Source organism: Stenotrophomonas sp. TWI809, from assembly GCF_039673205.1.
GTDB lineage: Bacteria > Pseudomonadota > Gammaproteobacteria > Xanthomonadales > Xanthomonadaceae > Stenotrophomonas.
The window spans coordinates 172458-229999 of sequence record NZ_JBDJLE010000002.1 but is presented as its reverse complement, the minus strand read 5'-3'; the positions used below and the strand labels follow the sequence as shown (position 1 = coordinate 229999).

At 66.5% G+C, this 57542-nt stretch carries 51 protein-coding genes (1 of these 51 only partly in view); 20 read left to right on the top strand and 31 right to left on the bottom strand.

Features of this window, described 5'->3' with window-relative positions; genetic code table 11:
* Positions 1-1130: 1130 nt before the first annotated feature.
* From ABE472_RS02725 to ABE472_RS02710, 4 genes are all read left to right on the top strand, one after another.
* A complete protein-coding gene (locus tag ABE472_RS02725; protein ID WP_346465377.1) occupies positions 1131-1793 on the top strand; it encodes a response regulator transcription factor in 663 nt (220 codons plus the stop codon).
* A 342-nt stretch (positions 1794-2135) separates the two neighbouring features.
* Complete coding sequence (locus tag ABE472_RS02720) at positions 2136-3479, top strand: DUF1254 domain-containing protein (protein ID WP_346465375.1); 1344 nt, start codon at positions 2136-2138, stop codon at positions 3477-3479.
* Positions 3480-3533: 54 nt separating this feature from the next.
* Positions 3534-5006: a DUF1254 domain-containing protein gene (locus ABE472_RS02715; RefSeq protein ID WP_346465373.1), complete on the top strand. Its 1473-nt coding sequence runs from the start codon at positions 3534-3536 to the stop codon at positions 5004-5006.
* Between the two features lie 114 nt (positions 5007-5120).
* Positions 5121-5936, top strand: coding sequence for a hypothetical protein (locus ABE472_RS02710; RefSeq protein ID WP_346465372.1), 816 nt, complete (start codon positions 5121-5123; stop codon positions 5934-5936).
* A gap of 558 nt (positions 5937-6494) precedes the next feature.
* Here the strand turns inward: ABE472_RS02710 and ABE472_RS02705 are convergent.
* Positions 6495-10001 (bottom strand): autotransporter outer membrane beta-barrel domain-containing protein, encoded by a 3507-nt coding sequence (locus ABE472_RS02705; protein WP_346465370.1) that lies wholly within the window; start codon positions 9999-10001, stop codon positions 6495-6497.
* Between the two features lie 1264 nt (positions 10002-11265).
* Between ABE472_RS02705 and ABE472_RS02700 the strand changes: the two genes are divergently transcribed.
* Positions 11266-11838, top strand: a complete 573-nt coding sequence (locus ABE472_RS02700; protein WP_313212642.1) for an Ax21 family protein — start codon at positions 11266-11268, stop codon at positions 11836-11838.
* A 341-nt stretch (positions 11839-12179) separates the two neighbouring features.
* On the opposite strand, the gene ABE472_RS02695 is transcribed toward ABE472_RS02700, so the two are convergent.
* The 5 genes from ABE472_RS02695 to ABE472_RS02675 form a co-directional block, all read right to left on the bottom strand.
* Positions 12180-13205, bottom strand: a complete 1026-nt coding sequence (locus ABE472_RS02695) for an NAD(P)H-dependent glycerol-3-phosphate dehydrogenase (RefSeq protein ID WP_121044455.1) — start codon at positions 13203-13205, stop codon at positions 12180-12182.
* Positions 13206-13222: 17 nt separating this feature from the next.
* Positions 13223-13738, bottom strand: coding sequence for a protein-export chaperone SecB (gene secB / locus ABE472_RS02690; protein ID WP_019184891.1), 516 nt, complete (start codon positions 13736-13738; stop codon positions 13223-13225).
* Between the two features lie 105 nt (positions 13739-13843).
* Positions 13844-14281 carry a rhodanese-like domain-containing protein gene (locus ABE472_RS02685; RefSeq protein WP_121044459.1) on the bottom strand — a complete coding sequence of 146 codons (438 nt, stop codon included), beginning with the start codon at positions 14279-14281 and terminating at the stop codon, positions 13844-13846.
* A gap of 78 nt (positions 14282-14359) precedes the next feature.
* Positions 14360-14794, bottom strand: a complete 435-nt coding sequence (locus ABE472_RS02680; protein ID WP_121044462.1) for a hypothetical protein — start codon at positions 14792-14794, stop codon at positions 14360-14362.
* 30 nt (positions 14795-14824) lie between these two features.
* Positions 14825-15295, bottom strand: coding sequence for a YiiD C-terminal domain-containing protein (locus ABE472_RS02675; RefSeq protein ID WP_026070058.1), 471 nt, complete (start codon positions 15293-15295; stop codon positions 14825-14827).
* Between the two features lie 43 nt (positions 15296-15338).
* On the opposite strand from ABE472_RS02675, the gene ABE472_RS02670 reads away from it, so the two are divergent.
* The 3 genes from ABE472_RS02670 (at position 15339) to ABE472_RS02660 (ending at position 18570) form a co-directional block, all read left to right on the top strand.
* Positions 15339-16115, top strand: coding sequence for a uroporphyrinogen-III synthase (locus ABE472_RS02670; RefSeq protein WP_102788811.1), 777 nt, complete (start codon positions 15339-15341; stop codon positions 16113-16115).
* A 109-nt stretch (positions 16116-16224) separates the two neighbouring features.
* The gene (locus tag ABE472_RS02665; RefSeq protein WP_346465368.1) at positions 16225-17202 is read left to right on the top strand and encodes a uroporphyrinogen-III C-methyltransferase; all 978 of its coding nucleotides are present in this window, start codon (positions 16225-16227) and stop codon (positions 17200-17202) included.
* 3 nt (positions 17203-17205) lie between these two features.
* Positions 17206-18570: a heme biosynthesis HemY N-terminal domain-containing protein gene (locus ABE472_RS02660; protein WP_346465366.1), complete on the top strand. Its 1365-nt coding sequence runs from the start codon at positions 17206-17208 to the stop codon at positions 18568-18570.
* A gap of 177 nt (positions 18571-18747) precedes the next feature.
* On the opposite strand, the gene ABE472_RS02655 is transcribed toward ABE472_RS02660, so the two are convergent.
* The gene (locus ABE472_RS02655) at positions 18748-20043 is read right to left on the bottom strand and encodes an acetyl-CoA C-acetyltransferase (RefSeq protein ID WP_313219853.1); all 1296 of its coding nucleotides are present in this window, start codon (positions 20041-20043) and stop codon (positions 18748-18750) included.
* Positions 20044-20135: 92 nt separating this feature from the next.
* Here ABE472_RS02655 and ABE472_RS02650 point away from each other — a divergent pair, with 92 nt between their 5' ends.
* Entirely contained in the window at positions 20136-21023 is an 888-nt protein-coding gene (locus ABE472_RS02650) for a hypothetical protein (RefSeq protein ID WP_070472014.1), read from the top strand.
* Positions 21024-21157: 134 nt separating this feature from the next.
* Here the strand turns inward: ABE472_RS02650 and ABE472_RS02645 are convergent, their stop codons facing one another.
* The 12 genes from ABE472_RS02645 to glnA form a co-directional block, all read right to left on the bottom strand.
* Positions 21158-21793, bottom strand: a complete 636-nt coding sequence (locus ABE472_RS02645) for a superoxide dismutase family protein (RefSeq protein ID WP_102788809.1) — start codon at positions 21791-21793, stop codon at positions 21158-21160.
* A gap of 53 nt (positions 21794-21846) precedes the next feature.
* Entirely contained in the window at positions 21847-22413 is a 567-nt protein-coding gene (locus ABE472_RS02640) for a superoxide dismutase family protein (RefSeq protein ID WP_070473801.1), read from the bottom strand.
* Positions 22414-22506: 93 nt separating this feature from the next.
* A complete protein-coding gene (gene ntrC, locus ABE472_RS02635) occupies positions 22507-23958 on the bottom strand; it encodes a nitrogen regulation protein NR(I) (protein ID WP_346465363.1) in 1452 nt (483 codons plus the stop codon).
* A complete protein-coding gene (locus ABE472_RS02630) occupies positions 23951-25009 on the bottom strand; it encodes an ATP-binding protein (RefSeq protein WP_313211225.1) in 1059 nt (352 codons plus the stop codon). The genes ntrC and ABE472_RS02630 overlap by 8 nt, the downstream gene beginning before the upstream one ends.
* A gap of 83 nt (positions 25010-25092) precedes the next feature.
* Positions 25093-25566, bottom strand: coding sequence for a hypothetical protein (locus ABE472_RS02625; protein WP_313211224.1), 474 nt, complete (start codon positions 25564-25566; stop codon positions 25093-25095).
* A gap of 13 nt (positions 25567-25579) precedes the next feature.
* On the bottom strand, positions 25580-25930 hold the full coding sequence (locus ABE472_RS02620; RefSeq protein ID WP_346465361.1) for a VOC family protein: 351 nt from the start codon (positions 25928-25930) through the stop codon (positions 25580-25582).
* A gap of 28 nt (positions 25931-25958) precedes the next feature.
* On the bottom strand, positions 25959-26252 hold the full coding sequence (locus ABE472_RS02615; RefSeq protein WP_313219851.1) for an immunity 53 family protein: 294 nt from the start codon (positions 26250-26252) through the stop codon (positions 25959-25961).
* A gap of 5 nt (positions 26253-26257) precedes the next feature.
* Positions 26258-27433: an MltA domain-containing protein gene (locus ABE472_RS02610; protein WP_346465360.1), complete on the bottom strand. Its 1176-nt coding sequence runs from the start codon at positions 27431-27433 to the stop codon at positions 26258-26260.
* Entirely contained in the window at positions 27430-28179 is a 750-nt protein-coding gene (locus tag ABE472_RS02605; protein ID WP_346465358.1) for an N-acetylmuramoyl-L-alanine amidase, read from the bottom strand. Before ABE472_RS02605 ends, ABE472_RS02610 begins: the two co-directional genes overlap by 4 nt.
* Positions 28180-28319: 140 nt before the next feature.
* Positions 28320-29753, bottom strand: a complete 1434-nt coding sequence (gene amt, locus ABE472_RS02600) for an ammonium transporter (protein WP_346465356.1) — start codon at positions 29751-29753, stop codon at positions 28320-28322.
* 18 nt (positions 29754-29771) lie between these two features.
* A complete protein-coding gene (locus ABE472_RS02595; protein WP_019184907.1) occupies positions 29772-30110 on the bottom strand; it encodes a P-II family nitrogen regulator in 339 nt (112 codons plus the stop codon).
* 408 nt (positions 30111-30518) lie between these two features.
* Complete coding sequence (gene glnA, locus ABE472_RS02590; protein ID WP_121044004.1) at positions 30519-31928, bottom strand: type I glutamate--ammonia ligase; 1410 nt, start codon at positions 31926-31928, stop codon at positions 30519-30521.
* Positions 31929-32205: 277 nt separating this feature from the next.
* On the opposite strand from glnA, the gene ABE472_RS02585 reads away from it, so the two are divergent.
* Together ABE472_RS02585 and ABE472_RS02580 are read left to right on the top strand one after the other, a co-directional pair.
* Positions 32206-33000, top strand: coding sequence for an undecaprenyl-diphosphate phosphatase (locus ABE472_RS02585; protein WP_313211218.1), 795 nt, complete (start codon positions 32206-32208; stop codon positions 32998-33000).
* A 71-nt stretch (positions 33001-33071) separates the two neighbouring features.
* On the top strand, positions 33072-33896 hold the full coding sequence (locus ABE472_RS02580) for an META and DUF4377 domain-containing protein (RefSeq protein WP_346462742.1): 825 nt from the start codon (positions 33072-33074) through the stop codon (positions 33894-33896).
* Between the two features lie 164 nt (positions 33897-34060).
* Here ABE472_RS02580 and ABE472_RS02575 read toward each other — a convergent pair whose 3' ends face one another.
* The 9 genes from ABE472_RS02575 to ABE472_RS02535 all read right to left on the bottom strand — a co-directional run bounded on the left by ABE472_RS02575 (position 34061) and on the right by ABE472_RS02535 (position 43054).
* On the bottom strand, positions 34061-34672 hold the full coding sequence (locus tag ABE472_RS02575; protein WP_313211216.1) for a YbhB/YbcL family Raf kinase inhibitor-like protein: 612 nt from the start codon (positions 34670-34672) through the stop codon (positions 34061-34063).
* 10 nt (positions 34673-34682) lie between these two features.
* Positions 34683-36752, bottom strand: a complete 2070-nt coding sequence (locus ABE472_RS02570; protein ID WP_346465354.1) for a tetratricopeptide repeat protein — start codon at positions 36750-36752, stop codon at positions 34683-34685.
* Positions 36753-36813: 61 nt separating this feature from the next.
* Entirely contained in the window at positions 36814-37809 is a 996-nt protein-coding gene (locus tag ABE472_RS02565) for an alpha/beta fold hydrolase (protein WP_313211229.1), read from the bottom strand.
* A 56-nt stretch (positions 37810-37865) separates the two neighbouring features.
* A complete protein-coding gene (locus ABE472_RS02560) occupies positions 37866-38657 on the bottom strand; it encodes a lysophospholipid acyltransferase family protein (RefSeq protein ID WP_313211214.1) in 792 nt (263 codons plus the stop codon).
* Positions 38658-38838: 181 nt separating this feature from the next.
* Positions 38839-39276: a hotdog fold thioesterase gene (locus ABE472_RS02555; protein WP_313211213.1), complete on the bottom strand. Its 438-nt coding sequence runs from the start codon at positions 39274-39276 to the stop codon at positions 38839-38841.
* Positions 39277-39301: 25 nt separating this feature from the next.
* Positions 39302-41335: a phospholipase D family protein gene (locus ABE472_RS02550; protein ID WP_313211212.1), complete on the bottom strand. Its 2034-nt coding sequence runs from the start codon at positions 41333-41335 to the stop codon at positions 39302-39304.
* Complete coding sequence (locus tag ABE472_RS02545) at positions 41332-41889, bottom strand: YceI family protein (protein ID WP_259462215.1); 558 nt, start codon at positions 41887-41889, stop codon at positions 41332-41334. Before ABE472_RS02545 ends, ABE472_RS02550 begins: the two co-directional genes overlap by 4 nt.
* 42 nt (positions 41890-41931) lie before the next feature.
* Positions 41932-42408, bottom strand: a complete 477-nt coding sequence (locus ABE472_RS02540; protein WP_121043976.1) for a histidine phosphatase family protein — start codon at positions 42406-42408, stop codon at positions 41932-41934.
* A 13-nt stretch (positions 42409-42421) separates the two neighbouring features.
* On the bottom strand, positions 42422-43054 hold the full coding sequence (locus tag ABE472_RS02535) for a ParA family protein (RefSeq protein ID WP_313211211.1): 633 nt from the start codon (positions 43052-43054) through the stop codon (positions 42422-42424).
* A gap of 132 nt (positions 43055-43186) precedes the next feature.
* Here ABE472_RS02535 and ABE472_RS02530 point away from each other — a divergent pair, with 132 nt between their 5' ends.
* On the top strand, positions 43187-44671 hold the full coding sequence (locus tag ABE472_RS02530; protein ID WP_313211210.1) for an AAA family ATPase: 1485 nt from the start codon (positions 43187-43189) through the stop codon (positions 44669-44671).
* A 25-nt stretch (positions 44672-44696) separates the two neighbouring features.
* Here ABE472_RS02530 and ABE472_RS02525 read toward each other — a convergent pair whose 3' ends face one another.
* From ABE472_RS02525 to ABE472_RS02515, 3 genes are all read right to left on the bottom strand, one after another.
* Positions 44697-45629, bottom strand: coding sequence for an AEC family transporter (locus ABE472_RS02525; RefSeq protein ID WP_313219846.1), 933 nt, complete (start codon positions 45627-45629; stop codon positions 44697-44699).
* Positions 45630-45712: 83 nt separating this feature from the next.
* Complete coding sequence (locus ABE472_RS02520) at positions 45713-46351, bottom strand: tetratricopeptide repeat protein (protein WP_313211208.1); 639 nt, start codon at positions 46349-46351, stop codon at positions 45713-45715.
* 92 nt (positions 46352-46443) lie between these two features.
* Positions 46444-47067 carry a DUF938 domain-containing protein gene (locus tag ABE472_RS02515; RefSeq protein ID WP_313219845.1) on the bottom strand — a complete coding sequence of 208 codons (624 nt, stop codon included), beginning with the start codon at positions 47065-47067 and terminating at the stop codon, positions 46444-46446.
* Between the two features lie 144 nt (positions 47068-47211).
* Here ABE472_RS02515 and ABE472_RS02510 point away from each other — a divergent pair, with 144 nt between their 5' ends.
* The 8 genes from ABE472_RS02510 to ABE472_RS02475 form a co-directional block, all read left to right on the top strand.
* Positions 47212-48840 carry a TldD/PmbA family protein gene (locus ABE472_RS02510; protein WP_346462745.1) on the top strand — a complete coding sequence of 543 codons (1629 nt, stop codon included), beginning with the start codon at positions 47212-47214 and terminating at the stop codon, positions 48838-48840.
* A 132-nt stretch (positions 48841-48972) separates the two neighbouring features.
* Positions 48973-50607 (top strand): TldD/PmbA family protein, encoded by a 1635-nt coding sequence (locus ABE472_RS02505; protein ID WP_313211205.1) that lies wholly within the window; start codon positions 48973-48975, stop codon positions 50605-50607.
* A gap of 20 nt (positions 50608-50627) precedes the next feature.
* On the top strand, positions 50628-51962 hold the full coding sequence (locus ABE472_RS02500) for a TldD/PmbA family protein (protein ID WP_313211204.1): 1335 nt from the start codon (positions 50628-50630) through the stop codon (positions 51960-51962).
* Positions 51963-52029: 67 nt separating this feature from the next.
* Positions 52030-52731, top strand: coding sequence for a DUF4159 domain-containing protein (locus tag ABE472_RS02495; protein WP_346465351.1), 702 nt, complete (start codon positions 52030-52032; stop codon positions 52729-52731).
* Between the two features lie 63 nt (positions 52732-52794).
* A complete protein-coding gene (locus tag ABE472_RS02490; RefSeq protein WP_313211202.1) occupies positions 52795-53778 on the top strand; it encodes a MoxR family ATPase in 984 nt (327 codons plus the stop codon).
* 10 nt (positions 53779-53788) lie between these two features.
* A complete protein-coding gene (locus ABE472_RS02485) occupies positions 53789-54685 on the top strand; it encodes a DUF58 domain-containing protein (protein WP_346465349.1) in 897 nt (298 codons plus the stop codon).
* Positions 54682-55800 carry a BatA domain-containing protein gene (locus ABE472_RS02480; protein ID WP_346465347.1) on the top strand — a complete coding sequence of 373 codons (1119 nt, stop codon included), beginning with the start codon at positions 54682-54684 and terminating at the stop codon, positions 55798-55800. The genes ABE472_RS02485 and ABE472_RS02480 overlap by 4 nt, the downstream gene beginning before the upstream one ends.
* Positions 55797-57542: the 5' portion of a hypothetical protein gene (locus tag ABE472_RS02475; protein ID WP_346465345.1), read on the top strand. The gene runs 420 nt beyond the window's last position; 1746 of the gene's 2166 nt are visible here — the first part of the coding sequence; its start codon is at positions 55797-55799; its stop codon lies off the right edge, out of view. The genes ABE472_RS02480 and ABE472_RS02475 overlap by 4 nt, the downstream gene beginning before the upstream one ends.

The window sequence follows — 57542 nt, the reverse complement described above, 5'->3', positions numbered from 1 at the left end:
TGCGGGATTCGTGGCTACGACAGCAAATGTTTTCCCGGTCAGGTTGCCCGCTATTCCGCCCAGCTGCGCATGCAACGTACGCTGTATCGGGACGTTCCACCCCATCGCGTGAATGCTGCCTTTCATCAGTCCGTGCGACAGCTTAAGGAGGGCCTCACACCGCAGCAGGTGCATGGAGCGATTCAACGATCGTTGCCGGCGAACAGTGCGACTACCCGGCAGATTGTTCGATCAGCATCTATCGTGTATCAGTCCATGTTTCTCCTACGTACGCCATGAGGAGCGAAGGTAGTGAAGGAGATTGCGGGTGACTTCGCTTTTCAGCCCGAGTGTGGGGGCATCGACTTGAATCGAGCGTTCTGCGTCCTTATCGCTCCAAGTGACTTTCAGATATGGCTTGCGTCCTCGCGTCCGCTTTCGGCCAGAAGCAGAAGCCGCTTATAGAAGGACGTCCGTCGTCATCGTCGACTTAAAGTGATTGCGCAGCTGCATTTCCTGGGAGTGAGATGTCGTCCCATGCCTGTATCCGGCTCTGGATTCAGTCGCGCGACGCAAACTCAGTATGACTGTTTACCAGCAACAGTAGTGTTGCAGGCCAAGGTCTACGCCAGCGAAGACCGAACGGCTCTGACATGGAAGGGCTGGCGACGGGGCGAAGCGCTTCACCGGCTCGCATGTGTCAGGGACTTTTCCAGCCGCCTTCTGTTGGGAAGCCACCCCATTGAAATAGTAACGCTGCTCTGGACGGGGCAAGTCCCGCAGGAAGCCGGACAGCAAAATGCAGCGAGGACTGCTTGACGGCGTCTCCTTGATCTTTCATGCGGGCCAATCTGTCCATGGGGAAGGCGCTGGAAGTGGCCACCTCTGCGCCACATCGCCACATCGCCACATCGCCACATCGCCACATCACCTTATTCGCGCACGCCTGTCACATCTGAAGCGTGCAAGCATCACAGAACGAGACATCTGTTCCGTGAGCACGGCTGGAAGTTGCCGCCCGATGGATTAAATCACAAGGCCCTCACCCGCTCCGTAGCCAATATCCAGATTCCTGAGCAAGGATAAGCCGCGCCTTCGAAGTGGCATTTATCCATGCAATCCCGAACACCATTGTCGAAGGAGTGAAATGCATGGATCTCGCTCTCCTTGAGAAACCCCGCTGTCGGGGTAGAAGTGTGGTGCTGGCAGATGACCACACTTTGGTGGCCCAGGGGATCGAGCGGCTGCTGATGAATTCCTTTGAATCAATTGTGTTGGTATCCGACGGGGAAAAGCTGATCGAGACGGTCGAGCGCGACCCGCCAGACGTGGTGGTCGCAGACATTAGCATGCCCGGCATTAGCGGAATCGACGCAATGAAAGAGATTCTGGAGCGAGGCTGCAGAGTTCCCTTCGTGTTCCTGACCATGCACGATGAGCCGTCTCTGGCTGCCGGGGCCATCCGCGCGGGGGCACGGGGCTTCGTGCTCAAGAGCGCCGCCGGAGAGGAACTGATCTTTGCCATTAAAGAGGTCTTGAACGGAAATACATATGTATCGGCAAGCGTTGCCGCGCAGGCCATCATTCATGGATCCACGACGCAATACATCCCGACAGATAAGCAGCTGCGTGTGCTCGAGCTTCTAGCGCTCGGGCTTCGTGCCAAGCAGATTGCGCATAAATTGGGACTCTCGGTCCGAACGGTCGAATCACACAAATACGCGATGATGCAAGAGCTGGGTGTGCACGGGACTATTGAGCTCGTGCGTAAAGCCGAGGCTCTCGGGGTAGTTTTTCTTCGGACCGAAGGGTAGAACGTCGTGGATCAGATCGACGAAAAATAGCTCGGACCAGCTAGGCCACCGAGCTTAACCCTTGGCACCAGTAAAAATACTGAGCGGAACACAGTGAATACGCTCTTGCCAACCCTGCGGCAGGGAGAACAGAGTGGAGATACACCCTCTCATGCGCCTCGCGGGAAAGAGCCGCACTGGTGTCGCCAGCATCGGCTGCGCTTGCGAGCAACAATTTTCATCACCATACCCCGCCTACTCGAGCCCATTTCCATGCGCCCAATGCCTCGTGGTTCGTCCCTCTTGCTGATGTCAGTCCTGTTTCTTCCAGCATGCCAGCGGCCTGAGAGCCAGCCCAATCGAGTGGAACCGACGACGGCTCCAGATACACGATCGGCCGCGGCAGACGAACAGGACGAGGCAGAGGCGCGCGTGATCGCGAAAGATGCCTACATCTATGCGTTTGCGATGCTCGAGAACTACAACACGCTCTACAAGCAAGTGGCCTCGCCTGATGCGCCCGAATACATCGGCGGCTTCGGCAAATTCAGGCACTATTCGCAGCTCTACACGCCGGATAACCACGATGTCGTTACGCCCAATAATGACACGCCCTATTCCTGGGCCTGGCTGGATTTGCGGGCTGAACCTTGGGTCGTCACGGTGCCCAAGGTGCCCGAAGGACGTTACTACGTTCAGCAGTGGGTAGATCTGTTCACCTACAACTTTGCCTACATCGGGTCGCGCGCCACCGGCAACGGCGCCGCCAGCTACCTGATCGCCGGGCCCGGCTGGCAGGGCGATACGCCTGCTGGCATCAAGCAGGTTTTTCCTTCGGAGACCTCGCTAGTATTGACGCTCACACGCACCGCCTTGAACGGACCCGACGACATCGGCAACGTCAAGAAGATCCAGGAAGGGATGAAGCTGCAGCCCTTGAGCAGCTACCTGAAGACGCAGGCCCCTTCGGCGCCGCCAGAGATTCAGTTCCCCGCTTATGACGCCGATAAGGTCCATTCCCACGATTTCATCGCCTATCTGAATTTCCTGCTGCAGTTCACACAACCGACGAATCCGAGCGAAGCAGGCCTTATGGAGCGTTTCGCGAAAATCGGGATCGGCCCAGGACGACCGTTCGACGCCAAGTCCCTGAGTCAGGCTCGCTTGTCGGCGATCGATGCCGGCGTAGCCGATGCGAAAGCCGCAATGGCCGAGAAGGCCAAGGCAACGCTATCGTCCAACGGACTGTTTGGATCGCGCGCGGTTCTGAAGGACGACTACCTCACCCGTTCCATTGCCGCCGAGAAGGGACTATATGGGAACTCCATCGAGGAAGCGTGGTATGGCGGGTATGTAGGCGACGGCAATACTCCTTCGGTGATCCACTTCAGCAAGGATGCCATCCCGCCTGCGAAGTTCTTCTGGTCGGTCACGCTGTATACCTTGCCGGACCGGTTCCTCTACGCCAATGAACTGAAGCGGTATTCCATCGGCGACCGGACCCCCGGGCTCAAATATGACCCCGATGGCGGACTGACCCTCTACGTCGCCCACGTCTCGCCTGGGAAGGAAAAGGAGAGCAACTGGCTTCCCGCGCCGGCCGGTCCTTACAGTGCTGTTGGGCGTGTTTACGGCCCGAGCCGCGCCGCCATCGAAGGCAAGTGGAACCTGCCTCCCCTGCAGCCGGTGCCGACCCCGACCCCCTGATTCAAGGAGAGATGCATGTACCACCATCGAATTCGATCGGCTACGGGAATCGGGATGCTGCTTGCCCTGGCCAGCGGCATGATGCTCAGCGCCTGCGGCGAGCGATCGTCCGGCAATGAGAAGGACCGCGACGCCGCGGCAGGTCACGCCCCTGCCGCATCCCCTGCTGCTCCCGCTGCATCGGCAGACACTGCTGCGCTGGAAGAGGCCAGGACCATCGCGCGCGAGGCCTACGTCTACGGTGTCCCGATGGTGGACACGTACAAGACCGTCTATGCGTTCAACGTCAACACCTCCAACCCGCAGTACAAGGGGCCGTTCAACGCCATCCTGAACATCGCCCGCGTGTTCACTCCGGACGACACTGCCTTCGTGACGCCGAATTCGGACACCCCCTACTCCTTTGCCATGCTGGATCTGCGGGCAGAGCCGGTGGTGATCACCGTGCCCAGGATGGCGAAGGATCGATACTTCGTCTTCCAGCTGATGGATCTTTACACCTTCAATTTCGACTACATCGGCAGCCGCACGACTGGCAATGACGGCGGCAGCTTCCTGATCGTCGGGCCGGGCTGGAAGGGGGAAGCGCCCAAGGGCATCACCAAGGTGATCCGCTCGGAGACCGACCTGGTCAGCGTGGTTGGCCGCACCCAGCTCTTCAACGCAGCAGACCTGGAGAACGTGAAGAAGATCCAGGCCGGCTACAAGGTGCAGCCGTTGTCAGCCTTCGCCGGGACACCAGCGCCGCCGCCGGCGCCCGCCATCGCATGGATCACGCCCACGCCGCCGGCGCAGGATCGGACGTCGCTGGAGTTCTTCAACCAGCTGGCGTTCCTGCTGCAGTTCGCGCAGCCGCCGCATCCAAGCGAGGCGGCCCTGCGCGAGCGCTTTGCCACGCTGGGTATCGAGCCGGGCAAGCCCTTTGATGCGAACCGCCTGCCGCCGCCGATGCAGGCCGCGCTCAAGGAGGGCATGGCCGAAGGGCAGAAGCAGATCGATGACAAGCGCGCCTCGCTGGGCGGCAGGACCGATGCCCTGTTCGGTAGCCGGGACTTCCTGAAAAATGACTACGTCGCCCGTGCGACCGGGACCCAGGTGGGCATCGGTGCGAACTCCCGCGAAGAGGCGATGTACCCCATCCTGGACAAGGATTCCGAAGGCCAGCCCCTGGACGGCAGCAAAGGCGCCTACACCCTGCGCTTCGCCAAGGACCAGCTGCCGCCCGTGGATGCCTTCTGGTCGGTCACCATGTACGGACTGCCGCAGCAGCTGCTGGTCAAGAATCCGATCAACCGCTATCTGATCAACTCGCCGATGCTGGCTGGATTGAAGAAGGATCCTGACGGTGGGCTGACGATCTACATCCAGGCGGATTCGCCCGGCAAGGAGAGGCAGGCCAATTGGTTGCCCGCGCCCAAGGGACCGTTCGTGATGTTCATGCGCTACTACCGTCCCAAGCCGGAGTTGCTGGACGGCCGCTGGACCACACCCGAAGTGATCAAGACGCCGGACGGCACCAAGCAGTAATTGCGCTCATCTGCAGCGAGGCGAGCATAGCAGAACTACCCCTCCAGCATTGCCAGGATCGGATTCTATGGCGCTCGAGCTTTCTTATGCCATCACCAATCAGGAGACCCTCTCATGACCGTCATAGCAAAGCTGATGGTCCTCGGCTGTGTGCTCCTAGCCGCCGAAGCTGCCGCGCAGAGTGCAGCTCCTGATGTAGGAGCGTCCAGCGACGACATCGCCCGCAAGCTAGCAGATCCCGGCGCGGCATTGATCTCCGTACCCTTCCAGTACAACTACCTGGGCTCGGTGGGCCCGGGAGGGGACTTTCACAACCAGCAGCTGAAGATCCAGCCAGTGATACCCTTCGTTGGGGAGAACGGCAAATTCATCCTACGGCCTATACTGCCGCTGAGCTGGAACCAGTTCCCCGAAGACAAACACGGCACCGGCGATTTGTTCGTGCAGGGATATTACATCCCCAAGACCGCCGCCGAGGCGGGTGGCACAGAGTTCGGTTTTGGTGCCGCCGCGTTGCTCGATACTGCCTCACACAACAGTCTGGGCACCGGAAAGTACTCACTGGGACCAGCGTTTATCGTCGTCCACAAGACCAAATCGTGGACGGTAGGCGCACTGGCCAACCACATCTGGTCGATTGGTGGCGATAGTGACCGCGACGATGTCAGCAGTACCAGCGTGCAGCCCTTCGTTACCCGTAACCTGCCCGATGGCTGGTCGCTCAGTTTCACATCGGAGACCAATTACAACTGGAAAGCCGCCAGTGGCGATGCGTGGACCGTTCCATTAGGCGCCACCGTTTCCAAGGTTCTGCGCTTCGGGCACACCCCGGTAAGCCTGGGCATAGGCGGGTTCTACAACGTGGACCGTCCGCAGTACGCCAGTCGATGGACAGGGCGCTTTTCGGTCACTCTTGTTTTCCCCGAGTAACCGACGTCGCTCCGTTGTGTTCTGCTACCGTCCCAGCGACTTGGGGGCTCTCTGGGTGTCCTAGCTGTTGAGTAGACTGCCCGTAGCCTTGTCGGTACTTGGCGCACCGCCGACCCAAGCGTGGAAGGCTTCCGCTGAGACACGAAGGCCCCCAAGTTGGGGCCTTCGTGTCGATCAGGCTCTCAGGCCCCGCCGCTCATAAGTAGCAGCTAGAGCGCCCGCTTTTGCACAGCGGGGCAATTGCTAATCCCTGCGTCACTGCGGGGAGCCGCCAGATGAGTGAGAGTCGGGACGTGCGGCGGGTCATCTCGGCAATCACATAAACATGCGCTTTTATGCGAAGGGGCGATGGATCCGGCGAGGCTGAAGCAGATGGAGAAGAAAAGTGCGATCAAAGCCGGTGTTTTCATCGAGGCGCAGTGCGGTGAGGTACTGCTTCTTGTATGACATCCTCAGGCGACGATCGCTGTAAGTCCAGAGCCGCCTGATGTCCACGGCAAACACGACGCGGGCTTGGTAGCGGCGCTGCAAACTCCCGACATGCGCTCTCCGTCTTCGTCACCAGTTCCAACGCATGCCCACCTTGCTGTTCCAAGATGTCTCAGCGCCGTTGAAGCTCCACGTGTAATCCACGTCCGCGAACAGGTAGCCGGTATCACTTACCTGCCACGTACCCCCCAGGCCGACCTCGCCCCAGCTGTCGCCGAGATCAGCCGTAAAAGGCACATACCCTGTCGCGCTGGAGAACTCTGTCCTGGGCGATCCGTTGAACTCGTGCCAGGCGTTCAGGCGAAGCCACGCATCGCTGGCCCGGGCGCCGCCGTTGCGGCCCTGGCCACTGCCGATGCGGTTGAGCCGGATGCCCAACCTGCCCACCGTGGAATCGCCGTCACTGTAGCGTACGCGCGCGATGTCATCGACCAGGTCGTCGACGTCCACGCGCTGCCAGATCACCTGCGCCTGGGGTCCGATTCTCCAACCGGTCAGATCTTCCGCGGTGTCACCCGAACCCAGGGCGAAGGGCCACCCGCCCTCCAACGAAAGAACCGTGCCATTGCCGTTGGTGAAGGTGTCGGGCAACCGTGTCGATCGCGCGCGCAGGTCATATGACGTGTATTGGGCCACGGCATCCAAGTAGCCGCCGCGGGCGTTGAACCCGGTCCAGTAGGCGCCGATCGTGCGGGCATCGAACTCGTCGCTGCCGGCGTGGAAGTCATGATCCAGGATGTTGTGGCGAACGTCTCCCTTGCCCTTGCCGTAGGCCAGGTAGCCACCTGCGTGCTGACGGTTGCCCTCCGAGTCGATGGAGCGGTAGAAGTCCAGCCCGATTTGAAGCGCTTGGAATCGGTAATCGAAGCCCGGGCCACGGTTTCCGTAGATTCCCTGGTTCCCGCCGTCCCGCTCGCCGTCGTGGGCCAGCACTCTCACCCATGCGCCATTCAAGCCGGTCCGGTCTTCGTCCAGATCGGTGCGCTGCCTCAGCAGGTGTTGGTCACCGACGCGCTCGTGCAGGGTGTCCACCAGCGCCCGGCCATACAGCGCGGACATGACCGGCAAGGCGGCGGCAAGCGACACCTCTTGCCGATATGCAGGCGTCGGTGGCACCGGTGGCATAGGGGGTGTCGGCGGCGGAACGGGCGGAGGGTCTGGCGGTGCCGGGCACGGCGGGACCGGAGCACCGGGGGCGGCGCAGTCGATTGTCGACCGCAGGAACCAGCTGTTCTGGTTGTCGGCCGAGCCGACGCCACTGGCACCTCCGCGGTAAAGGAAATACTCATACGGCCCGGCCACGACCGGGGCCGAAAGTGCGAATGTGTCAGCGGCTGTGGTCGCGTTGATCGCTTGGACCAACAAGATGCCGTCAGCGGCGGTAAGCGCGCCTACCCCGCCGGTGTTTCGCACCTGGATGGTGCCCGGCCCCGTCCCTGTGCCATCGAGGATGACCAGGCGATCAGAGGGCGAGTCATCGGCAGCGAGCCAAGCGTTCATCGCCAGCGTCCCATCGCCGGCATAGCGGTTCACGGTAAGCGTCTTGTAGCTGCTGGCCAATGTGGGTGAGCCGACAGGGGGAGCGAAATCGATCACGCTGGGGTCGTTGACCAGGTCGGTCAGCACCGACGAGCCGGTGAGGAACCACGTGCTGTCGATGAGCGTGACTGAGGACGTGCTGCCAAGGGCAGTCTGAGCGGAGCCTGTCAGCGTGGAGCGGGCGATGGTCAGGATGCCATCGGCCGCCGCGGAGCCGCCGGCAGCGGGGCCCACGTCCAGCCATTGCCCACTGCCACCTACCTGGGTATCGCTTAGATCAACCAACGCCCCAGTCCCGTCTATGGTCACCGTGCCGCCTTGGGCATTGCCCAGGCTCCCGCGGGCGAACCGGACTGAGGCATCTGCTCCCGTGAGCAACAGCGCAGGCACGGCAGCACCAGTAGCCGCAGAGTTCACCACCACGTTGGTCGCGTCCAGGGTTGCTGCATCGCTGACCTGGATTACCGGGGCGCCCGCCCCACCACCGCTGGCAGTCCCTCCACCCGACAGCACTGCGCTCGTGCCGCTGCCGTTCGCCGAGAGAGCGGTGCCGGGACCGGAGACGGCGATGCTGCCCGCATGGTTGAAGACAGCAGCATTGGTGAGGGAGATGCCGGTGCCCGTTGAGCCACTTGCCGAGACGGCCAATGACGAACCCCCGGCACCAGTAAACGTGCTTGCATCCAACTGGATGGCCGTCGCCGCGTTTTGTCCGACGCCTACCCGAAGCGTGCTCCCGGACTGAAGTTCGAAGGTGCTTGCGGCGATGCCGTTCAAGCCGAGATCACCGCCCGTGATGTCCGGAGTGCCCGGGCCAAACACGACGTCTCCAGAGTCGTTCCGAATGCCGACAGACCCTGCTCCGGTCGCAGTGATAGCACTGGTTCCATCGATGGTCAGGCTGGTGCCGTCATGCATCAGGGCACCAAAGCTGTTCGCGCCCGCTGAAACCGTCGTGTTCGTAAGGCGCCCGACAGCGCCCGTGGCCATGAACAGGCCCCAGCTTCCGGTGCCGACCTTGAACTGGCTGTCGGTGGCGGTGAGGCGGGCCGGTGCGAGTGCGCCATTGCCCCACCACCCCACGCTGTCATTGCCGAGCGTGATCGAGCTGCGGAGGACATTTGATCGGGAGCCTGCGATGGCGCCTGTGTAGGACCCGGCGAAGTAGTTGTAGATGCCGAGCGAGTAGCTGCCTGCGGTAATCGTGCTGTCGGTCAGGTTCAACTCGGCCTCGCCCCCGACCAACGCTCCACGGGTCCGGCCGGTGCCAGCGATTCCATCGCCCAACGTGACGGTCATGTTCGACGCATTGATCTGGCCCAGAGCACTTTGACCCGGCAGACCGCCCCCAGGTCCGGAGTTGGTGATCTGGAACGCGGTGGCCAACGTGGTGGGCAGGTTGACCACCGTGCCGTTGGCGTTGACCACACCGCCTCCGAACGCCGTCAGCGCTGCGAGGGTCATGGTCGGCGAGTAGGTGTTGGCGGGATTGAGGCCCACTACCGTCCCCGCCCCCAGGTTGAGCACGCCCCCCGTGGTCGCGATGGCGTTGGCCAGGGATTGGGGTGCCATGTAGATCGTGGTGTTGGTGAACGTGCCGGTTGCGACCGCATAGGCGCCATCTGGCCCACTGAACACGGTGATTGGGCTGAAGAAGCCCGCGCCGCCGGTCGGTATCTCGGCCACGATGTTGTAACCGTTGAATGTGGCCGTGGTGCCATACCCCACCCGGACCACGTCCCAGGTCGTCCCGGGGATTGTTGCATCGGGTAGCTCGTGAGCGGCTCCATCGCACAGCGATACCACGCGGGGGGTGGTCTGGATGCCTTGACAGCCAACCCCCTCTGACGGTGCGGTCAGCAGCGTCGTTCCCGACAGCGTCGGCAAAGGCTCCAAACCATCGTCCGGGGGCGGGGCCGCGAATGTTGCGTAGCTCATGAAGCACGCGGATGCCAACGCGGTCAGCCGCAACGCCTCTCGAGAGCGCCCCCGGACATCCCCCGTCCCTATTGCCATACCCATCGGCTTAGATGACATGTCGAGCTCCACTTGGGAACATCGAGTCTATTTTTGCCTCCCGCCACGCGCATCCGCACAACTGCCGGTTATTCGCCAGTATGTTTACTGATTTCCGGTGTGCCAACCAGCTCCTACACGCCACTCAGAGACGAATCGTGAGCACCCTAGCCATGATAACGATCCCTAATCACCCACGACGACCGCATATCCGCTTTCGGCCAAGAGACGACGTGCACAAGATTTGGCTCAGTAGGAACAGTGACGTAGATCAAGTGCAAGTTGAGCTGGTTCGCGGATCCCCGCCCGCCGCCCGCCGCCCGCCGCCCGCCGGGGAGGATCACTGGTCAGAGCGACAGGCTCACTGGTAATGGTTCGATTTTCGCCACGAACTCAGTGACGATGCAGCCACCCTGCCCGCAAAAGTGGCGCGTTTGACCTGTTGAGTGTGCTATTTCTTCACGATGTAGCTATAACGCCCGCAGTTGTGCGCCTTTGCCTTCGGTAACATTGTCAGTGGCTGAGCTATGAGGCTGGAGCTGTTGTCCGGTCTCCAGTCACTCGCAATGAATACCTTGCAATGACCAGGCTACCTGCTCTCGCCTTTTTAGCGTAGCGGTTGCTCGAAATGAATTCGGCACCTGCCAAGCCTACCGAACATGGTCCTTCGTTGATTTGGGCTGCACCACTCTCATTGAGGCAGAGGCAAATGGAGAACTTGAGCACCTTTGCTCAGATGAGCATCGTTGCTGGCATCGTCTTGTCGTTTCCGGTTTCTGTAGTGATCGTGGTCCTACTGGTCGTTCGCTCATATAGCCGGTCCGAAGCAAGTCGCCCACCCAAGCGCAGAAGACGACCGCGGCGACGCGCTAAAGCGCGTTATGCGACAAAGTGGCCTACGAAAGCTGCTAACGATGATTGAAGCTGCCGCGTCCACTCATCAGGAGCCTCGATGGAGCAAACCACTGCAGCGGCCAGACCAGCCATGTGGAGCTTGCTCAAACCTAGGGCAGTAGCAAGCCCGCGTTCAGGCTAGGGTTCGCTCCCCCATAGTCTGTGCAGGCTCGCTCCCCCATAGTTTGTCCAATCCGCACGAACTATGGGGTCATGGCTACAGATCGCGTCGGCAAAGTTCCCTGGAATGCCCCTGTATTTATGTACTGCTCAGTTTGATATTCAGGGCTAATTGGGGTGACTAACGGATAATTCACACCTGTCGCCAGCAGCGATTTCCCCTCCCCTCTGCTGGCGGACAAAACCAAAAAATACAAAGGTGTCCCCGAAAATGAAGACTTCCCTGCTTGCTCTGGGTCTGCTGGCTGCACTGCCGTTCGCTGCGTCGGCAACCGACGGTCTGTCGTACAACTATGTTGAAGGCGGCTACGTGAACACCGATGCCAAGGGCGGCGACGCTGATGGTTGGGCGGTGAAGGGCTCGGTCGCCGTGGCGCCGAACTTCCACATCTTCGGTGACTACAACGCGCAGGAAACCAAGCGCGGCAGCAACGATGTGGACCAGTGGAAGGTCGGTGTCGGCTACAACTACGGCATCGCCCCGACCACCGATCTGGTCGCCCGCGTTGCCTACCAGAAGTTCGATCCGAAGCACGGCCTGGACTTCAACGGCTACTCGACCGAAGTCGGCGTGCGCAGCGCGTTCACCCCGAACTTCGAAGGCTACGTGATGGCCGGTTACGAGGATTACAGCAAGAAGCACGGCATCAACCCGGACGGCGAGTTCTACGGCCGCGTCGGCGCCCAGGCCAAGCTCAACCAGAACTGGGGCCTGGCCGGCGAAGTGAAGCTGGCCAAGGGCGGCGACAAGGAATGGTTCGTCGGTCCGCGCTTCACCTGGTAATACGCGATACGCAACACCGCGGTACGTTGTTGGATGGCGCGGTCTCTCTCCCCTGCGCCATGAAGCCCGGCTCACGCCGGGCTTCACTTTTACAGCAGCCGACCAACGGTCGGCTCTACCTGCACGGCCGTCGCGGTTTTTTTGCGGTTGGCATGGCGACACCCTCGTCGGTACGCCACGAAACAACCCGGCCACGTGCCGGGTTGTTTCGTTCTGGCGTGGCCCAGCGCCCGACCCATCCACCGCCGCGCCCGAAGGGACTCAGAGCGCGCTTCGTGCCTGCAACGCGGATGGAAGAAGAACCAAAAAAAACCCCGGCGTCTGCCGGGGTTTTTCGTGCCTCACTTGAACAGCGTGTCCGGATACTCCGGCTTCTGCTCGCGTGCCAACAGCGCACGCAATCCTTCTTCCGGCGTCTGCTCACCGTGCAGCACCGCGCGCACGCGGTCGGAGATGGGCAGGTCGATGCCGTGACGCCGCGCCTGGCGCATCACCTCATCGGCGGTCTGCACCGATTCCACCACCTGGCCGATCTCACGGACCGCATCGGTCAACGTCTGGCCGCGACCCAGGGCCAGGCCCAGGCGACGGTTGCGTGACAGATCGCCGGTGCAGGTCAGCACCAGATCGCCCAGCCCGGCCAACCCCATCAGGGTCTCCGGCTTGGCACCGATCGCCGCGGCCAGCCGCAGCATTTCGTTGAGGCCACGGGTGATCAGGCCGGCACGGGCGTTGAGGCCCAGCTGCATGCCATCGGCGACGCCGGTGGCCACGGCCAGCACGTTCTTCATCGCACCGCCGAGCTCGGCACCGACCATGTCATCGCCGGTGTAGGCGCGGAACGCCGGACCGTGCATGGCATCGGCCACCTGCTGGGCGAAGTCCGGCGCGTCACCGTGCACGGTGATCGCGGTCGGCAGGCCCTGGGTGACCTCCTTGGCGAACGACGGACCGGTCACCACCGCCAGCGGCACGTCCGGCCCGAGGACCTCACGTGCCACTTCGTGCAGGAACCGACCGGAGCCGGGCTCGAAGCCCTTCGTCGCCCAGGCCACGCCGGCATCGGCCGGCCGCAACGGTGCCAGCGCACGCACGGTTTCACCGAAGGCGTGCGAGGGCACCACCACCAGGATCCAGGCAGCGTCCTTGACGGCAGCAGCCAGATCGGTGGTCGCGCGCAGCGACTCGGGCAGCGGAATGCCCGGCAGATAACGGGTGTTCTCGTGGCGCTGGTCGATGGCCTCGACCATCGCCGCATCGCGCCCCCACAGCACGGTCGGATGACCGTGCCGCGCGAGCAGGCTCGCCAGGGCGGTGCCCCAGGAGCCGGCGCCGAGAACCGCGATTTTGTCTGCGTGGTTGCTCATCCGTACTGCAGCGCCGATCAGGCGTTGCCGGCCGGCTCGGAATCGGCGAGCGAGGTTTCGCCCTGTTCCTGGCGCTGGCGCAGGGTTTCGGCGTACAGGCCTTCGAAGTTGATCGGCTGCAGGAAGAACGGCGGGAAGCCGCCGGCCTGGATCAGCTCGCTCACCAGCGAACGCACGTACGGGAACAGGATGTTCGGGCACTGGGTGCCGAGCAGCACGTCGATCGACTGCGGGTCCAGGCCGACCAGGCCGAACACGCCGGCCTGCTGCACTTCGGCCACGTAGGCGGTCTTCTCGCCGGCCTTGCAGGTCAGGGTCACGGCCAGCACGACTTCGAAGGCGCTCTCGCCCAGGCGCTGCACGCGCTGGTTCAGGTTGAGCTGCAGTTCCGGCTGCACGGCGTCATTGAAGACGGCCGGAGCGTTCGGCGATTCGAACGAAACGTCCTTGACGTAGATCTTCTCGACGGTAAACGAGGGACCGGTTGCGGCGTCGACCGGCGCGACAGCGCCGTTGGTGTTCTCTTCGGACATTTCCTGTTGCTCCAAAAATGAATGCTGTAAAAACGGATTGTTACATGCCCTGCGATGGGGGCGCTGTGCGCCGCGTACAAGGCGTGCGCTGCAATCCGATGGGGATCAGTTGCGGCCCTTGACCAGCGGCAACTCGGCCTGCTGCCACGCCGGGATGCCACCGTCGAGCACGTTGACCTGGGTGAAACCGGCCTTCTTGAGCGCCTTGGCGGCCGTCTCGGAGGCATTGCCACTGCGGCACACCAGCACCACCGGGCTCTGCTGGGCCTTGGCGACCAGCTTGTGCTCCGGACCGAACTGCGCCGGCTGCACGTTGCGGCTGCCCGCGATATGGCCCTTCTCGAAATCGCTGCTCGAAGACAGATCGACCACGATGGCGCCACCGGCATTCATCAGCTGGGTCAGTTCGGCCGGCTTGAGCGACTTGAAGCCGCGGAACAGGCGGCGGACTTCGGTCACGATGATGGCCACGGTCAGGCCGACCAGGGCCATCGACAACATCGGGTTTCGGCCGGCAAAGGCCAGCAACTCTTCGTAATTCACTAAGATCACGGGTCGATAAGCGGGCGCCGATTGTCGCACATGCGGGCGAATCGGCGTCCAGCCCCGTGCGGGCGGGGGTCAGCGTTCCTGCCAGAGGTCCGGCAGGCCGTTGGCCTGGAGCCAGCGCTTGCCCTCGGCGTCCCAGCGCCAGATCTCCCGGACCCGTACCGTCCGCTCGGACTGGGTGTTGTTGTTGATCACCCGCACCTCGGCGTTGCGCCCGACCCGGCCATCGGGCAGCGGCACGTTGTCGCCGGCGCGATAGCTGGAGATCTTCACCTGCTCGAAGCGGCGCAGTTCCAGGTCGGTCATCGGGTGGGCACGGGCATAGTCGGGATCCAGGTACGGCAGCGCGTCCTCCACGGTGCCCCAGCGCATCGTGGCGTCGTACTTGACCTGGGTCTCCTCCAGTTCCTTGCGCTGCTTCCTGGTGGTCTTCTGCTCGGCAGCCAGTGCGCTCACGCTGGTCAGCGCGAACAAGGCGATCAGCAGGATCTGAAGCGTACGGCGCATGCGAATTCCCCAATAGGCAAGGCGCCCATCCTACCGCCTGGCGAAGGCCACGAAACGGCCGCTCAGTTCCGCCGCGGCCTTGTCGCCCTCGCCCGGCTGGCGGGCGGTGAGGCTGATGCGGGCCTTGCCGCGCTGGGCGAAGGTGGCCAGGAAGCTGTCCCAGTCGGTTTCCGCATCGGCCTGGGCCTGTGCGTGCAGATCGCCATAGACCGGGGCGAGGTAGCGGATATGGCTGTCGGCGACGTAGACATCCGCATCGAACCCGGCCAGGCGCAGGCGCAGGGTCACCAGCGCCCACCCGGACAGGGTCAGGGCCGAGGCCAGGCTGCCACCGAAGGCATTGCCCTTGTCGTTGACGTTGGCCGCCAGCGGAGCGTGGATGTGCAGGACGCCATCGCGGTAGTCGTGGACCCGGATCTGCATGGCCGCCACCGGCGGCATGGCATCCAGGACATGCTGCAGCGCGGACAACTGCGCCGGCAGGGAATCGGTTGCGGACATCTGGCTGATCACGTCACATCAAAGGGCTCGCATAATGCCCGCAATGAACACCGAAACGAAAGTCGCGCCCTGGACCCTGATCTCGCTGCGCCCGCGCGGCCAGCATGCGCCGCTGCGGCGTGCGGCGAAGGCGGCGGGTGCCCACCTCATCGCGCTGTCGCCGTGGGCGCTGCAGGCCCAGCGCGATACTGCCGCCCACGCCGACCTCACCGCCGCGCTGGCGGCCGAGCGGGTGGTCTTCAGCAGTCCCGCCGCGGTGGAGGCCGCCGCGCGCCTGGTGGATCTGGCCGCACCCCACCCGGGGCAGTGGCTTGCCGTGGGCGCCGGCACGGCGGCGGCGCTGCACCGCCAGGGCGCGCAGGACATCGCCGCACCGGCACGGATGGACAGCGAGGGCCTGCTTGCGTTGCCGGCATTGGCTGACCTGCGCGGCCTGCGCGCGGGCCTGGTCACCGCCCCCGGCGGCCGCGGGGTGATCGCGCAGACCCTTGAGCAACGTGGTGCCCAACTGCTGCGCGCCAACGTCTATGCGCGCCAGCCGCTGCCGCTGGCCCCGCGCACCCTGCAGCGCCTGCGCCGTGCGGCCATGCCCTGGGTGCTGGCGCTGAGCAGCGGCGAGGCCCTGGCGCTGTTGCTGGCGCAGTTGCCCGACGATCTGCAGGCACCGCTGCGCGCGGCCACCGTGGTGGCCGCCAGCGAGCGGCTGGCCGCACAGGCGCGCGCCGCAGGCTTCGGGCAGGTGCGGGTCGCCGCCGGGCCGATGCCGGCACAGTTGGTTGCGGCTGCACACGCCGCGCTCATCCCGCCCGCATCTTCCTGAACAGGGAACCGGGGCGGTCTTGCAGGGGCCTTGGGCGGCGGGCGATGCTGTGCGCCACGTCGCTCGCCAGCCAAGCGGATTGCCCGGCGCGCGCGACAAGGATGCCCGTATGAATGACCCTGTTTCGCCCCCCTCTCCGAGCCGCCCCCTGCGCTGGATCGTGCCGATCACGGCGCTTGTCGTGTTGGCCGGCGGCGGCGCCTGGGGCTGGACGCAGTGGCAATCGCGACAGGCGCAGGAACGACTGCGGGAAGAGAACGACCAGCTGCAGGTGCAGGGCCTGCTGGACAGCGTGGAAGCACTGCGCCGCGACCAGCGTTCGACCTCCCAGCGCGTGCAGGACGCCGCCGCCACCAACCGCGTGCTGCGCGATGAAATGCTCGGCCTGAGCCAGCGCAATGCGCTGCTTGAAGAGAACCTGGCCAAGCTGGCCGACAGCACCCGCCACGGCGCGCAGGCACTGCAGCTGGAAGAAGCCGAACTGTTGTTGAGCCAGGCCGGCCAGCGGCTGGCCTATGCCGATGACGCAGAAGGCGCCAAGCGCCTGTACGCGTTGGCGGCCGCCTCGCTGGACGATGTGCAGGGCAACGAGTATCTGAACCTGCGGCAGGCATTGATGCAGGAGCGCAATGCGGTGGACGCGCTCGGCCCCGGGGTGCGCGCGCAGACCCAGGCACGGTTGGGCCGGTTCGCCCAGGCCCTGACCACCCTGCCCGAACAGATCGACGCCCCCGCCGATACCGCTGGCGCCACGCCCTGGTGGCACCAGGTGCTGGCGCCGTTCGTGACCATCACCCCCACCCGCCTGCAGGGCCCGCTGACCGAAGCCGACCGCGTGGCCGCGTGGGATTCGCTGCAGCTGGAACTGACCTTGGCGCGGGCAGCGGTGGAGCGCGGCGATCAGCCGGGCTATCTCCAGGCGCTGGACCGCGTTGCCCTGTGGCTGCCGCGGCTGTGGCCGGATTCACCTGCTCTGCGCGAGCAACGTGCTGAACTGCAGCAACTACGCGCCTGCGAGCTGCGTCCATCGCTGCCCGAACTGGGCAGCACCCTGCAGCAACTGCGCTCGATGCGTAACGGGAGATAATCGATGAAGCCCTTTCAATCTCTGGTGGTCCTGCTCCTGGCCGTGGCCTTGGGCGTGATCGCCTCACAGTGGCTCGGCACCGAACAGCTGCGCCAGTTCGGCGAAGTGATCTACCGCTACGGCGGCACCGACTACCGCTCCACCGTGCCCCAGGTCGCCCTGATGGTGCTGGTCGGGCTGCTGGTGCTGTGGCTGCTGTGGAGTCTGCTGGCCTCGCCGTTCCGCGCCTGGGGCCGCTACCGCCGCAAGCAGGGCCGCGCGCGCCTGACCGAAGGCCTGCAGGCGCACGAACACGGCCACTGGCAGCGTGCGGAAAAACTGCTGACCAGTGCGGCTGAAGACAAGGAAGTGAGCGCTGTCGCCATGGTGACCGCGGTGCGCAGTGCGCAGGCGCGCGATGACGATGCTGCGGTCAATCAGTACCTGCAGCGCCTGGCCACCGAAGATGCCACCAGCCATGCCCTGCTGCTGGCCGAGCGCCTGCTGGTGCAGGAACGCCCGGTCGATGCGATCAACGTGCTGGACGTTGCCGCGATCCAGCCGCTGCCGCCGCGTGGCCTGTGGCTGCGCACCGAAGCGCTGGCACGTGCCGATCGCGCGCATGAGGCCTATGGCCAGCTGGGCGCACTGCGCAAGCAGAAGGTCCTGCCGGATGCAGCCGTGGCCGAGCTGGAAATCCGCCTGGCCGCACAGTCGCTGCTGGAAGCCGGTGACGTCAACGCGCTGGCCGCACAGTGGGAAGCCACGCCAAAGGCCCTGCGCAGCGATCCCGATGTCGTCTCCGCCTATGCGCTGCGCGCAGTGGCACTGGACTGGGACGAACCGGCCCTGCTAAACCTCGAACAGGCACTGGACACGCGCTGGGACGAATCGGTGGTGACGCTTTACGGCCAGATGCCGGTGGAAAAGCTGGCCACGCGCCAAGCCAATCTGCAACGCTGGTTGACCACGCAGCCCTCCAGCCCCGCACTGCTGCTGGCGCTGGGCCGCATTGCCGCCCGTCAGCGCCAGCACACGCTGGCCGAGGATTACCTGCACCGCGGGATCGCCGCCGGCGCCGGCCCGGCCGCGTGGGAAGCGTTGGGCGAGGTGTTCCTGGATCGCGGCGAGACCGCACTGGCCTCGCAGTGCTTCGCCAATGCCCTGCGCCAGCAGCGCGGCGACGACAGCGTGGCGCTGGCCCGTGCATCGGCCACCCCTCCGCTGGATCCGATCGTGCCCGAGCGCGCCACCATCGAAGAGCAATCACTGATGGGCGAACCGGCCCCGGTGCAGGATCGCCTGCACGTGGAACAGGGGCGCGTGCACGTCGAAGAAGATCGCCTGCACGTGGAACGCGACGAGTTCGGCAATCCGCGCCTGCCGTAAAGGGCGACGCGGCACCCGGTAGTGCCGGCCGCTGGCCGGCAATGCGGGGCCTCTGAGACGGTGTGGAGGAGCCGGCCAGCGGCCGGCACTACCAGAGCCCAATGGTGCACATCTCCGCCAGATACAAAAAAAGAAGGCCGCCCCGGGGCGGCCTTCTTCGTTCAATGCCGCCGGCGATCAGCGCTCGACGATCGCCACCACGCCCATGCCACCGGCGGTGCAGATCGAGACCAGCGCGCGACCACCGCCGCGTTCGGCCAGCTGCTTGGCCGCCGTGGCGATCACGCGGGCGCCGGTGGCGGCGAACGGGTGGCCGGTGGCCAGCGAGGAACCCAGCGGATTGATCTTGGCCGGGTCGATCTTGCCCAGCGGCGCATCCAGGCCGAGGCGGTTGCGGCAGTAGTCTTCGCTTTCCCACGCGCGCAGCGTGCACAGCACCTGGGCGGCGAACGCTTCGTGGATTTCGTAGAGGTCGAAATCCTGCAGGGTCAGGCCGTTGCGCTTGAGCATCTCCGGCACGGCGATGGTCGGCGCCATCAACAGGCCTTCGCCGTGCACGAAATCAACGGCCGCCACCTGCGAATCACGCAGGTAGGCCAGCGGTTCGTGGCCGTGCGCGCGCGCCCATTCCTCGCTGGCCAGCAGCACCGCCGAGGCGCCGTCGGTGAGCGGGGTGGAGTTGGCGGCGGTCAGCGTGCCGCGGCCGGAGACCTTGTCGAACGCCGGCTTCAGCGTGGCCAGCTTTTCCAGCGAGGTATCGGCGCGCAGGATGTTGTCGCGCTCCACGCCGCGGAACGGCGCGATCAGATCGGTGAAGAACCCGCGCTCATAGGCGGCGGCCAGCTTCTTGTGCGAGGACACTGCCCACTCGTCCTGCGAGTCGCGGGAGATGTTCCACTCCTTGGCCATGTCTTCGCAGTGGTCGCCCATGCTCTTGCCGGTACGCGGCTCGGCCACGCCCGGGAACTCCGGCTTGAGCTCGCTCAGCTTGAAGCCGCGGGTCAGTGCCTTGAGCTTGTCGCCGGTGCTCTTGGCGCGGTTGGCCGCCAGCAGGCGCGCGCGCAGCTTCTTGCCATAGACGATCGGCACATCGGAGGTGGTGTCCGAACCGCCGCCGATGCCCGAATCGATCTGGCCCAGCGCGATCTTGTTGGCCACCGCGATGATCGTATCCAGCGAGGTGCCGCAGGCGCGCTGCATGGTGATACCGGGGGTCAGCGGAGACAGGCCCGAGGACAGCGTGGCTTCGCGGCCGAGGTTCCAGTCGCTGGAGTGCTTGATCACCGCGCCCATCGCCACTTCGCCCAACTGCTGGCCGTGCAGGCCGAAGCGTTCGACCAGCGCACCGAGGGTGCGCACCGACATACCGAGGTTGCCGACGTCCGAATAAGCCGTGTTCTGGCGACAGAACGGAATGCGGACGCCGCCGAGGATGGCGACGGGACGGGCGTTGGGCATGGAGATACCTGGCATGGGAGGGGTGTCTGCAACATGGCCTGCACGAAGGAGCAGGCATAATGGGGCCAAGTGTAGCTGCCGCCCTGTGATGGGCCAACCGTGAAACCATGAGCAAACCCGACCACGGCATGAATGCCATTGGCGTACTGGCATTGGAACTGGCCGGCGGCGACGCCCCGCGCCATGCCGCGCTGTCCTCCGAACAGGCTGGTGAACTGGCCGAGCGCGTCGGCCGCGATCTGGCCAAGCTGGTGCCCGGCGTCAGCGGGCTGGACTTCGTGTTCGCCGGCGCCCATTTCGATCCGGCGGAAATCCTGCGCCCGGGCTGGCCGGTGCACCGGCGCCTGGAAGAACTGCAGATGCGCGCCCCGGGCCGCAACCAGGGCCCGCGCGTGCTGGCCTTTGGTGCCGGCGCCGACGGCGATGTGCCGTTGCCGTTCCAGGCCGATGCCAGCCTGACCGGTGGCGGCCTGCGGGTCGTCCCGTTCCTGCTGACCGGCACCGAAGTCGTCCAGACCCAGGCCGTGGCCGAAGCACTGGAAGAGGTGCTGCTGGCCCAGGGCATGGCGCAGGCCGATACCGCGCTGCAGGCGCAGAACGCCTTCGGCGCGCAGATCGAGCACGCCCGCTATTTCACGGTGAATGATCTCGCCGCGATGATGTCGATGCAGTACGACAACCAGGGCCTGGCGATTCTTTGGCCGCTGATCGAAACCGCGCTGATGGCACCGCACGTGGAAGAGTGGCTGGATGCCGCGCCGGAGCCGCTGCTTCGATACGCTGATGGCGAAGTGCGTATGGCGCTGTTCGACCCCGCCGGCTGGTGTGCGTACTACAACCACGGCACCGGCGACTGCGATCGCCTGCAGGGCATCTACGACCAGTACCTGATCCGCCAGCGGCAGATGGCCGCCGTGCTCGAAGCGCATGGCCTGCCGGTGCTGTTCGTGCATTGCGAGGCCGGACAGGACGCGCGCGAACTGCTGGCGCGTTGACGGTAGTGCCGGCCGCTGGCCGGCTCCCTCGGGAAAATCGATATCGCTCATTGCAGCCACGCATGGCGTGGCTCTACCAACGTTCAAAAAAAACGCCGGCTTTCGCCGGCGTTTTTCGTCAAACACGGCCCGGATTACGGGGCCGCTTTGATCACCGCACAGGCCAGGCGTGCACCGGCATTGCCGGTCGGCTGGGTCTTGTAGTCATCCGCGTCGGCATGGACGATCAGGCCGCGGCCGATGATGTCAAAGCCATCCCCCTTGCCGATGTTTACGTTGGTCGACACCGGGGCGTCGACCACGGCGTTGCCCTGGGCGTCGGCCTTGATGTTGGGCATGTCGCCGCCGTGATGCGGTTCGCTGGCCACGCTGCCATGGTCTTCCTGGCCCGGGTTGAAGTGGCCGCCGGCGCTGGCGCCGTCCGGCGCGCTGCAGTCGCCCTTCTCATGGATGTGGAAGCCGTGCTCGCTGTTCGGCTTCAGGCCGCTGACCTGGCCTTTCACGTGCACCTTGCCGTCAACGACGCTGAAGGTCACGGTGCCTTTGACGTCATTGCCCTGGGTGGCCGCGAGATCGGCACTGGCGGTGTGGTTGGCATGGGCTTCGCTGGTCATTGCCGGCGGTGCCTCGGGGGTCGCTTCAGCGGTCGGCTGGGCGGCAGTGGCTTCGGCGGCCGGGGTGGCTTCAGGGGTGGTGTCGGCCGGCTTGTTGCAGGCGGTCAGGCCGAGCGCGGCGATGGCAGCGAACAGCGTGGTGTGGATCAGGCGCATGTGGATCTCCTTGCGGGTAGCGTTGGAAGAAACGACGTCGTGGGAGGGCGCGATCAGCGCACGACCCGGATGACGCCGCAGGCAATGCGGGCGCCGGCGTTGCCGGCCGGCTGGCTGCGATAATCGTCGGCGTTGGCGTGCACGATCAGTGCACGCCCGGCGATATCAGTGGCTGCGCCGCCGCCAAGCGTAACCGCTGGCAGGCGGATGTCGACGTTGACGCGACCCTGCGCATCGGCGCGCAGGTTGTCCATGTCACCGGCGTGATGCGCACCGGCACTGTTGCGGCCGTGCGGCTGACCGGCGGGATTGAAATGCGCGCCAGCGCTGCTCGCGTCGACCGCACTGCAGTCGCCGCGCTCATGCACGTGGAACCCGGCCACCTGCAGCGGCTGCAGGCCACCGATGACCCCGGTGATGTGCACGCCACGGGCATCCGGCACCAGCGCCAGGCGACCACTGACCAGACTGGCCGAGGCCGGCGACAGGTTGGCCTCGGCCATCTGCGCGGTGCTGACCACCGGTACGACGGGGGCGACGGGGCGCGGCGGCGGTGTGCTGCCGCAGGCGGCCAGACCGACCGTGATCGCCGCAGCGAGGACGACATGGGAACTGCGCATGGGAAGACTCCTTGGTTGCAAACTAACCGTGTGCTCGTCCACGGGCCATGAAAGCGGCCCGGACATCGCGCACACGCGGTGTGGACATGCGGTTCATCCGCCGCGACGGCGGCCGGCGCCGAGCTTGCGGGTGAGGGTGTTGCGGCCCATGCCCAGCCGCGCGGCGGCCTCGGCACGGCGGCCATGGGTGATCTGCAGGGCCGCTTCGAGCAGGGCCTGGTCGACCCGATCGCGCACCTGCGCGTGCAGGCCTTCGGCACCTTCGGCCAGACGCTGGCGCGCCCATGCCGAGAGCAACGTTTCCCACTGCCCCGGATCGCCGGCACTGCGCGAGCGCGGTGCGCCGGCACCGCGGTGCAGTGCGCTGTCCACATCGGCCACGCCGATGCTGTCGGCCGCGGCAAGCGCCGCCATGCGCCAGCACACGTTCTCCAGCTCACGCACGTTGCCGGGCCAATCGTGTTCGCGCAGCGCCTGCAGCGCCGCCGCGGTCAGCCGCTTGGGTGGCGTATCCAGTTTGCGCGCGGCCGCGGCCAGGAAGGTCTCGGCCAGTTGCGCGACATCGTCGCGACGCTCACGCAGCGGTGGCAATCGCAACCGCACCACATCCAGCCGGTGCAGCAGATCGGCGCGGAAGCGCCCCTGCGCGACCAGCGTTTCCAGATCCTGATGGGTCGCGGCGATCACACGCACATCGACCCGGATCAACTCGCGCCCGCCGACGCGGAAGAACTCGCCCTCGGCCAGCACGCGCAGCAGCCGTGTCTGCAGCGGCAACGGCATGTCGCCGATTTCATCCAGGAACAACGTGCCGCCATTGGCCTGCTCGAAGCGGCCGATGTGGCGACGCTGCGCACCGGTGAACGCACCGGCCTCGTGGCCGAACAACTCGCTTTCCAGCAGTTCGGACGGAATCGCCGCGGTATTGAGGGCGACGAACGGCCCCTGCACCCGCGGCGACTCGTGGTGCAGCGCATGCGCGACCAGCTCCTTGCCGGTGCCGGTTTCGCCATTGATCAGCACCGACAGCGGCGCCTGCGCCAAGCGGCCGATCGCGCGGAACAACGCGCGCATCGCCGGCGTATCGCCGACCAGCTGCGGACGCTGATCGGGCGGTGTCGTGCTGGCTGTCTCGCTCGGCTCGGCCAAGGTGACATCCGGGGCCGGCAGGACGCGCTGCGCCAGGGCGACCGCATCGTCCAGATCGAATGGCTTGGACAGGAACTCCTGTGCACCGCCGCGGAAGGCACCTGCGGTGCTCGCCACATCGGTATAGGCCGACATCACGATCACCGGCAGCTGCGGATGCGCTGCCTTGAGCTTGTCGAGCAACACCAGCCCATCATCGCCGGGCATGCGGACATCGGTGAACAGCAGATCCGGCGGCGCCTGCTCGGCGAGCATCGCCAGCGCGGCAGCCGCACCGTCGAACCCTTCGACACGGTAGCCAGCTTCGCGCAGCGCGGTGCACAGCACGAAGCGCACCGCGCGGTCATCGTCGACCACCCAGACGCGCTGGGCGGTGGTGTCGACCTGGTCAGCCATGGGCGGCAGTGTCCTCGGCGGGGGTGCCCTGCCCGATCGGCAGCAGCACGGTGAAAACGGTATGGCCCGGGCGCGAGCGGTAGGTCAGGGTGCCGCGATGCTCGCGCGCGACCTGCTGCGCCAACGCCAGGCCCAGCCCGGTGCCTTCGGCGCGGCCGCTGACCAGCGGCAGGAACAGATGCTCGGCCAGGTCTTCGGGCACGCCACGGCCGTCATCGGCGATTTCCAGCCGCAGCGCCAGCGGATGCAGTTGATCGGTGATGCGCACGCCGTGCTCCACGCGCGTGCGCAGGGTGACGGTGCCCGCACCGGCCTGGATCGCATTGCGGACCAGGTTCCACACGGCCTGGGTGAGCCGGTCCGCATCGCCATCAAACTCGGGAATGCTGGGGTCGTAATCGCGCTGGATCCGGACCGCCCAGCCGCCTTCGCTCTCGGCCAGGCGCAGGACGCGTTCCAGCGAGGCATGAATGTTGAGCGGTGCATGCGGCGCGGCCGGCGCGGGTGACAGCAACTGCTCGAGCAGGCCGTTCAGGCGCTCGATCTCCGAGCCGATCAGCTCGATCAGCTCACGCTCGTCCGGATCGCGTTGCGCGTTGCGGCGCGCCAGCAGCTGGGCCGCGCCCTTCAATCCCGCCAGCGGATTGCGCAGCTCGTGCGCCAAGCCCTTGAGCGCGGCACTGAGCGCGCTGGGCAGCGCCTGGGTGGGGTCCAGCCCCGGGAACTCATCGACCGGATGCGCCTCCAGCAGCCAGCCGCCTTCGTCCCAGCGGCTCAGCCACCCCTCGGCAAAGCGCGGCGCATCGCCCGGCAGCGCCAGGGCCAGCCGGTGCAGGCGCAGGGTGTCGCGCTCATCGCGGGCCAGGAAGTGGGCCAAGGCGTCGCCCTGGGCCTCCAGCGAGGCCAGCGGCTGGCCCAGCAGGCGGCGCACGCTCACGCCCAGCCAGCGGGCGAAGGCCGGATTGCAGCCCACCACACGGCCGCTGGCGTCGGCCCAGGCGACCGGAGTGCCGAGGGCGTCGAGGGCGGGAGGCGGGAGCGTGGTGGTCATTGCACCAATGTAGTGCAAAACGAAGGTGGGTTGAGCGTAGGAGGACTGTGAACGGAGTAGATCGCCGAGAGATTCAGGTCAAATCAAACGGTGCCGGAGTGCTGCTTCAGTGCGTCTACCAAGTCCGCCTCGAGCCCGGCAACTGTTCCGTAGATCCCATTGGCCAAAAGCACCAACTCGTCTTCGAGACCATCGAACGCATAGTAGACATCCTCCGGAAGCTGCGTCGCACGCGCCACCTGCATGGCAGTCCGGCACGTGTCCAACGCCGAGCGCTGACCGGACTGGAACTGCGCCAGCAAGTCCTCCAGCAGCCAGCGGCCGGCGGCTGGCCAATCGGCATGGGCCGTAACGGCTTGCAGCGCATCCAGAGCTGCATTGCGGTCATACGCGGTGGCGATTTCGATGATCTCGATGGCCGGCGTATCGCGTGCTTCGATCCGGGCGTACGCCCATTCCCGGCTGGCCTCCTCATCCAGCACGCCCAAGACCAGTCCAATCCGGAAGAAAGCGCAGGCCGTTGCGTCGTCTGCGACATCTAGAGAAGTTGTGTGCATGGTCAGTCTGTACCTAGACATGCTCCAGGATATTTACCAGCTGGCCCAACGGATCCCGGACATGGAATCTGCGGACGCCCCATGGTTCGTTGGCTGGGCCATACGCGATGGGCAAGTTCGCCGCCTGGACCCGTCGGAGCGCTTCGTCCACGTCGTCCACCTCGATGGAAAGATCGGGAACCTCGGTACCGGATCCGCCCTCGGCCGCGACACTCACCTGGACGTTCATGTCGGCTGACCCGGCGTACGTGCGGATCCAGACGTGATCCATGACCAGTTCCAGGCCGAGGATGTCCCGATAGAAACTGTCCGCGGCGGCGGGGTCGGACGCGGCGATGTTGGCGATGATGCGTTTGACTTTCATGAGTCCTCCCGGCAATTGATCGCTAGTGCTAAGCCTCAGCCCAACTGAGAAATACACCAAGCAACTCAGTCAAGTTCCCGGCACCACCGCTCGCCACAAACTGCGACTTCTCAACCGTGCAGATGATCCAGTCAGCATCATCTTCCGAGTCCCCGCGGCTGATCGATGCAAAGGGCTTTTGCTCAAGCTCCGTCTCGATGAGATCAATGCTGACGTGCCAGCCGGGGTTATCAAGGGTCTCGATAGTGACCCCGAACGTATGCTCCCAGTCCTCATTGCACTGCATTCGATACCAGTGCTGGAGTCGCTGCAGTTCATCCATCGGTGTCACTCGCTCTTGTCAGGCGCCTTCGGCAACGCCACACCCTTCGGCCACAGCATCCAGATCGTGCCCTTCTGCTTCATGTGCCCGGCCAGCTCGCCCGCAGCATCGCCGGTGCCCCAGAACAGGTCCGCGCGCACTTCGCCGGTGATGGCACCACCGGTATCCTGCGCGGCGACCGGGCGCACCAGGGCGGTGCCGTCCGGACGCGTGGTGGACAGCCACAGCAGACTGCCCAGCGGCACGACGTTGCGGTCCACCGCGACGCTGTAGCCGGCGGTCAGCGGCACGTTCAACGAGCCGCGCGGGCCTTCATCGCTGTCCGGGCCGCGGGTGAAGAACACATAGCTGGGGTTGCTGGCCAGCAGCTCAGGCACGCGCGCGGGATGGGCATCGGCCCAGGCGCGGATGGCGGCCATGCTCACGTCGGCCTGCTTCAGCTCACCCTGCTCCACCAGCCAGCGGCCGATCGGGCGGTAGGGATGGCCGTTCTGGTCGGCGTAGGCGATACGCAGCTGACGGCCGTCGGCCAGCTGGACGCGACCGGAGCCCTGGATCTGCAGGAACTGCAGGTCCATCGGGTGGGTCAGCCAAGCCAGCACCGGTGCTTTGACGCCGTTCGCGGCGATCCGCGCGGCATCGTCATACGGTTTGAGCACGCGCCCTTCCACGCGGCCGCGCAGGCGCTTGCCCTTGAGTTCGGGGTAGAGGCTGTCGAGCTGGACGCTGACCATGTCGCCCGGCACGCCGTACACCGGCACCGATGCCTTGGCGGTACGCGTGAGGCTGCCAGCGTAGATGGGCTCGTAGTAGCCGGTGATCAGGCCGTCAGCCCGGTTGTTGGCGGCGCGCAGCGCATAGACGTCGAGATTCGCCTGCAGGAACTGGCGGATGGCGGCCGGCGTGGTGGCAACCTTGGCCGCCGCTGCGCAGGTAGGTGCCCAGTTGGCCTCCGTCTTCAGGCGCGGGCAGGCACTGCGCCAGGCCGCGAAGCCGGCTTGCAGATCGGCGTCCGCGACGGCGGGCAATGCGCTCCAGTTTGCCTTCGCATAGGTGCTGGTTGGCGCTGGCGCTGGTGATGCCGGGCGCTGCGGCGCGACCGCGCACGCGCTCAACAGCGCCAACCCGACGCCCATCAGCGCGGCGTGCTTGAGTGTGGACAGGACGGGCGTGAACTTCATGGGCGGCGTTCCTGTTGCAGCAGCAGCGAGTGCAGGATGCGGGCGTCTTCGGCATCGAGATCCGCGGGGAGATCATCGCGGCCGCGGAAGCGGCGATGGAAGGCGCCGACGGCAGCAGCGCGGTCGTCCATCGGGTAACCGAACGTCTGCAGGGCCATCCAGGGATCGAAGCCGACCGGTGCCGGGCCATCGGCTGCGCGCGGCCACACGCCGAAACCGGCTTCGGCCAGTTGCTGCCACGGGAAGAAGCGGCTGGGATCCTGCTTGCGCGACGGGGCCAGATCGGCATGCGCGATGATCTGGCTGCGCGGGATGCGCAGGCGGGTGCACAGGTCCTCCAGGAGGCGGATCAAGGCCGCGATCTGTGCCGGTGCGAACGGTGTGTCGCCGTCGTTGTCGATCTCGATGCCGATCGAGGCCGAGTTGAGATCGGTGATCGTGCCCCAGCGCCCGGGACCAGCATGCCAGGCGCGGCGGTCATCGCCCACCAGCTGGTAAATGTGGCCATCGGCGCCGACCAGGTAGTGCGAGCTGACCTTGCCGCCGCTGTTGGCACTACGCAGCGTATCCAGGCTCTCCTGCACGGAATGCTGATCGGTGTGGTGCAGCACGATCACCACCGGCGCGCGCGCGTTGTGGTTCGGCGACGGCACCCAGGTGGCGAGCGGGCTGCGGACGGTGGTACTGGCGCAGGCGGCGAGCAGCAGAAGGGCGAGCAGTGCGAGGGAAGTACGGGTCACGTGCATGCCTGCATTGTGCGTGATTGCACGATCAGCTGCCAAAGCGCGGTAATGCCCGGCAGGCGCCCACAAAAAAGCCGGCGACCCGAAGGCCGCCGGCGAAGGTAAAGCATCTCTCTCTCGTTTCTAATGCGGTATCGCGCAGCTCAGGCCTCGTAGGCCGACTCGCCGTGCGAGGTGACGTCCAGGCCGGTGCGCTCTGCTTCTTCGGTGACGCGCAGGCCGAACACCATGCGTACCACCAGCAGGATCAGCACGGTGGCCACGGCACACCAGACGATGGTGAAGCCGACGCTGACCAGCTGCACCCAGACCTGGTGGCCGATGTCCAGATCGGCCTTGGTGCCGCCCAGCGATTGCGCGCTGAACACACCGGTGAGCAGTGCACCGACGATGCCGCCGATGCCGTGCACGCCGAACACGTCGGCGGTGTCATCGACCTTGAGCAGGCGCTTGAGACCGGTGACGCCCCAGACGCAGACCACGCCGGCGACCAGGCCGATCACGATCGCACCCAGCGGGCCAACGGTGCCGCAGGCCGGGGTGATGCCGACCAGGCCGGCGACGGCGCCGGAGGCAGCGCCCAGCGCGGACGGCTTGCCCTTGCTGACCGCTTCGACCAGGGTCCAGCCCAGCACGGCAGCAGCGGTGGCCAGGATGGTGTTGATGAAGGCCAGCGAGGCGACGGTGTCAGCCGCAGCCGCCGAGCCGGCGTTGAAGCCGAACCAGCCCACCCAAAGCAGCATCGCGCCGATGTAGGTGAACGGCACGTTGTGCGGCTTCAGTGCCGTCTGGCCGTAGCCGATGCGCTTGCCCACGAAGTAGGCGCCCACCAGGCCGGCCACGCCAGCATTGATGTGGACCACGGTGCCACCGGCGAAGTCGATCGCGCCCATCTCACCCAGATAGCCGCCGCCCCACACGATGTGCGCCATCGGGATGTAGCTCAGGGTGAACCACAGGGCAGAGAACAGCAGCACGGCCTTGAACTTGATGCGCTCGGCGAAGGCACCCACGATCAGCGCGGTGGTGATGCCGGCGAAGGTCGACTGGAAGGCGACGAACAGGTAGTCCGGCAGGCCGGCGATCGGCGTGTTGCCCACGGTATCCGGGCCGAAGCCCTTGAGGAAGGCGAACTGCGTGAACGAGCCGAAGAAGGCGTTGCCTTGGCTGAACACCGCGCTGTAGCCGTAGGCCACCCACAGCATCAGCACCAGCGAGAACACCACCAGGATCTGGCTGAGGATGGACAGCACGTTCTTGGAGCGCACCAGGCCGCCGTAGAACAGGGCCAGGCCCGGCACCACCATCAGCAGCACCAGCAGGGTGGAGGTGAGCATCCAGGCGACATCGCCGTGATCGAACGTGGCCGCCGCGGCGGCTTCGGCGACCGGGGCGGCCGTGGCTTCCGGCGTGGCCGGCAGCGGCTCGACCGCGACCGTCTCCGACGGTGCCGGGGTGACCTGGGCCTGGGCGTGCGCACTGCTGGAGAAGGCACCGACGGCCAGCGCGCTGAGCAGCATCATCAGGCACACGGCATGGAACCGGGCTTGCCACCCGGTGAACAAAGAGGTCTTCATTGTGGGCTCCGAGTGGGGTTAGAGCGCGTCAGCGCCGATTTCGCCGGTGCGGATGCGGACGACCTGTTCGACCGCGGTGACAAAGATCTTGCCGTCGCCGATCTTGCCGGTGCCGGCCGCGGTCTGGATGGCCTCGACGACGGCCTCCAGGCGATCGTCGGTCACGACGGTCTCGATCTTGATCTTCGGCAGGAAATCCACGACGTACTCCGCGCCGCGATACAACTCGGTGTGGCCCTTCTGGCGCCCGAAGCCTTTGACTTCGGTCACGGTGATGCCCGACACGCCAGCGTCGGAGAGGGCCTCGCGGACCTCGTCGAGCTTGAACGGCCGGATGATGGCGGAGATCAGTTTCATGCGCATATCCCGATGGTGGATGGAACCGGCCCACGTGGGACCGATGTCAGGTCAACCGGCGGCCACTTGCACATGGCCGCCGGTCGTTGCGCCGAACGTTGCATGGGCCACGCCGTTGCCGACGCCCGAAGGGCGACGCCAGCGGTGACGCGGGAGGGAGGAAGGGCCCATGACACGCGTCCGGTCTCTCTTGCCCCTGGTGGTGAAGCGGACCAACGGTCCGCTCTACCCTTTCATAGCGGACCAACGGTCCGCTCTACCCTTTCGTAGCGGACCAACGGTCCGCTCTACCCTTTCGTAGCGGACCAACGGTCCGCTGTACGACGTACCTTGCCGGCTCCCCAGCCGGAAAGGCGGCGACGATGACGAAGGGTGGGAGGGATATCCTTCGTCATCGTCACCTGTTGCTCAGTTCGCGTAGTACATCTGGTACTCGAGCGGATGGGTCGCAGCGCGGAACTTGGTGACTTCCTGCATCTTCAGTGCGATGTAGCCGTCGATGAAGTCGTCGCTCATCACGCCACCGGCCTTGAGGAACTCGCGGTCCTTGTCCAGCGCTTCCAGGGCCTGGTCCAGCGAGGAGCAGACCTGCGGGATCAGCTTCTCCTCTTCCGGCGGCAGGTCGTACAGATCCTTGTCGCTCGGTGCGCCCGGGTCGATCTGGTTCTTGATGCCGTCCAGGCCGGCCATCATCAGCACGGTGAAGGTCAGGTAGCCGGACTGGATCGGATCGGGGAAGCGCATTTCGATGCGGCGCGCCTTCGGGTTGGACACCCACGGAATGCGGCACGAGGCGGAGCGGTTGCGGGCCGAATAGGCCAGCATCACCGGGGCTTCGAAGCCCGGCACCAGGCGCTTGTAGCTGTTGGTGCCGGAGTTGGCGAAGGCGTTGATCGCCTTGGCGTGCTTGAAGATGCCGCCGATGTACCACAGCGCCAGCTGGCTCAGGCCGCCGTAGCCGTCACCGGAAAACAGGTTGGTGCCGCCCTTGGAGAGCGACTGGTGCACGTGCATGCCGCTGCCGTTGTCGCCGACCAGCGGCTTGGGCATGAAGGTGGCGGTCTTGCCGTTGCGGTGGGCGACGTTCTTGATGACGTGCTTCATGCGCAGCAGTTCGTCGGCCTTCTGCACCAGGGTGCTGAACTTGGTGCCGATTTCGCACTGGCCGGCGGTGGCCACTTCGTGATGCTGCACTTCCACTTCGATGCCGACCTGTTCCAGCGTCTTGCACATTTCCGCACGCAGGTCGTGCAGCGAATCGGTCGGCGGGACCGGGAAGTAGCCGCCCTTCACGGCGGGACGGTAGCCGCTGTTGGCGCCGTCGTACTTGTCACCGGTGCTCCACGCGGCTTCTTCGGAATCGATCTTGAAGAAGGTGTGGCCCATGTCGTTGGCGAAGCGGACCGAGTCGAAGATGAAGAACTCCGGCTCCGGACCGAAGAAGGCCTGCTCGGCGATGCCGGAGGACTTCAGGTAGGCCTCGGCGCGCTTGGCGATGCCGCGCGGGCAGCGGCCGTACGGCTGCATGGTGGCCGGATCGAGGATGTCGCAGCTGATGACCAGGGTCGGGTCGGCGTAGAACGGGTCGATGTAGGCACTGGACGGATCCGGCAGCAGGACCATGTCCGATTCGTTGATGCCCTTCCAGCCGGCGATCGAGCTGCCATCGAACATCTTGCCTTCTTCAAACAGCGACGGCTCCACGATGCTGACCGGGAAGGTGACGTGCTGCTCGATACCACGCATATCGACGAAACGCAGGTCGATGAACTCGATCTGGTTGTCCTTGATCAGCTTCTCAACATTTTCCACGGACATCGGTGAAACCTCAGATGGGTGATTGCGTAGGTAGATACAGCAAACCCCGTGCCAACTTTTCAGCGTTCACAAATCCTTGATTTCACTGGCCTGGCGCACCGCGCGCCGCGTGGGCGGACGCACCAAAGCAGTGCAAACGCTGCACCACGCACACCTTTGGTGCGATGCGCGATGCTCTATGCTTTACGCCCACGGGCCGTCGACAGGCGACGTTGGCCACAGCGTCCCGCTGTCGCCGCTGCCCGATTCCTCCCTTCCGCGAGCTCCAGTACCGCCGATGTCCGACCTGTTCTCCGCCCTCCTTCTGGGCATTCTTGAAGGCCTCACCGAATTCCTGCCGATCTCCAGCACCGGCCACCTGCTGATCGCCCAGCACTGGCTGGGAGCACGCTCGGATTTCTTCAACATCATCATCCAGGCCGGCGCGATCCTGGCGATCACGCTGGTGTTCCGGCAGCGGCTGTGGTCCCTGGCGACCGGCCTGCATGAGCGCGCCAACCGGGATTACGTGCTCAAGCTCGGGACCGCCTTCCTGGTCACCGCCGTGGTTGGCCTGCCGGTCCGCCTGGCCGGCTGGGAGCTGCCGGAGACGGTCACGCCGGTGGCCTGGGCGCTGATCATCGGTGGCCTGTGGATGATCCTGGTGGAGGCCTACACCGCGCGCCTGCCCGAGCGCGATGAGGTGACCTGGAAGGTCGCCATCCTGGTCGGTGTGGCGCAGGTGGTGGCGGGTGTGTTCCCGGGCACCTCGCGTTCGGCGGCGGCGATCTTCATCGCGATGCTGTTCGGCCTGAGTCGCCGCGCGAAAGCCACCGAGTTCGTGTTCCTGGTCGGCATCCCGACCATGTTCGCCGCCAGCGGCTATGCCTTCCTGGAACTGGCCAAGGACGGCAAGCTTGCCAGCGAGAACTGGACCGATGTGGGCGTGGCCTTCCTTGCCGCGGTCGTCACCGGCTTCATCGTAGTGAAGTGGTTGCTGGGCTACATCAAGTCGCACAAGTTCACGGCGTTCGCGGTTTACCGCATCGCACTGGGCGCGGCATTGCTGCTCTGGTTGCCGGCTGGCAACTGAACGGCCCGGCGCCGACGTCACCCCGTTGTGGCTGCGCCGGCGTTTTTCCCCAGGTTCCCAAGGAGATGTACATGAAACGCACCCTGATGCTGATCCTGCCGCTGGCCCTCATGGCCGCCTGCAGCAACCCCTCCACCGCCCCGGCCGGCCGCGATGACCTCGCCCCGGCACCGACCGCCGCCGCCGACCAGGCCGCCGTGGCCCGTCTGGACGTGCAGCGCCTGCAGGGCAGCCATTGGCGCCTGGATTCGGCCACCGACGCCGGCGGCAAGCGCATCGATGCGCTGTTCGCCCGCGCCGACAAGCCGGTCACGCTGGACTTCAAGGATGACCGCATCGCGATCAGCAACACCTGCAACCGCATGGGCGGCGGCTACACGCTGGCCGATGGTTCGCTGACCATCTCGCCGATGGCCTCGACCATGATGGCCTGCACGGACAAGCACCTGATGGCGCTGGACCAGGCCGTCGGCAGCCGCCTGGAAGGCGCGCTCAAGACCGAACTGGGCGATGCCGGCCAGCTGACCCTGCGTACCGCCAACGGGGATGTGCTGGTGTTCACCCCGGAACCGACCGCTGAAACCCGCTACGGCGGCGAAGGCGAAACGGTGTTCCTGGAAGTGGCCGCGCAGACCAAGCCGTGCCCACACCCGATGATCCGCGACAAGCAGTGCCTGCAGACCCGCGAGATCCGCTATGACGCCAACGGCATCAAGCAGGGCGAGCCGGGCGAGTGGCAGAACTTCTACGACGTCATCGAGGGCTACACTCACGAAGACGGCGTGCGCAACGTGGTGCGCGTGAAGCGCTACACGATCGCCAACCCGCCGGCCGATGCCTCGTCCAACGCCTATGTGCTGGACATGGTGGTCGAGTCCGCGAACGAGACAAAGTAAGACGCAGAAGGGCGGCCACGGGCCGCCCTTCTTCATCCCGTAGTGCCGGCCGCTGGCCGGCTCCCGACTGTAGTGCCGGCCGCTGGCCGGCTCCCGACAGCGCAGTACCGACCAACGGTCGGTACCTACCGGGGCGCGCCGACCTGCGGTCGGCACGTATCACCTCACGCCAGCGCCGGATTCAACGTGTAGGTGCCATGCAGCGAGGCTTCGGCCAGCACGTGCCCGTGCATCGCATGCAGCACATCCGCGGCGGTGAACGGCGTGGGCAGCACCAGCTGGGCCACGTCCAGCGCGAACACACGGAAGAAATAGCGGTGCACGCGCTCATCGTTGAACGGCGGGTACGGGCCGTCGTAGCCCAGGTACTGGCCGGCCATGTCCGGATTGCCGGCGAACCAGCCGGTGAAATCGTTCAGGCCCTGGCGGCAGCCTGCCGGGCCCGCCGGCTGCGTCTTGCCGCCCACGGTGAAGCCATCGCTGCAGCTGCCCGCGGCCAGCGCGCGCACGTCGGCCGGGATATCGGCCATCGCCCAGTGCGCGAAGTGCGCACGCGGCTGATCGCGCGGCACCGTGCAATCCTGGCGGCCGACCGTGTCCGGCACGGTCGGCACATCCGGGTCGATGCACAGCAGCGCGAACGACCGGGTGCCGGCCGGCACATCGTGCCAGGCCAGCTGCGGGTTGCGGTTGGGCGCGAAGCCCTCGGCATCGCCGGCCGCGAAGGTGGCGGCGATCGGTTGGCCGTTGGTGATGCTGTCACTGCTCAGATGCATACCGGTCTCCTCATTCTTCCGGGTAGCCCAGGCGCACGGCGACCGAGGTCAGCAGCGCGAAGGCCGGGCCCATTTCATCGCGGTAATCGCGCCAGTGGCCCGGTGCCATGCGGGCCGGGCCAAGCGTGGGTGCGGGCGGGAAACGCATGCCGAACTGGGCGCCGAGGTACTCGGCCATCGCCTGCGGATCGTTGCCGATGTCGTCGATCTTCAGCAGCGCGTGCGGGTACAGGCTCTGTTCGTGCAGGGTGGCGACCTGGGCCAGCGAACGCGCCAGCCATTCGGCCGCTTCGTGCACCGAGGTCACCGCGAGCGGCGCCGGGGCGCTGAAGGCGATCCACTCCAGCAGCATGTCGCGCGGATCGCGCAGCACGATCACCAGGCGTGCTTCCGGCAGCTGCGGGCGCAGCGCCCACAGCAGTGCGTTGTCCCACCACAGCAGCCAGTCGATCACCGCGCCTTCGGCGATGCCCCGGGCCGGCAACTGGCTGCGCCACTGCTCCACCAGCGCCTCGGGCGTGAGCTTGCCGGTCGAGAGCTCCTGCAGCGTGTGATAGCGCTGGAAGGGATCGTTGGGCGGCGTCGGCCCGAAGCGGTCACCGCGCATCACCGGGCTGGCGGCCGCCATCGCGGCGACCACCCGCTCCACCCCGGAGCCCGGCGCACCCCAGATGAACAGCGGGGCGATGGCATTGTCCTCAGCCACCGGCGCCAGCTCCGGCCAGCTCAGCGGGGCTTTGGCCTGCGGCGGCAACGGCAGGCGCTGGGGTGCCTCGGCCGCATGCAGGTCCACCCACGTCCGCAGCGCATCGTGGTACTGGCCGGCACGGTCCTGGACGGACCCCAGCCACGCGCGCAGCCCGGCCTTCGCTTCTTCAGGTGCGTTGTCATGCAGCGCCTGCACGCGCGCAATGGCGGCGGCCGGCTCGCGCGTGAGCAGGCCGTCGACCAGGCGCACTTCAGCAGACACCCGGCCCGGCTCCAGCGCGACGATGCGCTCGGCCACGGCCTCGGCCTGGTCGGCTTCGTTGTTCATGTCGTGCAGGCGCAGACGCGTTTCCAGTGCCGGCAGGTGCTCAGGCATGGCCTGCAGCCAGCGTTCGCCCACGGCCACCGCTTCCGGGCCACCCACGGGTTCCACGGTAAGGCGCGCCATCCACAGGTCATGCACCCCGGGATGATCGGCCAGGGTCGCATCCAGCGTTTCCCGGGCCTGCTGTTCACGCCCCAGGCGCTGCCAGGCCATCAGCAGCATCTGCAGCGTGTGGCGATCGGACGGCCACTGCGCCAGCACCGGCAACAGGTGCTCAAGCGCCAGCAACGGCTGACCGGCCTGCAGTTCGAGCTCCCCGGCCAGACGGCGCATGGCCGGGGTGTCGCCACCGGGCGCCGCCAGCACCTGGCGCATCATGTCCGACGCGCTTTCCAGGTTGCCTTGGCGCAGCGCAAGCTGGGCCACCAGCCCCTGCAGGGCGGTGGTCGCCGGATTCAGGGCAAGCACACGGCGGAAGGCCTGTTCGGCGAAGGCCAACATGTCTTTGCCGAGGTAGGCGAAGCCGAGCGCATACAACACACGGGCGTCATCGGGCAGCGCCTGGCTGGCTGCCGAGAGCTGGGCCAGCGCGCGATCCACCTCGCCACGGCGCAGCGCGACCATGCCCGACAGCGCGGCAAGTTCCGGATGCTCGGCGTCCACGCGCAGCGCCAGGCGGGTCAGTCGATCGGCTTCATCCACGTCGTTGCGGGCCAGCGCCAGATGCGCCTGCATCACGTACGCGGACAGTTCGTTGGGATTGAGTTCGGCCGTGCGGTCCAGCGCCGAGCCGGCCGCATCGAACTGGCGCAGGGCCAGCAGCAGGCCCGCCTGCTGCAGATGCAGGTCGGCGTTGTCCGGCGCCAGCGTCAGCGCCTGCTGCAGGCTGGCCAGTGCGTCATCGAACTGGCCCTGCTGCTGCAGCGACAGCGACAGCCAGCGGTGCGCCTGCGGCTGCTCCGGCTCGGCCGTGGTCCATTCGCGCGCCAGCTGTACCGCGTCGTCGGCCGCATTGCGGCGCAGGGCTTGGAGAATCTGGTCTTGCATGACGGTCCGAACTCGAGGGCAAACCCCGATTGTAGCGGGGCCGGCCGGCCAGAACGCCCGATCAGGCGGGGGTATTGGCCTCGATCCGCAGCCGCTGGGCTACCCAGCGCTCGGAGAAGCCATCGCCGCGCCAGTTTTCCAGGAAGCCGCAATGGCCGCCCCACGGGGCAATCTCCAGGTGGGCATGGGCCGGCAGACGCCAGCCGTTGAAGGTGGCGAACGGGATCACCGGATCGTCCTGGGCCATCAGGATGTCGGCCGGCACCTGCAACCCGGCCAGGCGATCACCCGCGATGGAGTAGCCATCGAAGTAGGCCTGCAGCGAACCGAACTCGGTGTGGTGCTCGACCAGCCAGGCGGTCAGCGCGCGGATGTCCAGCTTGAGCACGCGGTCGTCCCAGTCGCTCAGCTCGGGAAACAGATCGCGCTTGCGGCGCAGCGAGCCAGCCCATTTACGCCGGAAGTACCAGTCGTACATTGCCGGGCCGTTCTCGATGCTCTCCATCGTGATCGCCGGGTCCAGCACCGGACAGACCGAGGCCACGCGGCGCAGCGGCACGCCGGCCGAGGGCGCACGCAGGGCCAGGCGGAGCACGAAGTTGCCACCCAGCGAATAACCGGCCGCGACCAGGGGCAGCTCGGGCCAGCGTCGGGCGATGTCGCCGGCGGCCTGCACCACTTCATCGATGCGGTTGGAGTGGAAGATGCCGGGGTTGAGGTGGTGGGTGTTGCCGTGGTCGCGGAAGTTCAGCCGCACCACGTCGTAGCCCTCCTCCAGCAGCCGCGCGGCAGTCATGCGCATGTAGCTGGATTCGGCACTGCCTTCCCAGCCATGCAGCAGCAACGCCATGCCGATCGGCTGGCGCCCCTGGATATAGCTGTGCCACCCCTGCAGGCGGACGCCTTCGCCGCCATCGAGAATGAGTTCGTCGGTATGTGCGCCGGTGGCCGCCAGCAGCACCAGGCCGCGCTGCATGCGCATCCGGCTGGAACTGAGCATCGACTGCAGGTGCGGATTGCGCAGCCAACGCGGGGGGTGATAGTCGGCAGCGGTCAACATGGGCGCGAGCCTGCTCCCGGCCGCGACGCTGGCGTGTGAAGGATCACCACCGCCTACTCGGCGGACATGGCCGCCAGGATGCGCGCACGCGAGGTTTCTGCGATGCGGCGACGGCCTTCCAGATCGTGGGTATCAATGGGCGCGAGGAAGTGCACCTCGGCCCGCCGTGCCGGCTCTCCCAGCACACGCAGGAAGTTGGCGAAGAAGCTCTCTTTCGGGCCGAACGCGACAATTGTCTGCGCATCACCGCGCCAGCCATACCGCAACGCGACCGGCTGGATCGGAACCTGGGTCTCGACGGCGGCCTGGAAGATGCGCGCATGGAACGGGCCGACTTCATGGCCACCGCGGGTGCGCCCTTCGGGGAACACGCCGACCGCCTTGCCTTCGCGCAGGCGCACGACCATTTCCTGCATCACGCCGCCCAACGATTCGGTGCTGCCACGCTGGTGGAAAATGGTCTGCCCGCGCGCGGCCAGCCAACCGACCACCGGCCAGCCGGCGATCTCCTGCTTGGCCACGAAGCCCATCATCCGCTGGCTGTGCAGCATCGAGATATCGACCCAGCTGACATGGTTGGCCACGAACAGCACCGCGCCCGGCAGCGGCGTGCCGATCCGGTGCAGGCGGAAGCCGAAGATCCACATCAGGCCGGCCGACCAGGCGTTCACCGCCGCATGTTCGAACGTGCGCTCGCCCACACGCATACGCCCCCACGGCGGCAGCATGGCGATCAGCAGCATCGGCAGGAACAGCAACAGGTGGACCAGCAGCAGCGGTACGCGGTACAGGTAACGGCACACACGCGCCACGCCGCCACGTGAGGCCGGAGTGGGGGAATTCATCCGCGAACGATACCCGAGCGCCGCAGGCTCTGCCAGCGGAATCCGGACAAATCGATGGCGTGCGCAAGCCAGCCGCCGCAAGCCGTCAAGCCAACGGCCACCGGCGGCACAACGGCCGTGCCCACATGCGCCGGCGCACTGTCGCGGGCCACGCAACACAGCATCCGTGCCATGCGCGCGATCAGCCCGGGCGCACGGCGGGCACCACCGCCAGGGTCAACCGCGAGGTACAGACCAGCTTGCCGGCCTCGTCCTCGATGCGGATGTCCCACACCTGGGTGCTGCGCCCGACATGCACCGCACGCGCGGTGCCGGTCACCGTGCCGGCGCGCACGGCGCGGATGTGGTTGGCATTGATCTCCAGCCCGACGCAGACCTGCGCGGTGGTATCCACGCACAGGTTGCCGGCGCTGCTGCCGAGGGTTTCGGCCAGCACGACCGACGCCCCGCCGTGGAGGATGCCGTACGGCTGGCGGGTGCGTTCGTCGACCGGCATGGTCGCGCTGATCCAGTCCTCGCCGGCGGCGGTGAACGCGATGCCCAGGTGCTCGATGAGCGTGTTGCGGCTGAGCGCGTTGAGCGCTTCGATGGACACCGCGTCGCGGAATACCTGGGACATGCAGCTTCTCCGTGGGGTTGCAGACTTACAGGATCGGGACCAGCCCGGCGCCGAAGGCGGTGAGCATGCGCACCAGCAGCCACTTCGGCCCGACATTCACTTCGGGAAAGTCACCGACGGCGACATAGCACGTGTGGAAGGCCGGGTCCTGCCGCTTGAGCGGATCCGGGCACGCGGGCCCGGGCTGGAATTCGTAATCGGTGGCGTAGCGCCACGGCCAGAAATCGAGCACCGGCAGCGCCTCGGAGGCCTTGCCGACGCTGTAGTTCAGGCCGGACAGCACCGGCGGCTTGGCACGCGGCGCGACCACCCAGGAGTTCTGCGGGTGGATGTCGCGCAGGATGCTCTGCGCCAGCGCCTCGGCGAACACCGGGTCATCGATGATCACCGCGCCTTCGGTGTTGTAGTTCTCGCTGCGCGGATCGAAGTTGTGCGTGCCGATCACGCCGATGCGGCGGTCAACCACCATCGACTTGGCATGCAGGCCCATGCGCGCGCCCTTGCGGGTGACCGGCAGCGGCTTGTTGACCGCCTTGGTGCCCAGGAACGAGGGCCGGGTTTCGGCACGCAGCACGCGGCGCTCGACTTCGCTGCCATCGGTACTGCGGCGGCGACCGCTGGCGCTGTTTCGATCGGCGCTCCCTCGGCGGGGGCCGCTGCTGGCACGGTTGTCGGCGCTGCCGCGCGCATTGCTGCCGGCCGCGCTGCCGCCGAGCAGGCTGCTGCGCTTGCCCTGCGACGGCGGCTCCTCGGTTCCCAGCGGTGCGGGCAGCAGATTGCGGTAATCCACCGGCGCATCCAGCGGGAACGGCTTGAACTCGTAGATGTTGAAGCCAAGCTCACGCAGGTTGCGGCGTTTGTACTTGTAGGACAGCGCGTAGACGATCGGGTTGTCGGTGGCGGCCAGGCTGTTGGTCGAGACCACCACGCGCGGCGCCTGCTCGCGCTTGCGCAGGGTGCGGAACAGCTGCTGCGCCGGCTTGGACAGGACCAGATACGGCGTCTGCAGCAACACCTCGGACTGCGCGCTGGCAATCAGCGCATCCAGCTGCGGTTCGGTCACGTGCTGGCCATTGGCCGGCTGGCTGGCGCGTTCGCGGCGATGTTTGCGTGGCAGGTCCGCGACGTACTGCACCGAGGCTACCGGCAGAGCGGTGTCGACGAAGGTACGCCGCACGAAGTCCGGATCGTTGGCTTCTTCGCTGACCCGCTCGACCCGCTCCGGGCGCCGGAAGTCGGCCGGCGGCATGGCCGGTACGCCCTGGCGGAGCAGGGTTCGCCCCACATCGTTGAGGCGCTCGGCCGGCACGCTGCGCGGCGCGCGCCAGAAGGCATCGAAGTTGGCGGCCATCTCACGCACTTCCGGGCCGGCCACGATCACGTCGCGGTCGCGGAAATTGTATTCACTGTCCCAGTCGTAATAGTCGTCCTGGTAATTGCGCCCACCGACCACGCCCAACGCATCGTCGACCACCAGCAGCTTGTTGTGCATGCGCTGGTTGAAGCGGCGGAAGCAGCAGACCACGCTGGCGGCGTAGTCGAAGTAGTTCAGGCGTGCCTTGCCGAAGGTCGGGTTGTAGACCCGCAGCGAAAAATTGGCATGGCTACCGGACAGGGCGCCGAGAATCTCCAGATCGGAGATCGCCGAGAGCTGGTCGATCAGCACGCGCACCTTGACCCCGCGGCGGGCGGCCGCCTGCAGTTCGTCCAGCACCAGCCGGGCGCTGTCGTCCTTGTCGAAGATGTAGGTCTGCAGGTCGATGCTGCGGGTGGCGCTGCGGATCAGGTTCAACCGTGCGACCAGCGAGATCTCGCCTTCGTCCAGGATGGTGGCGTAATGCCGCGGCTGCCCCGGGTGGGATTCGGCAAAGGCGCGGCCACCGAGCGCGCGCAGCGGTGAATCCAGCGCGCAGCGGTCCGGCTGGTCGCAGTCGACCACGGTCGAGCGCGCCTGCACGGCGATGCCGGCCGCGCGCTCGCGTTCGGCGTTGGACAGCGAGGCACAGCCGCTGCCCAGCAACAGCGTTGCCAGCACCAACAGACGCAGCAATGGATTCACGGTTTCGGCGCCTCGCTCAGACGCGCACGCAATACAAAGGTCACTCGATCACTCAGGGCAAGCTGCCAGCTGTCCATTCCATACCGGCCACGTTGGACGGTACCGCGGCTGACCACATCGCAATCATACCCGGCCCGGGCACAGGCCGGCGGCTCGACCCGCAGGGTCTCCGGGTGGCTGACCCCGCGCAGGATCAGCCGGCCCTGGATGCTGCCGCCCTTGTCCACCACCTCGGGCCAGTAGGGCAGCGAGTCGAACTCGACCACCGGGTAGCGGGCCGAGTCGAAGAACTCCTCGCCGCGCATCCAGCCGGTGTACCGGGGCTTGCCGGGGATTTCCACATAACGGGTGAACATCCGCAGGTGCACCTGGTGGCGACCGTCGGAGAGCACCTCGATGTTGCCTTCAAAGCGCGGGAACACGCCCTCGATGCGCTGTCCCAGCCGCGTCCGGATCTCAAACCCGAAGCGCGAACTGGCCGTATCGAAGGCCAGGGCATGGCTGGTCGGAGCCGGTACCGACGACGGCGGGGCGGCATGCACCGCCCCTGCCATCAACAGCAGCCCGGACCACGCCGCGCGGACTGCCCACACTGCTTACGGCCACCAGAAGGCGGTCAGGCTGGCCACGCCAGGCTCGATGGCGGCCTCACGGTCGAAGGCCAGTACCGCGATCCCACCCGGCGGCATGCCCCGGTAGTCGCTGCTGGTGCCCTCGCTCATCAGGGCCACCAGTTGTTCCAGGCCGGGGTTATGGCCCACCACCAGCAGGCGGTCCACATCGCGGCGTGCATCGATCAACCCCATCAGGGTGCCGGGGGTGGCCTCATAGACAGCATCCTCCAGCCGCTTCTCGACGAAGCCGGTGATGCCCAGGACGGCTTCCAGGGTTTCGCGGGTCCGCCGCGACGGCGAGCAGAGCACGCAGTCCGGCAGCAGATTGTTTTCCTTGAGCCAGCGGCCGGCGGCCTCGGCTTCGGCCAGACCGACCGGCGACAGCGGGCGGTCCAGATCGGCCTGGCCGGTGCTGGCGGTTTCAGCATGGGCGTGACGCAGCAGTATCAGTTCTCGCATGGGATCTCTCGTGTCAGGCTTTCTTCAGCCACTTCAACAGCGGCTCCCAGTCATTCTGGTGCTCGCGCACCTGGGCCGAGCGGTAGTCGAACAGACTCCGTCCGAGCCCGACCATCACCACATAGCTTTGGCTGTCGCGCAACTGCGCGACGACCTCATACGGCCAATCGGCCAACATCTGTATCGCCTGTTGCGAGGTCTGCGTCCAGGGTTTGGTGCGGTTGAGCACCAGCCCGACCGGCAGGCGGCGGTTATGTACGCGGGGAACCTTGGACAGGCTGTTGAGGAAGCCGACGATGGCTTCGATGTCCAGCGCGGAGGGCAGCACGGGGACCACCACCGCATCGGCAACGTCAAGGAAATGCGGAATATCGTCGGCCATCGCACCGGCCGGGGCATCGATGATGACCTCGTCGGTGCCCTCGGGAACCAGTCGTTCCCAGCTCTTTTTGCGGTACACGTCGATCGGCAGCACGGCGCTTTCCAGGACCGAGCGGCGTTGCGCCCAGCGGGTGCTGGAGCCCTGTGGATCGGCATCGGCCAGGACGGTACGTTTGCCTTCCAATGCCGAATGCGCCGCCAGGTGGGTGGCGACGGTGGTCTTGCCCACCCCGCCCTTGGAACCGGCCACCAGGATCGTCTTCATGCAAGCCTCGCTTCCGGGGAACGTTCCCGCAGCCTACACCGGCGCCTGTGACGGAGATAGTCGCAGCGCTGAACCAGAACCGACGGCCACGGCTTTGCTATCGTGGGTGGTTCCAATGGACTGACCGCCAGCATGAGCGAACTACAGGACCTGAGCGCGCTGATCCGCGCCAACACCCCGCTGATCATCATCGAGACCCAGGATGAGGGCCGGGTGGTGGAGCTGTTCCGCCAGACCCTGATGCATGTCTGGCGTGCCCTGCACCGCTGGTCGATCACCGAGGGCCTGCGCCGGATCGACATGGACCGCGAGGACGACCCGGTCGGCCCGCCCGATGCCAGTTCGGCCCTGCAGATGATCCGCCAGGCCGAGCAGCGCGGCATCTATCTGCTGCTCGATTTCCACCCCTACCTGGGCTATGCCAGCCACCAGCGCGCCCTGCGCGACCTGATCCAGCGGCGGCACTGCGAGGCCCATGTGCTGGTGCTGATCGGGGCCAAGGTCGAGCTGCCGGCCGAGCTGGAAGCGCTGGCCACCCGCTTCAATCCGCGCCTGCCCGACCTCAACGCGCTGCTGAAGATGCTGCGCGAGGAAGCTGAAACCTATGCGCGCGAGAACGGCGGGCGGCGCGTGGAGGTGGACAACGAGGCGGTCCAGAAGATCCTGCACAACCTGCGCGGACTGAGCCTGGTCGACGCGCGGCGGATCGCCCGGCAGCTGATCTTCGCCGACGGCGCACTCAGCCAGGACGACCTGCCACAGCTGGCCCGGCTCAAGTTCGAGCTGCTCAACCGGGCCGGCCACCTGCACTTCGAATACGACACCACCCGCTTTGCCGACGTGGCCGGCGCCAACCGGCTCAAGCGCTGGGTCAACCAGCGTCGGCCGGTGTTCCTCGGCGGCGCGGGCCCGGCCGGCCTGGACCCGCCCAAGGGCATGCTGCTGCTCGGTGTGCAGGGCTGCGGCAAATCGATGCTGGCCAAGGCAACCGCGGCCGGTTTCGGCGTGCCACTGCTGCGGTTGGACTTCGGCAGCCTGTACGACAAGTACCACGGCGAGACCGAGAAGAACCTGCGCGACGCACTCGCCTCGGCCGAGCAGCTGGCCCCGTGCGTGCTGTGGATCGATGAGATCGAGAAAGGCCTGGCCAGTGGCGGCGAAGACGGCGGCGTGTCGCGCCGCGTGCTCGGCCACCTGCTGACCTGGCTGGCCGAGCGCAAGAGCACGGTGTTCATCGTCGCCACGGCCAACCAGGTGCATGAACTGCCGGCCGAGCTGCTGCGCAAGGGCCGTTTCGACGAAATCTTCTTCGTCGATCTGCCCGATGCCAACACCCGGGTCGAGCTGCTGCGCCTGCACCTGGGCAAGCGCCAGCTCAATGCCGACGACTTCGCGCTGCCCGCGCTGGCGGCCGCGGCGGATGGCTTCTCCGGTGCGGAGATCGAACAGGCGGTGGTCTCGGGGCTGTACGCCGCGCATGCCGAATCACGCGTGCTGGATACCGAACTGTTGATGCAGGAGATCCGCGGCAGCCGGCCGTTGTCGGTGCTGATGGCCGAACAGGTCACCGCGCTGCGCGAGTGGGCACGCGGGCGCACCGTCAGCGCGGACGCGTAGCGCCGACCGTTGGTCGGCTGCCGCATCACGGCGGCCCCTGAACACCGGCCCCGCGCTGCAACACCCACACCCACGCCGGCAGCGTCACCAGTGACAGCAGGATCCCGTAGCCGACCAGTGCAGCGGCCAGGCGCGGGGCCAGGCGATGGGACATTGCCAGCGCGGCGGCGGTGATCATGGTCGGCATCGCCGACTCCAGCACATTGGCCTGCAGCATTGTGCCGTGCAGGCCGAACGCCCAGGAGATCGGCAGCGCCAGTGCCGGCATCACCAGCAGCTTGAGCAGCAACCCGATGCCCAGGGGCTTGAGTTCATCCAGTGGCAGGCGCAGCTGGATGGAGAAACCGACCGCCAGCATCACCAGCGGCAGCATCGCATCGGCCAGCTGCTTCAGTCCGGTGCCGATCCAGCCCGGCGGCTGTTCAGGCATCAGGGTCAACGCGAACAGCAACGCCCACAGCGGCGGGAACTTCGCGATCCGCAGCAGGATCTGCGCGGCGGTAGGCGGGGTGTCGCCGCTGTAGCGCGCGATCACATACAGGCCGAACGTGGACAGCAGCACGAAGGTGCCGAACTGGTCATAGACCACCGCATAGGGCAGGGCGTGATCGCCGAGCAGGGCACGCACCATCGGGTAGCCGATGAAACTGGAGTTGGACAGCGCCACGCAGATCAGCAGCACCGCATGCACGTCGCGGGCGAAGCCGAAGACGCGCGTGGCCAGGCTGACCCCGGCCAGCGTGCACAGCATCAACAACCACGGCGTGGCGACCAGCCCGATCAGGCTGATATCCAGATGCAGCCGCGGGACGTAGATCAGCACCGCCGCCGGCAGGCAGACATACAGCACGATGCGGTTGAGCACATCGGCCGTGTTGTCGGGCAACGCGCGCAGACGCGAGAACGCCATGCCCAGGCCGAGCATGGTCAGGATGAGAGCGAATGCATCGAACGCCATCGCGACAGCCTAGCCGATCCGGCAGTGGCCGCCGCCCCGACCATGGTCGAAACGGAAGGGTACGGCGGCCTCACCCGCCCCGATCACGGCCAGGCGGGCGGCTTCTCTGCCCACGCCCGCTGTACCTCGGCCAGCGTGCTGCGTTCGCTGTCGCGCCAACCCGGCAACAGTTCGGCATAGCGGTCCGTTCCGTTCCACTGCTGTGGCTCGGTGCGCACGGCCGCGGCATACCACTGCACGGCTTCGGTCTTGCGGCCCAGCGTCCACAGGGCCAGCGCGAAGGTGGGCGGCACCCACCCGGGGTTCCCGCGCAGCGTGTTCTGGGCCGCTGTCCACTGGGCCAGTGCAGCGTCGGTCTCCCCGAGGCGGAACAGATCCCAGCCATAGTTCCACCGCACGGAACGGCCCACCACCGAACTGGCCGACGCGGTCGTGGCGGCCTGTTCGTAAAGACTGCGTCCCAGCTCAGGGCGGCCCTGCGCGATGGCTACGCCCGCCAGCTGCACGGTGGCCTCCAGCGTCTTGCGGCCGCGCTCGCGGTGTTTCATCAATTGGTCGACGAGATCCCCGCCCTCGCCCTGCACCACCACCATCGGGGCGGCGGCCACGTCATTGTCGAAGTAGAACTCCTGCACCGCCGGCAGCGATTGCGCCGACACATTGAACACACCAGCCCCCATGGCCAGCATCACGCCGGCCAGCCTCTGTCTTGCAACTGCCATGCAAACTCCCCCAGGTTGTCACAACAACCTCCCCTCCTGATCCTAACCGCAGCGCAGGCCCGGCACCAAGCGCGGCCGACCAACGGTCGGATCTACCCGGCGCGCCGCCACACCCGCAGGCGGTTGTTGGCCGGCATCGCCACGTCCTCGGCCAGCTGCAGGCCCACCCCGGCCGCCAGGGCATCCACCGCTTCGGCATCGCGGATGCCCGAGGCCGGGTCCCGCGCCTTCAGCCACGCATCGAACTGGCGATTGCTCTCGCTGCTGTAGGCACCGTGGGCGTTGAACGGACCGTAGACGCACAGCACGGCGTCCTCGGCCATCACGGCAGGCAACCCGGCGAACAACGCCTGCACGTGCGCCCAGCTCATGATGTGCAGGGTATTGGCAGTGAACACCGCATCGAACGCCAGCGGTGCGTCCGGCAGCGGCCCCAGCCCGGCCGCGGGCGACAGCTCCGCCTGCAGCGACCACGGCGCCGGCGTATTGGGCAGGCCGGCGGCCTGGAGCCGGGCGCCGATGCCGGGCAGGTGATCGGGATGATCGCTGGCCTGCCATTGCAGGTGGGGCAATGCCGCAGCGAAGTGTTCGGCATGCTGGCCGGTGCCGCTGCCGATCTCCAGCACCCGATGGCGGGCGGCGAGGTGGCGCTGCAGCACCGCCAGGATCGGTGCGCGGTTGCGGTCGCAGGCCTCGGACCAGCGTATCTGGCTCATCGGAATGTCACATCGGCAGGGAATCGATGTCCATCCAACCATGACCGCAGTCACTTGTGCCACTCCGCGATGCCACCGAAAGTCGAAGACTTGTCCAATGTCGGGGGCCTGCGTGCCGTCGGCCGTCCTTGGGGGATGTGAGCTGTGCAACGTCGTGAGTTTCTAGCGCTGTCTGGAATGGGCCTGGCGGGCCTGGTACTGCCGCATGGCCGGCTGATCGCCGCCGAGCAGCTGCTCGAGCCGGGAGATGTGGGCCGCCGCAAGGCGCTGGCCGAGGCCGCGCTCGCCGCCGCCAAGCGCGCCGGTGCCAGCTACTGCGACGTGCGCATCGGCCGCTACCTCAACCAGGCGGTCATCACCCGCGAGGCCAACGTCCAGAACGTCACCAACAGCGAGTCCTCGGGCATCGGCATCCGGGTGATCGTCAACGGCGCATGGGGCTTTGCCGCCACCCACCAGCAGACCCCGGCCGCGGTGCTGGCCACGGTCGAGCAGGCCGCGGCGATCGCCCGCGCCAACGCCGGCATCCAGACCCGTCCGGTGCAGCTGGCGCCGGTCACCGGCGTAGGTGACGTGAGCTGGAAGACCCCGATCCGCAAGAACGCGATGGCGGTGCCGATCAAGGACAAGGTCGAGATGCTGCTGTCGCTGAACGCGGCTGCGCTCAATGCCGGAGCCGACTTCATCAACTCCACGCTGTTCCTGGTCAACGAGCAGAAGTTCTTCGCTTCCAGCGATGGCTCCTTCATCGACCAGGACGTGCACCGGATCTGGCTGCCCTTCACCGCCACCGCGATCGACAAGGCCAGCGGCAAGTTCCGCACCCGCGCCGGGCTGTCCTCGCCGATGGGCATGGGCTACGAATTCCTGGATGGCGACGCGCGTGGCAAGATCGCGCTGCCGGGCGGCGTGGTCGCCTACCGTGATTCCTACGATCCGGTGGAGGACGCGATCGCCGCGGCCCGCCAGGCGCGGGAAAAGCTCAAGGCGCCGTCGGTCAAGCCGGGCAAGTACGACCTGGTACTGGACCCGTCCAACCTGTTCCTCACCATCCACGAGAACGTCGGCCACCCGCTGGAGCTGGACCGCGTGCTCGGCTACGAGGCCAACTACGCCGGCACCAGCTTCGCCACGCTGGACAAGCGCGATGCGGGCTTCCGCTGGGGCAGCGACATCGTCAACTTCTTCGCCGACAAGACCGCCCCGGGCAGCCTGGGCGCGGTGGGCTACGACGATGAGGGCGTGAAAACCAAGCGCTGGGACCTGGTCAAGGACGGCATCCTGGTCAACTACCAGGCCACCCGCGACGAGGTGCATATCCTTGGCGAGAAGGAGAGCCACGGCTGCAGCTATGCCGATTCGTGGTCCAGCGTGCAGTTCCAGCGCATGGCCAACGTGTCGCTGGCGCCGGGCAGGACCCCGCTGAGCGTGACCGACATGATCAAGAACGTGGAGAACGGCATCTACATCCACGGCCGTGGCTCCTACTCGATCGACCAACAGCGCTTCAACGCGCAGTTCGGCGGCCAGCTGTACTACCAGATCAAGAACGGTGAGATCACCGGCATGGTCGAGGACGCCGCCTACCAGATCCGCACGCCGGAGTTCTGGAATGCCTGCAGCGCGATCTGCGACGAGCGCGATTTCCGCTTCGGCGGTTCGTTCTTCGATGGCAAGGGCCAGCCGGGCCAGGTCTCGGCGGTCTCGCATGGCTCATCGACCACGCGCTTCGATGGCATCAACATCATCAACACCGCGCGCAGCCTGGGATGAGCCTGTCCCCGCTCCGTGCCGAATGTCACTACCGCGGCGCCCGCATGGCCGCAAGAATCGGCTGTGCCGCCGCGGCGGTCGCCCTGATGTCGCTGTTTCCCTGCCACCCCCACACCGACGTGGAGAGCTGCCTTGCAAAGACGTGACTTTCTCGCCCTGACCGGGCTTACCGCTGGCGGACTGATCGTGCCGTCGTTCTTCGGCAAGGTCATTGCCGCCGAACAACTGCAGAGCGCACTCGATCCGGCGCTGAAAAAGCGCCTGGCCGATGCCGCCCTGGCCGCCGCGCGCCAGGCCGGTGCGACCTACTGCGACGTGCGTATCGGCCGCTACCTGCGCCAGTACGTGATCACCCGCGAGGACAAGGTCCAGAACGTGGTGAACACCGAATCGACCGGCGTGGGCATCCGCGTGATCGTCAACGGCGCCTGGGGCTTTGCCGCCACCAACCAGCTCGGCACCACCGATGTGGCGCGTGCCGCGCAGCAGGCCGCCGCGATCGCCAAGGCCAACGCCGGCGTGCAGACCGCCCCGGTGCAGCTGGCCGCCGCGCCCGGCGTGGGCGAAGTGTCCTGGCGCACCCCGATCCGCAAGAACGCGATGGACGTGCCGATCAAGGAGAAGGTCGAGCTGCTGCTGGACGTCAATGCAGGCGCGATGGGCGCCGGCGCCAGCTTCGTCAACTCGATGCTGTTCCTGGTCAACGAGCAGAAGTACTTCGCCTCCACCGATGGCTCCTACATCGACCAGGATGTGCACCGCATCTGGGCACCGATGACGGTCACCGCCATCGACAAGAGCACCGGCAAGTTCCGCACCCGCTCCGGGCTGTCCTCGCCGATGGGCCTGGGCTACGAGTACCTCGATGGCGTCGGCACCGGCAAGGCGGTCTCGCCCAACGGCGTGGTCAACTACCGCAACTCCTATGACATGAAGGCCGATGCGATCGCCGCGGCCAAGCAGGCGCAGGAAAAGCTCAAGGCACCGTCGGTGAAGCCAGGCAAGTACGACCTGATCCTGGATCCGTCGCACACCTGGCTGACCATCCACGAGTCGGTCGGCCACCCGCTGGAACTGGACCGCGTGCTCGGCTACGAAGCCAACTACGCCGGCACCAGCTTCGCCACGCTGGACAAGCGCGAGCAGCATTTCCAGTACGGCAGCGACAAGGTCAACATCTTTGCCGACAAGACCCAACCGGGCAGTCTCGGTGCGGTCGGCTACGACGATGAGGGCGTCAAGACCAAGCGCTGGGACCTGATCAGCGAAGGCAAGCTGGTGGATTACCAGACCATCCGCGACCAGGCCCATATCCTGGGCAAGACCGAGTCCGACGGCTGCTGCTATGCCGATTCCTGGTCCAGCGTGCAGTTCCAGCGCATGGCCAATGTCTCGATGGCGCCGGGCAAGTCCAAGCTGAGCGTGGCCGACATGGTCAAGGACGTCGAGAACGGCATCTACATCATCGGCGACGGCTCGTTCTCCATCGATCAACAGCGCTACAACGCGCAGTTCGGTGGCCAGCTGTTCTATGAAATCAAGAACGGGCAGATCACCCGCATGCTCGAGGACGTGGCCTACCAGATCCGCACGCCGGAGTTCTGGAACGCCTGCACCGCGGTGGCCGATGAAAGCGACTACCGCCTGGGCGGTTCGTTCTTCGACGGCAAGGGCCAGCCCGGCCAGGTCTCGGCGGTCTCGCACGGTTCGTCCACCGCGCGCTTCAACGGCATCAACGTCATCAACACCGCGCGCAGCCTCGGCTGACCGGTCAGGAGCCCCAATCCATGAGTATCTTCACCGAAGCGCAGGCCAAGGCCATCCTCGACAAGGTCATCGCGCTCTCCAAGGCCGATGAGTGCACCGCCGTGCTGGCCGGCTCGATCGACGGCAACATCCGTTTCGCGCTCAACAACGTCTCCACCAGCGGCATCGTCGACAACACCGAACTGGCCGTCACGGTCGCCTTCGGCAAGCGGGTCGGCACCGCCTCGATCAACGAGTTCGACGACGCCGCACTGGAACGTGTGGTGCGTCGTGCCGAAGATCTGGCCCGCCTGGCCCCGGAGAACCCGGAGTTCCTGCCGGCGATCGGCAAGCAGACCTACCGGTCCAGCCCGACCTTCAGCGAATCCACCGCGGCCATCGACCCGGCCTTCCGTGCCAAGGTCGCCGCCGACTCGATCGCGCCGTGCCGTGGCAACGGCCTGATCGCCGCCGGCTTCCTGGAAGATGGCCAGAGCTTCTACGCCACCGCCAACAGCAACGGCAACTTCGGTTACCAGCGCGGCACCAACTTCGATTACACCTGCACCGTGCGTACCGAAGACGGCCGCGGTTCGGGCTGGGTCGGCCGCAACCTCAAGGATGCCGCCGATTTCAAGGCCGACCAGGACATCCGCATCGCCATGCGCAAGGCCACCGAATCGGCCGAAGCCAAGGCGTTGGAGCCGGGCAAGTACACGGTGATCCTGGAGCCGGCGGCCGCGGCCGGCCTGATCAGCTTCATGATGAACTTCTTCGACGCGCGCTCGGCCGATGAAGGCCGCAGCTTCCTCTCCAGGAAGGGCGGCGGCAACAAGCTCGGCGAACAGGTCTACGACCCGCGCGTGACCATGGTGGCCGACCCGTGGCACCCGGAGGCGGCCGTGCTGCCGTGGGACAACGAAGGCCAGCCGCGCGAGAAGCTGGACATCATCAAGGACGGCAAGATCGCCAACCTCAACTACTCGCGTTTCTGGGCGCAGAAGCAGGGCAAGACCGCCAACGCGCGGCCGGGCAACCTGCTGATGGCCGGTGGCGACAAGAGCACCGCCGAGCTGGTGCGTGGCACCCAGAAGGGCATCCTGGTCACCCGCACCTGGTACATCCGCATGGTCGATCCGCAGACCGTGCTGCTGACCGGCCTGACCCGCGATGGCACCTTCTACATCGAGAACGGCCAGATCAAGCACCCGGTGAAGAACTTCCGCTTCAACGAGTCGCCGGTGATCATGCTCAACAACATCGAAGAACTGGGCAAGCCGGTGCGTGTGGCCGGTGACGAGTCCAGCCTGGTGATGATGATTCCGCCGATGAAGCTGCGTGATTTCACCTTCACCTCGTTGTCCGACGCGGTCTGATGAACGGTCGTGACGGCCACCGGCCGTCTCTTCGTCTGGCCGGTGACACCCGGGAACGTGCGTGGCGATGAACCGCGCACAGTTCCTGCGCCTGATGCTGGGCAGTGCCGCCTTCGCGGCATTGCCCGCGCCGGCACGCGCCCAGGCCGGGCGTTATGACTTCTGGTTCACCCGCCTCAAGTACGACTCCGGCGACTGGGACGTGGATGCGCGCATGCCATCCAACGTGATCACCTCGCTGATCGATTACACCTCCCTGCGCGTGGACCCGACCGAGCACGTGATCGCACTGTCCGATCCGCGCATGCTGGAGGCACCGTTCTGCTACCTGGCCGGGCACAAGCTGGTCGAGTTCAATGCCGCCGAGCGGCAGAACTTCGTGCGTTACGTGCGCAACGGCGGCTTCGTGTTCGTGGATGACTGCAACCACGATATCGATGGTCTGTTCGCGAAGTCCTTCGAAGCACAGATGGCCAAGCTGTTCGGGCCGAAGGCGCTGAACAAGCTGCCGAACAACCACGCGCTGTACCGCAGCTTCTTCCGCTTCCCCGAGGGCCCGCCCGCCACGGGGTTCGAGCTCAATGGCTGGGGCGACGACCTGGTCCACGATTACCTCAAGGGCATCGAGATCGATGGCCGGCTCGGCGTGCTCTACAGCAACAAGGACTACGGCTGCGAGTGGGACTACGACTGGCGCAACAAGCGTTTCCTGGCCGAAGACAACACTCGTTTCGCGGTGAACATCGTGATGTACGCGTTGAACAGTTAGGTTCCTTCCTGCATTTTCAGCCACGCATGGCGTGGCTCTACACCGATTTTCTGCGAGTGCCTTATGACGACCGACCGCCTTGATGCCCTTCTTCCCAAACTGCAGCAGCTGCGCGGCGCGCTGGCCCAGGCCGTGGTCGGCCAGCACGCGGTGGTCGAGCAGCTGCTGATCGGCCTGCTGGCCGGCGGCCACTGCCTGCTCGAAGGCGCGCCCGGGCTGGGCAAGACCCTGCTGGTGCGCTCGCTCGGGCAGGCGCTGGAGCTGCAGTTCCGGCGCGTGCAGTTCACGCCCGATCTGATGCCCAGCGACATCCTCGGCACCGAGCTGCTGGAAGAAGACCACGGCACCGGGCACCGCCACTTCCGGTTCCAGAAGGGCCCGATCTTCACGAACCTGCTGCTGGCCGACGAGCTCAACCGCACCCCGCCCAAGACCCAGGCCGCCCTGCTGGAGGCGATGCAGGAGCGCACCGTCAGCTACGCCGGCACCACCTATGCGCTACCGGCGCCGTTCTTCGTGCTGGCCACGCAGAACCCGATCGAACAGGCCGGCACCTACCCGCTGCCGGAAGCCCAGCTGGACCGCTTCCTGCTGCACGTGCGGGTGGATTACCCCACCGAACAGGAAGAGCGCGACATCCTGCTGCAGACCACCGGCAGCGCCAGTGGCAGCGTCCCCAAGGTGATGGAGGCTGACGAGGTCCTGGCGCTGCAGGCTGCCGTGCGCGAGGTCCACATCAGCGAAGACGTACTCACCTGGATCACCCGCCTGGTGCGTGCCAGCCGCCCGGGCAGCGACGCACCGGCGGCGGTGAACCAGTGGATCAAGTGGGGCGCCGGCCCGCGCGCCGGGCAGTCGCTGGTGTTGGCGGCCAAGGCGCGCGCGCTGCTGCAGGGCCGTTTCGCCGCAACCCGCGAGGACGTGCAGGCGCTGGCCGCGCCGGTGATGCGTCACCGGCTGCTGCTGTCGTTTGCCGCCGAAGCCGAGCAGAAGAGCGCCGACGACGTGGTCGCCGCTCTGCTGCAGGCCGTGCCGTTCCCGGGTTGATCCACACGCCGTGAGCCGCAACGCGCCGATCGCGATCCCCGCCGATGTCCGCAGCCGCCTCAAGGCGCTGCGGCTGCTGCCACGCCGTGCGCGCGGCGCGCACGGGATCGGCCAGCATGCCAGCCGCAGCCGCGGCGCCGGGCTGGAGTTCGCGCAGTACCGTGCCTACGAACCCGGTGATGAGCTGCGCCAGATCGACTGGAAGCTCTACGCGCGCTCGGACCGGTTCTTCGTGCGCGAATCCGAACGCGAAAGTCCGATCACGGCCTGGGTGCTGATCGATGCGACCGCCTCGGCGGGCCAGCGTGATCGCGCGCGACCGGACTGGTCGCGGCTGGACCATGCCTGCGCGATCGCCGCCTGCCTGGTGGAACTGGCCCTGCAGCAGGCCGACCGCTTCGGCGTGATCGCCATCAGCGGCGAGGGCGTGCAACTGGTTCCCGCCGGGCACGGCCCGCGCCAGCGCGACCGCGTGCACCTGCTGCTGCGCCAGCTGCAGGCCAGTGGCACGTGGCCGCCGGCCACTTCGCTGGCCCCGGTCTGGGAGCGGGTGCAGGCCGGCGACCTGCTGGTCGCACTGGGCGACGGTTTTGACGAGGGCGGCATCGTGCTGCTGGAACGGCTGGCCGCCGCCCGCCGCGAGGTGCTGCACCTGCAGCTATTGACGGCCGAAGAGCGCGATTTCCCGTTCACCGACGGCCACCGTTTCCGCGATCCGGAAACCGGCGACGAGCTGCTGGGCGACGGCCGTGCGATCCGTGCCGAATACCTGGCCCGTTTCGATGCCGCCCAGCGCGCGTTGCAGGCGCGACTGCAGAGCAGCGGCATCGTGCATGCGACCGGCTATCTCGACCAGCCGCTGGACCAGCCGCTGCGTGCGCTGCTGGGTGCCGGAGGCGGCGCGTGAGCCTGCTGTTTCCCCTCGGGCTGCTGGCACTGGCGGCCTGGCTGGTGCCGCTGCTGATCCACCTGGCACGTCGCCACCAGTACGCGCCACTCGACTTCGCCGCGCTGCGCTGGCTGCAGGCCCGGATCCGGCCGCGTCAGAAAATCCGCTTCGATGCGTGGCCGCTGCTGCTGGTGCGGCTGCTGTTGCTTGCCGCGCTGGCCTTGCTGCTGGCGCGGCCGGTGCTGCACGGTGGCGGCGCCGATACCCACGCGGTCACGGTCGTCGCCCCTGGTCTCGACGGCGCGGCGCTGCGTGGCCAGGACGCCAAAGGCGACTGGCGATGGCTGGCGCCTGGCTTCCCTGCGCTGGCCGACGGCGCCCCGGCGTCCCATCAACCACTGGCCAGCCTGCTGCGCGAGCTGGACCAGACACTGCCTGCCGGCGCACCGCTGACGGTGTACGTGCCCGACCCGATGCCCGGACTGGATGGCGAGCGTCCACGCCTGTCGCGTGCCGTGAACTGGCGGCCGATCCTCATGGCGCCGGCCAGCGCGCGCACGGCGACACTGCCTGTGCTGCAGGTCGGTGGCGATATCGCAGAAGGCGAGCAGCGCGTGCTGGCCGCGCTGCAGCGCGCCTGGTCCAACCAGGCGCTGTCGCCTGCCCGCGGTGCTGATACCGCCCCCGATGCCGGGCAGACCGGCGTGTGGCTCGCTGCTACGCCGCTGCCTGCCGCCTGGCAGACGTGGGTGCAACAGGGCGGCAGTGTGCTGGTCGCGAACGGTGCTGCGGGGGCCGGCTGGATGCCCGTCCTGCGCGATGCAGAGGGTGCAGTGGTGCTGGAACAACGGCAGGAAGGCAGCGGTCGTCTGCTGCGCTTCAGCGCAGCGCTGTCACCGACGGCGCTGCCGGCGTTGCGCGATCCCGGCTTCCCCCGCCAATTGCTGGCGGTCATCGCGGCACCGGCCGCACCCACCCTCGCACCTGCGGCCACACAGGCACCGTTGCGTGGCGCTGCCGCACCGCTTCCCGCACCGCGTGAGCTGAGCCCCTGGCTGCTCGCGCTGATCGTGCTGCTGTTCGCGCTGGAACGGGCGATGGCGACCTCGCCGCGCCGCGGAGCAGGCGCATGAACGCTGCCATCCAGCACGCCTGGCAGCGCGCGCGTCGGCGCCAGTGGTGGATCATCACCCTGCTCGCGGTGCCGGTCGCGTTGGCGATCAGCGCGGTGGCGTGGCGGCTGGCCGGCTTCAACGCGGCGACGGTGGTCCTGCTGTTGACGTTGCAGATCAGCGTCGGCGTGGCAACCTGGCGCGCACGTCGTCTGGATCGCCAATGGCTGGTCCGCCGGTTGGACGACCACCCGCTCGTGCAGGACAGTGCCGACCTGCTGTTTGCCATACCGGCGGCATTGAACCCGTTGCAGCAGCGGCAGCGCGCACATGTCGCCGCCGCCCTGCAGTCGCGCATGCCCGAACTGCGGCCGCGCTGGCCGGGCCGGTGGGTGCTGGCCTCGGTGATCACGTCGGTGGTGATGATCGCGCTTGCGCTGGGCTGGCCACGCGGCCAGAACGCGGCGCCCCTGTTCCCGGGCACGGCGGCACCGCCGGCCACACCTGCGCAACCACCACAGCTGCGTTCCGCGCGGCTGGAGATCACCGCCCCGGCCTACACCGGGCAGGCCGCGCGTGTGCAGAGCGCGCTGGACGGCAAGGTGCCGCAGGACAGCCGCCTGCACTGGTCACTGCGTTTCTCCGCGCAGCCGCAGACCGCGACCCTGCAGTTCCACGATGGCCAGCGCATCGCGCTGGCGCGTGACGGCGAACAATGGACCGCGCAGTGGACCGCCACGCGTCCGGCGCTGTATCGCGTGGTCACCGAGCCTGCCCTGCGCGACACCCGCCTGTACCGGCTCGATGTGGTGCCCGATCGCCCGCCTGTGGTGCGCGTGATCGCGCCCGACCGCAGTCTCGTGCTGGGTACGCCCGGCCAACGTCAGTGGCCGCTGCAGTTCGAGGCTACCGACGACTATGGTGTGGTCGCCACCGCGCAGTTGAAGGTCACGTTGGCCCAGGGCAGCGGCGAGAACATCACCTTCCGCGAGCAGACGTTCAGCCTGACCGGCACCGGGCCGGCGACGCAGCGGCGTTTCGCGCGCACGCTGGACCTGGCCGCGCTGGGCGCCACCGAAGGCAACGACGTGATCGCGCAGCTGACCGTACGTGATACCCACACACCCACTGCGCAGAGCGCCCAGAGCAGCAGCGTGATCCTGCGCCTGCCCAGCGCCGCGGAGATCCAGGGCACCGACATGGAGGGCATGGTCAAGAAGACCCTGCCAGCGTATTTCCGCAGCCAGCGCCAGATCATCATCGACGCCGAAGCCCTGATCAAACAGCGCCGCCAGCTGCCGGCAGAGGAATTCGTGAAGCGTTCCGATGCGATCGGCGTGGACCAGCGCATCCTGCGCCTGCGCTATGGCCAGTTCCTCGGCGAGGAAAGCGAAGGCGGGGCCAAGCCGCCGCCGACCAGCGATGCCCTGCCGACCAGTGACACACCAGCGGCCGCGCACGATGACGATCATGATCACGATGGTGAGCATGCCCAGGCGCAGGCCGGCCATGATGATCACGACCACGGCGCGCCGACCGACGGCAGCGCCCCGGTGTTCGGCAGCGCCACCGATGTGCTCTCCGAGTACGGTCATACCCACGATCACGCCGAGGCCGCGACCCTGCTCGATCCCAAGACGCGCGCCACGCTGAAGGCAGCACTGGACCAGATGTGGTCCTCGGAAGGCGAACTGCGCCAGGGCCAGCCCGAGCGTGCCCTGCCCTACGCTTACAAGGCGCTGGGCTTCATCAAGGAAGTGCAG

Bases quoted from the DNA above. Each gene is read 5' to 3' on its own strand.
- ABE472_RS02585 (WP_313211218.1), top strand. From the start codon at position 32,206: ATGTCCGACCTGTTCTCCGCCCTCCTTCTGGGCATTCTTGAAGGCCTC.
- ABE472_RS02535 (WP_313211211.1), bottom strand. From the start codon at position 43,054: ATGAAGACGATCCTGGTGGCCGGTTCCAAGGGCGGGGTGGGCAAGACC.
- ABE472_RS02610 (WP_346465360.1), bottom strand. From the start codon at position 27,433: ATGAAGTTCACGCCCGTCCTGTCCACACTCAAGCACGCCGCGCTGATG.
- ABE472_RS02700 (WP_313212642.1), top strand. From the start codon at position 11,266: ATGAAGACTTCCCTGCTTGCTCTGGGTCTGCTGGCTGCACTGCCGTTC.
- ABE472_RS02665 (WP_346465368.1), top strand. From the start codon at position 16,225: ATGAATGACCCTGTTTCGCCCCCCTCTCCGAGCCGCCCCCTGCGCTGG.
- amt (WP_346465356.1), bottom strand. From the start codon at position 29,753: ATGAAGACCTCTTTGTTCACCGGGTGGCAAGCCCGGTTCCATGCCGTG.
- ABE472_RS02725 (WP_346465377.1), top strand. From the start codon at position 1,131: ATGGATCTCGCTCTCCTTGAGAAACCCCGCTGTCGGGGTAGAAGTGTG.
- ABE472_RS02495 (WP_346465351.1), top strand. From the start codon at position 52,030: ATGAACCGCGCACAGTTCCTGCGCCTGATGCTGGGCAGTGCCGCCTTC.
- ABE472_RS02540 (WP_121043976.1), bottom strand. From the start codon at position 42,408: ATGCGAGAACTGATACTGCTGCGTCACGCCCATGCTGAAACCGCCAGC.
- ABE472_RS02630 (WP_313211225.1), bottom strand. From the start codon at position 25,009: ATGACCACCACGCTCCCGCCTCCCGCCCTCGACGCCCTCGGCACTCCG.
- ABE472_RS02660 (WP_346465366.1), top strand. From the start codon at position 17,206: ATGAAGCCCTTTCAATCTCTGGTGGTCCTGCTCCTGGCCGTGGCCTTG.
- ABE472_RS02580 (WP_346462742.1), top strand. From the start codon at position 33,072: ATGAAACGCACCCTGATGCTGATCCTGCCGCTGGCCCTCATGGCCGCC.
- ntrC (WP_346465363.1), bottom strand. From the start codon at position 23,958: ATGGCTGACCAGGTCGACACCACCGCCCAGCGCGTCTGGGTGGTCGAC.
- ABE472_RS02595 (WP_019184907.1), bottom strand. From the start codon at position 30,110: ATGAAACTGATCTCCGCCATCATCCGGCCGTTCAAGCTCGACGAGGTC.
- ABE472_RS02515 (WP_313219845.1), bottom strand. From the start codon at position 47,067: ATGAGCCAGATACGCTGGTCCGAGGCCTGCGACCGCAACCGCGCACCG.
- ABE472_RS02710 (WP_346465372.1), top strand. From the start codon at position 5,121: ATGACCGTCATAGCAAAGCTGATGGTCCTCGGCTGTGTGCTCCTAGCC.
- ABE472_RS02525 (WP_313219846.1), bottom strand. From the start codon at position 45,629: ATGGCGTTCGATGCATTCGCTCTCATCCTGACCATGCTCGGCCTGGGC.
- ABE472_RS02500 (WP_313211204.1), top strand. From the start codon at position 50,628: ATGAGTATCTTCACCGAAGCGCAGGCCAAGGCCATCCTCGACAAGGTC.
- ABE472_RS02560 (WP_313211214.1), bottom strand. From the start codon at position 38,657: ATGAATTCCCCCACTCCGGCCTCACGTGGCGGCGTGGCGCGTGTGTGC.
- ABE472_RS02715 (WP_346465373.1), top strand. From the start codon at position 3,534: ATGCTGCTTGCCCTGGCCAGCGGCATGATGCTCAGCGCCTGCGGCGAG.
- secB (WP_019184891.1), bottom strand. From the start codon at position 13,738: ATGTCCGAAGAGAACACCAACGGCGCTGTCGCGCCGGTCGACGCCGCA.
- ABE472_RS02625 (WP_313211224.1), bottom strand. From the start codon at position 25,566: ATGCACACAACTTCTCTAGATGTCGCAGACGACGCAACGGCCTGCGCT.
- ABE472_RS02615 (WP_313219851.1), bottom strand. From the start codon at position 26,252: ATGGATGAACTGCAGCGACTCCAGCACTGGTATCGAATGCAGTGCAAT.
- ABE472_RS02520 (WP_313211208.1), bottom strand. From the start codon at position 46,351: ATGGCAGTTGCAAGACAGAGGCTGGCCGGCGTGATGCTGGCCATGGGG.
- ABE472_RS02490 (WP_313211202.1), top strand. From the start codon at position 52,795: ATGACGACCGACCGCCTTGATGCCCTTCTTCCCAAACTGCAGCAGCTG.
- ABE472_RS02575 (WP_313211216.1), bottom strand. From the start codon at position 34,672: ATGCATCTGAGCAGTGACAGCATCACCAACGGCCAACCGATCGCCGCC.
- ABE472_RS02605 (WP_346465358.1), bottom strand. From the start codon at position 28,179: ATGCACGTGACCCGTACTTCCCTCGCACTGCTCGCCCTTCTGCTGCTC.
- ABE472_RS02650 (WP_070472014.1), top strand. From the start codon at position 20,136: ATGAGCAAACCCGACCACGGCATGAATGCCATTGGCGTACTGGCATTG.
- ABE472_RS02545 (WP_259462215.1), bottom strand. From the start codon at position 41,889: ATGGCAGGGGCGGTGCATGCCGCCCCGCCGTCGTCGGTACCGGCTCCG.
- ABE472_RS02675 (WP_026070058.1), bottom strand. From the start codon at position 15,295: ATGTCCGCAACCGATTCCCTGCCGGCGCAGTTGTCCGCGCTGCAGCAT.
- ABE472_RS02530 (WP_313211210.1), top strand. From the start codon at position 43,187: ATGAGCGAACTACAGGACCTGAGCGCGCTGATCCGCGCCAACACCCCG.
- ABE472_RS02670 (WP_102788811.1), top strand. From the start codon at position 15,339: ATGAACACCGAAACGAAAGTCGCGCCCTGGACCCTGATCTCGCTGCGC.
- ABE472_RS02620 (WP_346465361.1), bottom strand. From the start codon at position 25,930: ATGAAAGTCAAACGCATCATCGCCAACATCGCCGCGTCCGACCCCGCC.
- glnA (WP_121044004.1), bottom strand. From the start codon at position 31,928: ATGTCCGTGGAAAATGTTGAGAAGCTGATCAAGGACAACCAGATCGAG.
- ABE472_RS02705 (WP_346465370.1), bottom strand. From the start codon at position 10,001: ATGTCATCTAAGCCGATGGGTATGGCAATAGGGACGGGGGATGTCCGG.
- ABE472_RS02695 (WP_121044455.1), bottom strand. From the start codon at position 13,205: ATGAGCAACCACGCAGACAAAATCGCGGTTCTCGGCGCCGGCTCCTGG.
- ABE472_RS02645 (WP_102788809.1), bottom strand. From the start codon at position 21,793: ATGCGCCTGATCCACACCACGCTGTTCGCTGCCATCGCCGCGCTCGGC.
- ABE472_RS02555 (WP_313211213.1), bottom strand. From the start codon at position 39,276: ATGTCCCAGGTATTCCGCGACGCGGTGTCCATCGAAGCGCTCAACGCG.
- ABE472_RS02570 (WP_346465354.1), bottom strand. From the start codon at position 36,752: ATGCAAGACCAGATTCTCCAAGCCCTGCGCCGCAATGCGGCCGACGAC.
- ABE472_RS02655 (WP_313219853.1), bottom strand. From the start codon at position 20,043: ATGCCAGGTATCTCCATGCCCAACGCCCGTCCCGTCGCCATCCTCGGC.
- ABE472_RS02680 (WP_121044462.1), bottom strand. From the start codon at position 14,794: ATGCGCCGTACGCTTCAGATCCTGCTGATCGCCTTGTTCGCGCTGACC.
- ABE472_RS02640 (WP_070473801.1), bottom strand. From the start codon at position 22,413: ATGCGCAGTTCCCATGTCGTCCTCGCTGCGGCGATCACGGTCGGTCTG.